The 57671-nt window shown below is 43.3% G+C and carries 46 protein-coding genes (1 of these 46 running past the window's edge); 23 read left to right on the forward strand and 23 right to left on the reverse strand.

The annotated features are described in order from the left end of the window. The first annotated feature begins 204 nt into the window (after positions 1-204). Positions 205-558 carry a hypothetical protein gene (locus NJD71_RS10215; protein ID WP_319051866.1) on the forward strand — a complete coding sequence of 118 codons (354 nt, stop codon included), beginning with the start codon at positions 205-207 and terminating at the stop codon, positions 556-558. Between the two features lie 132 nt (positions 559-690). On the opposite strand, the gene NJD71_RS10220 is transcribed toward NJD71_RS10215, so the two are convergent. Both NJD71_RS10220 and hemH read right to left on the reverse strand, forming a co-directional pair. Beyond that, positions 691-1521 (reverse strand): BPSS1780 family membrane protein, encoded by an 831-nt coding sequence (locus NJD71_RS10220; RefSeq protein ID WP_319051867.1) that lies wholly within the window; start codon positions 1519-1521, stop codon positions 691-693. 192 nt (positions 1522-1713) lie between these two features. Beyond that, positions 1714-2733, reverse strand: coding sequence for a ferrochelatase (gene hemH, locus NJD71_RS10225; protein ID WP_319051868.1), 1020 nt, complete (start codon positions 2731-2733; stop codon positions 1714-1716). Positions 2734-3222: 489 nt separating this feature from the next. Between hemH and metX the strand changes: the two genes are divergently transcribed. The 4 genes from metX to trhO all read left to right on the forward strand — a co-directional run bounded on the left by metX (position 3223) and on the right by trhO (position 7483). Next, the gene (gene metX / locus NJD71_RS10230; RefSeq protein ID WP_442967675.1) at positions 3223-4551 is read left to right on the forward strand and encodes a homoserine O-acetyltransferase MetX; all 1329 of its coding nucleotides are present in this window, start codon (positions 3223-3225) and stop codon (positions 4549-4551) included. After that, positions 4548-5165 carry a methionine biosynthesis protein MetW gene (gene metW, locus NJD71_RS10235; protein WP_319051870.1) on the forward strand — a complete coding sequence of 206 codons (618 nt, stop codon included), beginning with the start codon at positions 4548-4550 and terminating at the stop codon, positions 5163-5165. Before metX ends, metW begins: the two co-directional genes overlap by 4 nt. Positions 5166-5551: 386 nt before the next feature. Next, positions 5552-6133, forward strand: coding sequence for a tetratricopeptide repeat protein (locus tag NJD71_RS10240; protein WP_319051871.1), 582 nt, complete (start codon positions 5552-5554; stop codon positions 6131-6133). A 276-nt stretch (positions 6134-6409) separates the two neighbouring features. Beyond that, positions 6410-7483, forward strand: coding sequence for an oxygen-dependent tRNA uridine(34) hydroxylase TrhO (trhO, locus tag NJD71_RS10245; protein WP_442967673.1), 1074 nt, complete (start codon positions 6410-6412; stop codon positions 7481-7483). Positions 7484-7589: 106 nt separating this feature from the next. Here the strand turns inward: trhO and serA are convergent, their stop codons facing one another. Further along, entirely contained in the window at positions 7590-8816 is a 1227-nt protein-coding gene (gene serA, locus NJD71_RS10250) for a phosphoglycerate dehydrogenase (protein ID WP_319051872.1), read from the reverse strand. A gap of 344 nt (positions 8817-9160) precedes the next feature. On the opposite strand from serA, the gene NJD71_RS10255 reads away from it, so the two are divergent. Further along, positions 9161-10603, forward strand: a complete 1443-nt coding sequence (locus tag NJD71_RS10255; protein WP_319051873.1) for an FAD-binding oxidoreductase — start codon at positions 9161-9163, stop codon at positions 10601-10603. A gap of 94 nt (positions 10604-10697) precedes the next feature. On the opposite strand, the gene NJD71_RS10260 is transcribed toward NJD71_RS10255, so the two are convergent. Next, a complete protein-coding gene (locus NJD71_RS10260) occupies positions 10698-11327 on the reverse strand; it encodes a BLUF domain-containing protein (RefSeq protein WP_319051874.1) in 630 nt (209 codons plus the stop codon). Positions 11328-11881: 554 nt separating this feature from the next. Between NJD71_RS10260 and NJD71_RS10265 the strand changes: the two genes are divergently transcribed. The 4 genes from NJD71_RS10265 to lspA all read left to right on the forward strand — a co-directional run bounded on the left by NJD71_RS10265 (position 11882) and on the right by lspA (position 18199). Beyond that, on the forward strand, positions 11882-13519 hold the full coding sequence (locus tag NJD71_RS10265; protein ID WP_319051875.1) for a carbon-nitrogen hydrolase family protein: 1638 nt from the start codon (positions 11882-11884) through the stop codon (positions 13517-13519). A 127-nt stretch (positions 13520-13646) separates the two neighbouring features. Then, entirely contained in the window at positions 13647-14210 is a 564-nt protein-coding gene (locus NJD71_RS10270; RefSeq protein ID WP_319051876.1) for a protein disulfide oxidoreductase, read from the forward strand. Positions 14211-14670: 460 nt separating this feature from the next. Beyond that, positions 14671-17550 carry an isoleucine--tRNA ligase gene (ileS, locus tag NJD71_RS10275; protein ID WP_319051877.1) on the forward strand — a complete coding sequence of 960 codons (2880 nt, stop codon included), beginning with the start codon at positions 14671-14673 and terminating at the stop codon, positions 17548-17550. Then, positions 17543-18199, forward strand: a complete 657-nt coding sequence (lspA, locus tag NJD71_RS10280; protein ID WP_319051878.1) for a signal peptidase II — start codon at positions 17543-17545, stop codon at positions 18197-18199. The genes ileS and lspA overlap by 8 nt, the downstream gene beginning before the upstream one ends. Positions 18200-18337: 138 nt before the next feature. Here lspA and NJD71_RS10285 read toward each other — a convergent pair whose 3' ends face one another. Then, positions 18338-19006: a DUF1294 domain-containing protein gene (locus NJD71_RS10285; protein ID WP_319051879.1), complete on the reverse strand. Its 669-nt coding sequence runs from the start codon at positions 19004-19006 to the stop codon at positions 18338-18340. A 183-nt stretch (positions 19007-19189) separates the two neighbouring features. On the opposite strand from NJD71_RS10285, the gene NJD71_RS10290 reads away from it, so the two are divergent. Then, positions 19190-19687 carry an FKBP-type peptidyl-prolyl cis-trans isomerase gene (locus NJD71_RS10290; protein WP_319051880.1) on the forward strand — a complete coding sequence of 166 codons (498 nt, stop codon included), beginning with the start codon at positions 19190-19192 and terminating at the stop codon, positions 19685-19687. A 65-nt stretch (positions 19688-19752) separates the two neighbouring features. Beyond that, complete coding sequence (locus tag NJD71_RS10295) at positions 19753-20793, forward strand: aldo/keto reductase (protein ID WP_319051881.1); 1041 nt, start codon at positions 19753-19755, stop codon at positions 20791-20793. A gap of 169 nt (positions 20794-20962) precedes the next feature. Here the strand turns inward: NJD71_RS10295 and NJD71_RS10300 are convergent, their stop codons facing one another. Continuing rightward, positions 20963-21763 carry a lysophospholipid acyltransferase family protein gene (locus tag NJD71_RS10300; protein ID WP_319051882.1) on the reverse strand — a complete coding sequence of 267 codons (801 nt, stop codon included), beginning with the start codon at positions 21761-21763 and terminating at the stop codon, positions 20963-20965. Between the two features lie 306 nt (positions 21764-22069). On the opposite strand from NJD71_RS10300, the gene hflX reads away from it, so the two are divergent. The 4 genes from hflX (at position 22070) to NJD71_RS10320 (ending at position 26362) form a co-directional block, all read left to right on the forward strand. Further along, complete coding sequence (gene hflX / locus NJD71_RS10305) at positions 22070-23497, forward strand: ribosome rescue GTPase HflX (RefSeq protein WP_319051883.1); 1428 nt, start codon at positions 22070-22072, stop codon at positions 23495-23497. Between the two features lie 329 nt (positions 23498-23826). Beyond that, the gene (locus tag NJD71_RS10310; protein ID WP_319051884.1) at positions 23827-24261 is read left to right on the forward strand and encodes a CidA/LrgA family protein; all 435 of its coding nucleotides are present in this window, start codon (positions 23827-23829) and stop codon (positions 24259-24261) included. A 16-nt stretch (positions 24262-24277) separates the two neighbouring features. Continuing rightward, positions 24278-24967, forward strand: a complete 690-nt coding sequence (locus tag NJD71_RS10315; protein WP_319051885.1) for an LrgB family protein — start codon at positions 24278-24280, stop codon at positions 24965-24967. 582 nt (positions 24968-25549) lie between these two features. Further along, positions 25550-26362, forward strand: a complete 813-nt coding sequence (locus NJD71_RS10320) for a lytic transglycosylase domain-containing protein (protein WP_319051886.1) — start codon at positions 25550-25552, stop codon at positions 26360-26362. A 240-nt stretch (positions 26363-26602) separates the two neighbouring features. Here NJD71_RS10320 and tsf read toward each other — a convergent pair whose 3' ends face one another. From tsf to NJD71_RS10370, 10 genes are all read right to left on the reverse strand, one after another. Beyond that, complete coding sequence (tsf, locus tag NJD71_RS10325) at positions 26603-27484, reverse strand: translation elongation factor Ts (protein WP_201607368.1); 882 nt, start codon at positions 27482-27484, stop codon at positions 26603-26605. A gap of 375 nt (positions 27485-27859) precedes the next feature. Then, positions 27860-28648, reverse strand: a complete 789-nt coding sequence (gene rpsB / locus NJD71_RS10330; protein WP_201607367.1) for a 30S ribosomal protein S2 — start codon at positions 28646-28648, stop codon at positions 27860-27862. A 410-nt stretch (positions 28649-29058) separates the two neighbouring features. Continuing rightward, positions 29059-29508 (reverse strand): chemotaxis protein CheX, encoded by a 450-nt coding sequence (locus NJD71_RS10335; protein WP_319051887.1) that lies wholly within the window; start codon positions 29506-29508, stop codon positions 29059-29061. A 41-nt stretch (positions 29509-29549) separates the two neighbouring features. Continuing rightward, positions 29550-29999: a chemotaxis protein CheX gene (locus NJD71_RS10340; RefSeq protein ID WP_319051888.1), complete on the reverse strand. Its 450-nt coding sequence runs from the start codon at positions 29997-29999 to the stop codon at positions 29550-29552. A 30-nt stretch (positions 30000-30029) separates the two neighbouring features. Continuing rightward, positions 30030-30392: a response regulator gene (locus NJD71_RS10345; protein WP_087814005.1), complete on the reverse strand. Its 363-nt coding sequence runs from the start codon at positions 30390-30392 to the stop codon at positions 30030-30032. Positions 30393-30453: 61 nt separating this feature from the next. Continuing rightward, positions 30454-32661 (reverse strand): ATP-binding protein, encoded by a 2208-nt coding sequence (locus NJD71_RS10350; RefSeq protein WP_319051889.1) that lies wholly within the window; start codon positions 32659-32661, stop codon positions 30454-30456. Between the two features lie 12 nt (positions 32662-32673). Continuing rightward, on the reverse strand, positions 32674-33543 hold the full coding sequence (locus NJD71_RS10355) for a substrate-binding periplasmic protein (RefSeq protein WP_319051890.1): 870 nt from the start codon (positions 33541-33543) through the stop codon (positions 32674-32676). Positions 33544-33908: 365 nt separating this feature from the next. Next, a complete protein-coding gene (locus NJD71_RS10360; RefSeq protein WP_442967674.1) occupies positions 33909-35168 on the reverse strand; it encodes a multidrug effflux MFS transporter in 1260 nt (419 codons plus the stop codon). Between the two features lie 370 nt (positions 35169-35538). Beyond that, a complete protein-coding gene (locus NJD71_RS10365; protein ID WP_319051891.1) occupies positions 35539-36351 on the reverse strand; it encodes a crotonase/enoyl-CoA hydratase family protein in 813 nt (270 codons plus the stop codon). Positions 36352-36516: 165 nt separating this feature from the next. Further along, a complete protein-coding gene (locus NJD71_RS10370; protein ID WP_319051892.1) occupies positions 36517-40092 on the reverse strand; it encodes an ATP-binding protein in 3576 nt (1191 codons plus the stop codon). A 446-nt stretch (positions 40093-40538) separates the two neighbouring features. On the opposite strand from NJD71_RS10370, the gene cysM reads away from it, so the two are divergent. The 6 genes from cysM to NJD71_RS10400 all read left to right on the forward strand — a co-directional run bounded on the left by cysM (position 40539) and on the right by NJD71_RS10400 (position 48654). Beyond that, entirely contained in the window at positions 40539-41501 is a 963-nt protein-coding gene (cysM, locus tag NJD71_RS10375; protein WP_319051893.1) for a cysteine synthase CysM, read from the forward strand. A gap of 54 nt (positions 41502-41555) precedes the next feature. Further along, positions 41556-42380 (forward strand): 3'-5' exonuclease, encoded by an 825-nt coding sequence (locus tag NJD71_RS10380; protein WP_319051894.1) that lies wholly within the window; start codon positions 41556-41558, stop codon positions 42378-42380. A 70-nt stretch (positions 42381-42450) separates the two neighbouring features. Continuing rightward, positions 42451-44022, forward strand: a complete 1572-nt coding sequence (rlmD, locus tag NJD71_RS10385; RefSeq protein WP_319051895.1) for a 23S rRNA (uracil(1939)-C(5))-methyltransferase RlmD — start codon at positions 42451-42453, stop codon at positions 44020-44022. Between the two features lie 379 nt (positions 44023-44401). Next, positions 44402-46936 carry a RelA/SpoT family protein gene (locus NJD71_RS10390; RefSeq protein WP_319051896.1) on the forward strand — a complete coding sequence of 845 codons (2535 nt, stop codon included), beginning with the start codon at positions 44402-44404 and terminating at the stop codon, positions 46934-46936. Between the two features lie 56 nt (positions 46937-46992). Next, on the forward strand, positions 46993-47931 hold the full coding sequence (mutM, locus tag NJD71_RS10395; RefSeq protein ID WP_319051897.1) for a bifunctional DNA-formamidopyrimidine glycosylase/DNA-(apurinic or apyrimidinic site) lyase: 939 nt from the start codon (positions 46993-46995) through the stop codon (positions 47929-47931). 282 nt (positions 47932-48213) lie between these two features. Further along, on the forward strand, positions 48214-48654 hold the full coding sequence (locus NJD71_RS10400; RefSeq protein WP_319051899.1) for a hypothetical protein: 441 nt from the start codon (positions 48214-48216) through the stop codon (positions 48652-48654). 150 nt (positions 48655-48804) lie between these two features. Here the strand turns inward: NJD71_RS10400 and typA are convergent, their stop codons facing one another. Next, positions 48805-50655 carry a translational GTPase TypA gene (gene typA / locus NJD71_RS10405; RefSeq protein ID WP_319051900.1) on the reverse strand — a complete coding sequence of 617 codons (1851 nt, stop codon included), beginning with the start codon at positions 50653-50655 and terminating at the stop codon, positions 48805-48807. 343 nt (positions 50656-50998) lie between these two features. Continuing rightward, complete coding sequence (locus tag NJD71_RS10410) at positions 50999-52180, reverse strand: OmpA family protein (RefSeq protein WP_319051901.1); 1182 nt, start codon at positions 52178-52180, stop codon at positions 50999-51001. A gap of 586 nt (positions 52181-52766) precedes the next feature. On the opposite strand from NJD71_RS10410, the gene NJD71_RS10415 reads away from it, so the two are divergent. After that, the gene (locus NJD71_RS10415) at positions 52767-53321 is read left to right on the forward strand and encodes a pilus assembly FimT family protein (RefSeq protein ID WP_319051902.1); all 555 of its coding nucleotides are present in this window, start codon (positions 52767-52769) and stop codon (positions 53319-53321) included. A gap of 46 nt (positions 53322-53367) precedes the next feature. Here the strand turns inward: NJD71_RS10415 and recO are convergent, their stop codons facing one another. The 5 genes from recO to lepB form a co-directional block, all read right to left on the reverse strand. After that, positions 53368-54144, reverse strand: coding sequence for a DNA repair protein RecO (recO, locus tag NJD71_RS10420; RefSeq protein WP_319051903.1), 777 nt, complete (start codon positions 54142-54144; stop codon positions 53368-53370). 60 nt (positions 54145-54204) lie between these two features. Then, positions 54205-55170 (reverse strand): GTPase Era, encoded by a 966-nt coding sequence (gene era / locus NJD71_RS10425; RefSeq protein ID WP_319051925.1) that lies wholly within the window; start codon positions 55168-55170, stop codon positions 54205-54207. Positions 55171-55521: 351 nt separating this feature from the next. Continuing rightward, a complete protein-coding gene (rnc, locus tag NJD71_RS10430; protein ID WP_319051904.1) occupies positions 55522-56319 on the reverse strand; it encodes a ribonuclease III in 798 nt (265 codons plus the stop codon). 103 nt (positions 56320-56422) lie between these two features. Continuing rightward, positions 56423-56815 (reverse strand): DUF4845 domain-containing protein, encoded by a 393-nt coding sequence (locus NJD71_RS10435; RefSeq protein WP_319051905.1) that lies wholly within the window; start codon positions 56813-56815, stop codon positions 56423-56425. Positions 56816-56941: 126 nt separating this feature from the next. Then, positions 56942-57671, reverse strand: the 3' portion of a protein-coding gene (gene lepB, locus NJD71_RS10440) for a signal peptidase I (protein WP_319051906.1). The gene runs 173 nt beyond the window's last position; only the last 730 of its 903 coding nucleotides appear in the window; its start codon lies off the right edge, out of view — the gene reads right to left on this strand; the stop codon is at positions 56942-56944.

The raw sequence follows: 57671 nt of genomic DNA on the forward strand, positions 1-57671 counted from the left end.
TAAATCCCATCGAGAAAAAGTGGGCTCAAGTGAAGTTTTTACGCCAAGGTTGGATGGAAAATGACTTATCTAAATTGTTTTATGATATTCATCCAAAACATAACTCTTTTGTAGTGCAGTGACTATAACACTGTCAAAATAAATAATACTTTTACAAGCACGTACGATAATTTTACTGCCAATAATTACAATAAGGAATGACTTATGGAAAACTCAAAAAACCCACTACCAGAAGAGATGGATCATATCGATGGCAACAGCCGCAATGACGGTATCGTTGGTCAAACCGATGCAGGCAATCAGTTGGTCGATCTAGACAACCCAATGCTGCATACTATCGATAATGACGATGTCATCGATAATAGTGCTGGTTTTGACAACTCAGAAGTTGGTAGCGCAGCTACACAAGGGCTAACGCCTATGCATCGTCAAAACATTGATGAATCACGTGTAGATGAGGTCTTGGTACAGGACAATCTTGATGATAGTGATTATCCAGATGCAATGGATATCGCCGATAGAGATGCTGCAGAGCGTAGCAATGATGATGATTTTTAGAATTTAGTACGACTGCTGGAGTACTTCTTTAAATCAAGAAAGCACGCTTAATAACGTTAAGCGTGCTTTTTTATGCCCAATAACTCTGTTTTCGTTTAAATTTTTGAGCAATACCATTCAAACTATTGATATTTAAACTATTGATAATGGTTGATCAGTCAGAACATCACGGTAGCTAATATAACAATTCATGATTACCCATGGTACGGCTATGATAATTCCTAAACCTAATGTGATTTTTAGAAAAAATAGCAACACAATAATAAGACCCAGCCCATAAGCAATCATTGGTAATATATTAGCTAAGTACCCTTTAAGACTGAGCTTCATTGCGCTTTTTGGATCTAAACCATGCAATACAATCAATGCTGGAGCAAACCACATTGCCATTGATAACATTAAAAATAATACCAATGAGACTAAAATACTAAACACAAAAGGAGTCATTGGGAAGTCACTTATTTTTATCGCTTCAATATCCAATAGGAGTGTTAAAGATATACCGCTAAAGAAAATTAATACAGGTATGAATACAACAGCTAGTCCAACTACAAACAGAATATTCAGAATAATGAGAGATCTTAAGTTTGTTTTGAGCTTAACCCAAAGCTGATGAAGGTCAAGATCTTCATTCTGGAACTGTGCTGAGCAAATAAGTATGATAATAGCCGCTGCTATAATGCTTGTAGCTCCAAAAATATAATCAATTATAGGGACATAAGAACCTATGATTGAAATAGCAAACAATATGACACTGACGGCTAGCCATATTAAAAAGTTACCTTTAAACATTTCAAAAGGCTGAATTATCCACTTTATCCCCCATGATACTTTACAAAATCTTGGCTCATCCAATAACTGCGGTAGAGGATTACTATATTCGTCCATTGGCGGTAGGCTTGAAGGTTGGCCATTAGGTTTCTGTACTGATATATATGATTCCGAACTACTAACGTTAGACATATTGATCCTCAAAAATAAAATCTCACAAATACAAATCAAAACTCATATAAAACGAAATCTGTTTGGACTATTTTACATATCGAATAGTGTAAAACCCAACTTTTATTTACCAGATAATCAAGACAAAAAAATACCGAATGTTATATCCGGTATTTTTTATACTTATTCATAGCAATTATTACATTTGGCTAATCAAACCCAACCATCAAGCGTACCCGCCCACCCTTTTACAAGAGGCAAGCTCAATGCTTCAAGCAACTCAATATGGGTCTCATCAAGGTTAAGTGCAGGAATATAGTGATACTCTTGCCCGCCTGCTTCCAGAAAATTATCACGGTTTTCAATGGCCAGCTCTTCTAGCGTTTCAAGACAATCTGCCGAAAATGCAGGACTAACCACTTGTACTGAGCGTACGCCAGACTTGCCCCAGTCTTCTAATACCACATCAGTATACGGCTTTACCCACTCTTGCTTACCAAAACGTGACTGGAAACTAATAATCCATTCATCCTCTTTTAGACCAAGTGCGTGCGCTACTTGCGCCGCCGTACATTTACAACGCTTAGGATAAGGGTCGCCCTTATCCGCGTAGGGCTGCGGGATACCATGGAAGCTAAACATTAACTTGTCAGGCTTGCCATGCTTCTCTTGGAAGCGGCGAATCGAGTTGGCCAATGCTTGAATGTATAGCGGATGAGCAAAGTAGTCTTTGACAATCGTATAGTTTGGCAGATTACGCTGCTTGAGTGTCCACTTCGTCAGCGCATCGTATACCGCGCCACCAGAAGAGGCCGAGTACTGCGGAAACAATGGCAGAATGACAAAGTGATCCACCCCTTCTTCGCGTAGTGCATCCATGACATCAGGCAGTCCAGGATTGCCATAGCTCATCGCAGGATGCACAGAGACACGAAATGGCGCCACACTGTTTGCCAGACGCGGTTCCAATAGCTCAACTTGGCTATTGAGTATCTTACGAATCGGTGAGTCTCCCTCCCAAATGCTGGCATAAGCTTTTGCCACGCGCTTAGGACGACTGGGCAATACAAACAAATTCAAGATGATTGCCCATAAAAACTTGGGAATCTCAATCACGCGCGGATCTGACAGGAACTGTTTGAGATAGCGACGTACGGCAGGTGCCGTTGGCTCATCTGGTGTACCGAGGTTTACTAACAGGACAGCAATACGTGGAGGCAATTCAGGTTTCATAGCAGCACTATTTATCAGCAGTAAGTTATTGGAGATAATGTCACAACTATCACAATAAGAGAACGCAGGATTGTGTAGACACTATGGAATATAGACATCTTTAGTGTAGCATTTTATCCATGAATAGCGCATGGCAAAAGCACTCTTATACAATTTGATACGCAGTTGTCCTTATTCTTTCTTTATTCATTATATTCGGCACTTATTCATTGTTCGTCTATGACCTATTTGCTACAGGGATGACACTCGAAAGGTTTGTTGAAAGGTTGTACTCCTACGCGCATCGCCATACAATAGGCAAGCCCTGTTTATAAAAATTGGGTAGGCAAAATAGTCTGCCAACCGCTTGCCATTTTGTTTTTATTTTATTGATGATTGTCGTCCTGTGAGGTAGCTTTGAACGCACGCTCTGATAACACTAATGACCAGCAACCCAACTCTCATGCCAAAGCCAGCAGCCCAGCCAATTCTGCTGCTAGATCAGTTGGTATTGTTACGCCACAGAACTACCATTTCGCTGAACCATTGACCTTGGAATGTAACCGTACTCTGCCCTCGTTTGACTTGATGGTAGAGACTTATGGGACACTCAATAGCGACCATTCAAATGCTATTTTAATTTGTCATGCACTATCAGGTAATCACCACGCCGCAGGTTTTCATAGCGTTGATGACAAAAAAGCGGGCTGGTGGGACAATATGATCGGTCCTAATAAGGCTATCGATACCAATCGGTTCTATGTGGTGTGCGTCAATAATATCGGTAGCTGTTTTGGTTCGACAGGTCCTACTACTATCAACCCAGATAGCGGTGGCTCAGATGCTATCAATACAAATAGCAGCGATGAGCCACAAGTTTATGGCCCTGACTTTCCGCTGATCACCATCAAAGACTGGGTGAAAACCCAAGCCATGTTATCAGATCGCCTAGGCATCGACGTTTGGCACGCCATCGTTGGTGGCTCAATGGGCGGTATGCAAGCGTTACAATGGTCTGTTGATTATCCAGAGCGGTTAAAGCGCTGTGTGGTTATCGCCAGTACGCCAAAGCTCTCTGCCCAGAATATCGCCTTCAACGAAGTCGCACGTCAGTCTATATTGTCCGATCCTGACTTTAAAGATGGTCGCTATATACAAGCAGGTACATACCCTCGCCGCGGTCTCATACTGGCACGCATGGTCGGTCATATCACCTATCTGACTGATGACGCGATGAAAGCCAAATTTGGCCGTGATTTGAAATCTGGCAAATTTATGTATGGCTACGATGTCGAGTTTCAGGTTGAAAGCTACCTACGCTATCAGGGCGAACGCTTTAGTGAAAATTTCGATGCCAATACCTATCTGCTCATGACCAAAGCGCTAGACTATTTTGATCCGACACGTGGCTATCCATCAGCCGTAGTGAAAGACAGTACAGAGTCTGCTATACCGCTAGAGGACTCAATCGCAGCGGCTGTTGAGACGGATAAGAAAAATACGCAAAATGAGTTAGAAGGTGCGGTAGCGACGATTGAAGAGATTGGATCTGATCATCAGCAAGAACTTTCTGCGCTCAAAGCTGCTCTCGCTCATACGCAGTGTCAATATCTAGTCGTGTCATTTACCACTGATTGGCGCTTTGCACCCGAGCGCTCGCAAGAGATCGTGGACGCGCTAATGGCAACGGGCAAACCCGTCAGTTATATCAATATTGATGCCCCGCATGGTCATGATTCTTTCTTATTTGATATCCCACGCTACATGGGTGCGGTCGAAGGGTTTTTGACGGCGCCTTTTATTACCCCTAGTCGCCAAGCCACAGGAGAGCGCTCATGAGAATGGATCACCAATTGGCAGAGCGCTGGATTGCGCCGCAAGCACACGTACTTGATCTGGGCTGCGGGAACGGCGAGCTCCTCGCACATTTGCAACACAAGCTGGGCGTAACAGGCTATGGCCTTGAGATTGATGAAGACAAAATCAATGAAGCAATTGGTAATGGCTTATCGATTATTGAGCAAGATCTAAACGATGGATTGGCACGTTTTGCTGATGACAGTTTTGATACCGTCGTCATGGCGCGTGCCCTGCAAGCGGTAAAGTCCCCTGATGTGCTATTGCTGGATATGTTGAGAGTTGCCCGTGAAGCGGTCATTACCTTCCCTAACTTTGCCCATTGGCAAAACCGTATCCATTTGGGGCTTAAAGGCATGATGCCTGTTTCAGAAGCGCTGCCTTATGAGTGGTACAACACCCCAAACATTCATCTGTGTACATTCAAGGACTTTGAGCAGCTATGCGCGCAGCATGATATTCATATCATTAATCGTTTTGCTGTTAGTGATTCTGAGAAAGGACATACGCCATTGATGAAAGCGCTCATACGCCAAGCGCCTAATTTGTTAGCAGATGTTGCCATCTACCGAGTAACGAAGAAAAAACCGAAGTAATGTCAGTTGTTTGATTTATACTGACGCAAATAAAAACGTGCTTATCAGTAGATATTCGCGCCCGTCAAACAGTCAATTGGTTATTGTCTTATAGTAACTCTATGATTTTAATAGGGACAATCAGGTATAGATGGCTATGAAATCTTGTAATTAGTATTTGAGTTTCGTAAGTTTGGGTGTTAAGCTAGCAAAATGTTGTCAGCCACCCTACTATTACGACCGTCTGTCTAATTATTGGGGTTCAAGCGACGATACAAAAATGATAAAACCCATTGCTAATGATTAGGTAAGTTCATATCGCAAGATGTCACCTAGTTGTTATCGCCGTCCAAAACACTTTGGCGGTACAATTCTTTGCTTATTAACTGCCTAATTTTGGAGCTGCTATGAAATTATTAAAAGCTGCGTTGTTTACTGCATTATTCTCTTGTGCTGGTTTAGCCAATGCTGAGTTAATATCAAATGTACCGCTTGATACCTCGCGTTTTGAGCTTATGCCTGTTAGCGAGTTGTCTAGTCGTGCTTCTCAAGGCAACGATCACGCTCAGTTCTATCTAGCCAAGCGTTTGCAAAAAGGTGAAGGTATTGCCCAAAATACCCAACAAGCAATCCAGTGGTACACCAAAGCGGCTCAACAAGGCGTTGCTCCTGCTCAGCTAAACCTTGCTATTATGTACTTACGCGGTGAAGGCGTACAGCCTAACCTGCAACAAGCACGTCTGTGGTTAGAGAAAGCCGCGATGCGCGGTGATAACCGTGCCAGCTATACACTTGCGCTATTAGATGAAAAGCAAAAGAATCTGGTCGATGCTTATAAGTGGTATGATTTGGCTGCCCGTGATGGCATGCTAGATGAAAAAGTCCGTAATAAAGCACGCGGTAAAATCGGTCAGTTGGCATTAAACTTATCAAGTGATGACATTGCCAGCGCACGTACCAAAGCAGACACTTGGTTCCAGAGTAAATAAACGCTAGTTTTGCGTGACGCATTGAATATAAAAAAGCTCAGTATTTTACTGGGCTTTTTTGTTTTTTATCTTATGAAGAAAACGTCAATTAATAGAGAAACTGCCGATCCTTTTTAACGGTTTCGGCTCAAACACGATAAGCTATTCAAAACCTTATTAAAATTTGCTACACTACGCGCGCATTCATCAATCCCACAATTTTGTTAATGCTTTAAACTGAAAAGATACTTTAAACCCAACGCACTAGGTTTGCGACCTAGCCAGCAGGAGAAAGACATGAGCACCACTAAAGATAGTAACATCAAAGAAACTGTGATAACGGATAACCAGTCAGCACCTGTCTACGATAGCATTACCAACAATATCGTTGTCGCCGCACTCTATAAATTCACGCGCTTTGCCGATTTTGAGCACTATCGTGAGCCTATCCTAAATACTATGCTGGGTAACGATGTAAAAGGTACGTTGTTGCTGGCAAGCGAAGGCATCAACGGGACTATCTCTGGTACGCGTCAAGCTATCGATACTGTACTTGACTATCTACGCAGTATCGAGGCGATTGGTACTTTTACTTTTAAAGAGTCTTATACGAACGCGCAGCCGTTCTATCGCACTAAGGTAAAACTAAAAAAAGAAATCGTTACCATGGGCGTAGAAAACATCGACCCCTTGGAGTCTGTTGGTCGCTATGTAAAGCCAAGCGAATGGAATGCACTAATCTCAGATCCTGAGGTCACCTTGATCGACACGCGTAACGATTACGAGGTGCAAATCGGCACTTTCCAAAATGCGGTCAATCCAAATACGGAGACCTTCCGTGAGTTTCCAGAGTACGTCTCAAAAGAGCTGGACCCCACCAAGCACAAAAAAGTCGCCATGTTCTGTACGGGCGGTATTCGCTGTGAGAAATCTACTGCCTATTTGCGCGAGCAAGGGTTTGAAGAGGTCTATCATCTAGAAGGTGGTATCTTAAAATATCTAGAAGAAGTTCCTGCCAGCGACTCTATGTGGCAAGGTGATTGCTTCGTCTTTGACAACCGTGTATCGGTCAATCATAACTTAGAAAAAGGCAGCTACGAGCAGTGTTTTGCTTGCCGTATGCCAATCACTGCCGATGATATACAGAGTCCAGCCTATATCAAAGGTGAGTCATGCCCGCACTGTATCGACAAAGCGACTGATGAGCAAAAAGCCCGCTTCCGTGAGCGTGAGCACCAAATGCAGTTGGCAAAACAACGCGGCGAAGCTCATATCGGTAGCGACGTAATAGACGTCATCGAAAAGCGTAAAGTCGCTAAGACTGAAGCGCGCCTACAAGCAGAAGCTGCCAATAAAGCAAAAGCCAACTAGTTTAGATTTGGCAAAATAAAAAGAGAGGCTCTATTAAATAGAGCCTCTCTTTTTTTAACTTCAAACAAGGTTAATGCTGTAACGCTTGTATAGTGAATTGACTATATTAGAATAAGATACGTACGCGGATAGTCTCTTCCACATCTTTTAACTGATCTAGTGCAGCAGTCGAGTCGTTGTAATCGACATCCATAACTAGATAACCCACATCGCCTTCTGTCATCAGGCTCTGTGCTAGGATGTTAATCCCTGCTTCAGCAAACAGACGGTTAATCTGCGATAGTACACCTGGTACGTTTTTGTGGATATGTAGCAGACGATGCGAGTTTTCTTTGAACGGAATAGATACTTCTGGGAAGTTTACCGCAGTCGCTGTATCACCTTGGTCAGAGTATCTAACGAACTTATCTGCGACTTCAAGGCCGATATTGGCCTGAGCTTCTTGCGTTGACCCACCGATATGCGGCGTCAAAATCACATTATCGAACTTACGTAGTGGTGACTCAAACTCTTCGTCCGCTGATTTTGGCTCTTTTGGGAACACATCGATAGCCGCGCCCAATACTTTACCAGACTCAAGCACAGCCGCTAGATCATCAATCTCGACACAGGTACCACGTGCCGCATTGATAAAGTAACTGCCTTCTTTCATTTGAGCGAACTGCTCCGCTTTCATCATATAGCGAGTGCTTGGCACGTCAGGTACATGCAAGGTCACGATATCAGCCGTTGATAGTAGCTCTTCTAGGCTACCTACTTGTACCGCATTACCTAACGGCAATTTGGTCACGACATCATGATAGATGACTTTCATGCCGAAGCTCTCTGCCAGTACAGACAACTGCGAGCCGATAGAGCCGTAACCGACAATACCGATAGTCTTACCGCGCACTTCGTGTGAGTTGGTCGCAGACTTACCCCAGCCGCCGCGATGTACAGTGGCATTCTTCTCAGGAATACCGCGGTACAGCATGATGGCTTCGGCCAGTACCAGCTCGGCCACCGAACGGGTGTTCGAGAATGGCGCGTTAAAGACAGGAATACCTAAGTCACGAGCTGCCTCTAGGTCTACTTGGTTGGTACCAATACAAAAGCAGCCAATGCCGATAAGCTTGTGCGCATGCTCAAGTACTTCGCGCGTCAGCTGAGTACGCGAACGAATACCGATAAAATGAGCGTCTTTGATTTTCTCGATCAGCTCATCTTTGTCTAGTGCGTGACTGATATTCTCGATGTTGTGATAACCAGCGCCTTCTAGTACTTTTAGGGCATTGTCATGTAGACCTTCAAGCAATAAAAACCGGATTTTGTCTTTTTGTAGTGATAACGCCATATGAGAACTGTCCTATAATTGTTTTATAAGATTATCTGTTGGATAATCTATGATGGATGAAACGAAAACAGTCCCGATATCTTACACAAAATTTGAGGTCGATGTTAGCAGATTAGATGAATTATTGGTTATCAAGCCTGAAAAATTTTTATGCTATAGTGAATCATTCTACTTAAAACCTATCGAACTGCTTTTTTATCATTGATCGCTTCTTATTTGTAAAAACCACCACCCACTTATTGTTATCACGAGCAGACTCATCACTGAATTTATAGTCGTTTCGCTATATAATAAGCAGTACAACATTCCCAGCATCGTGCTTACGCTAATATTGAGAGTTGACCATGACGACCATTACCGATCAGCCCATATCCGATACCAACACCACTGCCGTGCAAACGATCTTAAGCACGCTCATTGACGCTCATCAATTTGATGCGACTCAAATCAAAACCGACGCTGAGAGCCTAGAGCATTGGGGCAAAGACTGGACCAAGCACTTTGCACCCGCTGCTGCCGCCATTGTCTTTCCAAAGAGCACTGAGCAAGTACAAGCCATTGTGCTACTGGCTAATGAGCACAACGTCGTCCTGACACCTAGTGGCGGTCGTACTGGGCTCTCTGCTGGTGCAGTAGCAGCCAATGGTGAGATTGTCGTTAGTATGGATAAAATGAACCAGATTGGACAGTTCTATCCTGCTGATCGTATGGTCGAGATTGAAGCAGGTGTCATCACAGAGCAACTGCAACAGTTCGCTGAATCAAAAGAGTTATATTACCCTGTCGATTTTGCTTCAGCAGGCTCTAGCCAAATGGGCGGTAATATCGGCACCAATGCTGGTGGTATCAAAGTCATTCGCTATGGCATGACTCGTCAATGGATCATGGGTCTGACCGTCGTCACGGGTAAAGGTGATATCTTGCACCTCAATCGCGGTATGGTAAAGAACGCTACTGGCTACGACTTGCGTCAATTGTTCATCGGTAGTGAAGGCACGCTTGGCCTCGTCACCCATGCGCAAATCAAGCTTGAGCGACAGCCACAAGACTTAAACGTTATGGTGCTTGGTATGGACAGCTTTAATGATGTCATGAATGTACTCTCTGCCTTTCAAGCACAGATTGATCTGACTGCGTTTGAGTTCTTTGATGACGTGGCAATTGATAAGCTGATGGCACATGGTCAAGTACAAGAGCCGTTTGAATCACGTACCAAGTTTTATACCCTACTAGAGTTCGAAGCGCCTTATGAGCCTATCATGGATAAGGCCATGGCTATATTTGAGCACTGTATGGAGCAAGGCTGGGTCGTCGATGGTGTGATGAGCCAAAGCTTGGCACAAGCGACTGAGCTGTGGAAACTGCGTGAATACATCTCAGAGACCATCTCAGTGTTTACGCCTTATAAGAATGATGTCTCTGTACTGATTAGTCATGTGCCTCATTTTATCGAAGAGATCGACAGTATTGTGAGCACTAACTATCCAGATTTTGAAGTCTGCTGGTTCGGTCATATCGGCGATGGCAACTTGCACCTTAATATCTTGAAACCTGAGAACATGAGCAAGGATGATTTCTTTGCAGAGTGTCAGGTGGTGAATAAACACGTGTTTGAAACCGTACAAAAATACGGCGGTTCAGTATCTGCTGAGCATGGCGTAGGTATGACAAAAAAGCCTTATCTACAATATAGTCGCAGCGAAACTGAGATCAATTACTTGCGAGACATCAAAAGAGTCTTTGATCCAAATAACATTATGAACCGTGGTAAGATTTTTGATATGTAAGCATTAGAGTTCACAAATATACTCCAATGCTTTGTCACAAAAAAGACGCTAAACCATCAGGCTTAGCGTCTTTTTTGCGGCTAATATCTATCGTTTATAAATATAACAGTATCAGCGCGACGACCAGCAACACACTTAAAAACCCTTGAATGATCAAAAATGCCTGATGCGGTGCTGCAATATGGCGAAACATGTTACCCAATGCATTGTAAGTGATGCCTGCCGCTTTGATATGCGGTGGACTATCAAAGGTTTTGATTGTTTGCAAAAACCGCTCTGTACGATCAGATGACCAACCGTGCGGTGCAAATGGCAAAAACGGCGACAGCTGTGCTGCTTGTTCTTTGGTAGCAGGCGACCATAGCCAGCGCTCCAAAAACAGTAAACGCATACGCCAATCAGTAAAGCTACGATGATTGATCACCTCCAGCAACAATACTTCGATGTTTTTGTGACGACTGTCCGCAAATATACGCTCTTTGAGCGCAAATACGTGTCTTTTCTCACCTTCGATACACTGTAAAAAATGACCATTGCCATAGCATAAAGTACCGGTAATACCGTGCTGCTCGTTGTAATTACGAGCATGTCCTTCTACTTCATCAAAAATAGAAGTATTCAGGCGTGAGCTGATGGTCAATGTACTCACATAAACCAGCTGGACCAGTGCTGATTCTTCTATATCTTCCCATCTCTTGATTCTATTGCTACGATTTGAGGGCATAATAAAACAATCCTAAAAGCCGATAAATTAAATACGGCTGCGATAAATACGGCTAAATGAAACAAGCAAAACGATACTATGCCTGAAGTAAATAAAGGTACTGACTCACACAAACGTAGCAAATAGTTACTACGTAGGACTATTATTACCTCTGCAGCTTGCTATCATAGCAAGCAAAATGAAGGGTACTGATAGATATTACTTAGATTATGTATTTATATAATAAATAGCAAAACAATCACCGTTATGAAAGCATTGTATGATTATGTTTTTTCGCTATTGATAATGCGATAAAGATCACACAGTACAGCATGCAATAGTTACTACCGTTTACTGCTCTATAGTAGCCAAAATAAACCTTAAATATACTGAGCAATACGGCATAAGATGTGGCTATAACCCATTGTAAATACGGCAATAAATCATTGTAACGGCTCTGTCTGGTTATTGACATATTTTTATTGGTTTTTTTATAAAAAATTGACAGAATACAGTTTTTAATACCTTTATCTTAGACGTACTCAAATTTAGTAGAGACTTAATACAGGAATATTATGAGCAAAATTGAAAAGCTAGACGACTTTCATCTTACGATCGCTGAGATTAAGAAAAAAGACTACCCACAACTAAAAGCATTAATGGATCGGGTCTATGTCAACTTAGGCGGTGCATGGTCAAAGACAACCATTCATACTTTGATTGATGCTTTTCCTGAAGGTCAGATTGCCTTGTTTGACCATGACCAATTGATCGGTATCGTGCTCTCGATGCGTGTCGATTATGCAAAGTTCTCTAACCCGCACACCTATGATGATTTGATTGGGCAAAAAGAAATTATCAGAGACAACCCTGAAGGTGACGCAATTTACGGTTTGGACGCGCTGATTGATCCTGATTATCGTGGCTATCGCCTAGGTCGCCGTCTTTATGATGCTCGTAAAGAGCTGTGTCGTCAGTTGAATTTTCGCTCTATCCTTGCCGGTGGCCGTATTCCTAATTACCACAATCATAAAGACCTGACCCCAGGCGAGTACATCGATGCGGTCGAAAGCCGCGAAATTCATGATTCAGCGCTGTCTTTTCAGTTATCAAATGGCTTTATTGTCAAACGTATCTTGACCGCTTATCTACCAGACGATAAGCAATCAAAAGGCTTTGCTACCTTGCTCGAGTGGGCCAACATCTATTATGAGCCTAAAGACTACAAACCCAACACACGCAAATCTGAAGTACGTATTGGCGGTATTCAGTGGCAGATGCGTGAAGTTGAATCTCCTGAAGAGCTCCTACAACAGGTTGAATTCTTTGTCGATATCATGGCTGATTACAACTCAGACTTCGCGTGCTTGCCTGAATTTTTCAATGCACCATTGATGGGGCTATGTGAAGAAACGGATCAGAATATCGCCATTCGCTTTTTGGCGGGTTATACCGAGTGGTTCAAAAATGAGATTTCGCACTTAGCGGTCAGTTATAACGTCAATGTGATTACAGGCTCTATGCCGTACTTGGATGAAGACGATACGCTATACAACGTCAGCTACTTGTGTCGCCGCGATGGTACAGTTGAAGAGCAGCGTAAGATCCACATTACCCCGCATGAGCGTAGCGCTTGGGTCATCGAAGGTGGTGATGAAGTCAAAGTGTTTGACACAGATGCTGGGCGCATCGGTATCTTGGTCTGCTACGACGTTGAGTTCCCTGAACTTGCGCGCCTATTAGCACTTGATGATATGGATATTTTATTCGTACCTTTCTGGACAGACACCAAAAACGGCTATCTGCGTGTACGTCATTGTGCCCAAGCGCGTGCGATCGAGAACGAATGCTATGTCATGATTTGCGGCTCGGTAGGCAACTTGCCACAAGTAGAGAGCTTGGATATTCAGTACGCTCAGTCGTCAATTTTTTCACCGTCAGATTTTGCGTTCCCGCATGATGCGATTATGGCAGAAACCACGGCCAATACGGAGATGGTATTCTTCTCTGATGTAAACTTAGACAAACTTACTCATGTCCGCCATGAAGGTTCAGTACATAACTTGATTGATCGCCGTGATGACTTGTTTAGCTTAAAATGGAAACGTAAATCCAAAGTTCCAGCGAGCAAATTAACTGATGAGCAGCGCCGTGAAAACTCAGGTAGCGTACTCATCGGTGATCCGCTACAAAACCGCGCGCAAAAGCCATAATAGGTTGACGTAGCGCACTTATAGTAGACTTTATAAATAATACGGCTGATTTTCAGCCGTTTATTTTTATCTACTATCTACTCACTCATTTATTAAATAGACTTGTCTAAACCAAAAAGCTGACGTAATGACAATTGATACTATGCATCAAGAAGTTAAGCATCAAGAAGTAAACTCTGCCAAGACAACAAAGCAAAAGATATTATCTATCCTAAAAACGGTCGTGATATATGGCTTGATGTTCGCGGTCATCTATACAGCGGTCAACTGGTGGCGACAACCAGTCATGCCAGCCAGTCCGCAATTGCAACTGACTGATTATCAGGGAGAGACTATTGATCTGGCTGAGTTGAGTTATGAACAGCCGACACTAGTATACTTCTGGGGTACATGGTGTTCAGTCTGTAGTTTTACTTCACCTACCATCAACAAGCTAGCGGCAGATAATTATCCTGTTGTCACTATCGCTGTCCAGTCAGGCTCTGATCTGGACTTACATAGCTACCTTGATGAAAACGATTTTAGTTTTAGGACGATAAATGATCAAGAGGGCGATATCTTTGACGATTGGCAAGGGCAAGTTACCCCATCATATGTGGTGTTAGAAAATGGCAAAATGACGCAAGGACTGACTGGCATACAGCCATTATGGTCGTTGAAGCTACGCTTATGGCTCGCCTCTGTTTTTTAGCGACTGAACCTGACTTTTTTAAAAATCATTTCAAAAAGAGGTCATCGTTATACTCTCATCAACGACATATAACGTAGATAAACGATTGATATTGATCAAAACGAGGATGAAATTGCTCAGCTCTTTTTACCCTACCCTTTTTGTCATATAATAGCTGCCGATCTAAATATTTTTTCCTATTATTTATACAAGCATATTTTATGTTGCAATCGTCTCATTACCATTTATTATTGACATAACTATTTATGGGCTAATGAGCGATAATGGGTATTTACTGATATGACGGTTGATAAACCGACTATCATGAGCAATATACCTACTATTCGTAATTAAGCATTATCAATACCGCGTGACCCTCAGTATTATATTGAACCACACTGAATTGAACCACACTGAAAATCGAGCCTTGTAGCCGGTTTTGAACCGACACACAAACCTACCTTTTAAAAAGATATCTTCTATGACTGATAAAAGCACTGATACCCCAAGCCAAGATTACAAAGATACGCTAAACCTTGCGGACACGCCATTTGCGATGCGTGCGAACCTTGCCAAACGCGAGCCAGATTGGTTGGCTGCTTGGGAAGCAGATGACGTGTACGGTAAAATTCGTCAGGCACGTAAGGGTGCGACCAAGTATATTTTGCACGATGGCCCTCCGTATGCCAACGGTCAGATTCATTTGGGTCATGCAGTTAATAAAGTGTTAAAGGACATTATTGTAAAATCAAAAACGCTATCAGGATTTGATGCGCCTTACGTCCCTGGTTGGGATTGCCATGGTCTGCCGATCGAACAAAAGGTCGAAGCCAAAGTTGGTAAAGTGGGTAAAAAAGTCTCAGCAACTGAGTTTCGCGGTCTATGCCGCGAGTATGCGAGCACGCAGATTGAACTGCAAAAGGTAGACTTTAAGCGTTTAGGGGTATTTGGTGATTGGGACAACCCTTATCTAACCATGAACTTCGCGCAGGAAGCCAATATCGTACGCGCGCTTGCCAAAATCTATGACAATGGTCATGTGACTCGCGGTATGAAGCCAGTCAACTGGTGCTTGGACTGTAGCTCAGCTCTTGCAGAAGCTGAAGTAGAATACCAAGACAAAGTGTCTGACGCGATCTATGTCAGTTTCGATGTACTTGATACGGACAAAGTAGCCGCACTGGCAGATATCGCAGATAACATCGCTGCGGTTATTTGGACGACCACGCCGTGGACACTACCTGCTAACCAAGCAATCTCAGTCCATCCTGAGCATAACTATAGTGTCGTTGCGACTTTAAGGGGCAACTTGCTACTCGCTGCTGATCTGGTTGAAACTGCATTGAGTGAGCTTAAACTAGACAACAACGGTATCTTAGCAACTGTTTCAGGTAGTGAGCTTGAAGGCCTACGTGCTCAGCATCCACTGATTGAAGACCGTCAAGTGCCACTCATCTTGGGCGATCATGTCACTACCGATAGTGGTACTGGTCTGGTACATACCGCACCTGGTCATGGTTTGGACGATTATATCGTGGGTCTAAAATATAACTTACCTGTTGAAAACCCAGTAGGCGGTACGGGCGTTTATTTAGATAGCGCAGCGGTATTTGCAGGTGAGCACATCTATAAAGCCAATCCAAAAATCATCGCTGCTCTACATGACAATGGTCACTTAGTCAGCCATACTAAAATCGAGCACAGCTATCCGCATTGCTGGCGTCATAAGTCGCCAATTATTTTCCGTGCAACCCCGCAGTGGTTTATCAATATGGAAACCCAGGGTCTGCGTGCTCGCGCGCTTGCTGATATCCCGTCAGTGAACTGGACACCAGCATGGGGACAGAACCGCATCGAGGCGATGATGAATGGTCGTCCTGACTGGTGTATCTCACGTCAGCGTACGTGGGGCGTGCCAATTACGTTCTTTACGCACAAAGAAACAGGCGAGCTGCACCCAAACACGCTTGAACTGATGGAAACTGCCGCACAAAAAATCGCTGAGGGCGGTGTTGAGGCTTGGTTTGATGCCAGCTGTGAGGACTTCTTAGGCAATGAAGCGGCTGACTATGACAAAGCAACGGATACGTTGGACGTGTGGTTCGATTCGGGCACGACGCATTTTGCGGTACTTGACCAGCGCGATGAGCTGACCAATCCAGCTGATATGTATCTAGAAGGCTCTGACCAACATCGCGGTTGGTTCCAGACCTCTCTACTGACCTCAGAAGCCATATATGAGCGTCCACCGTTCAAACAAGTATTGACCCATGGTTTTGTGGTTGATGAAAACGGTCGTAAGATGAGTAAGTCATTGGGCAACATCATCACCCCGCAAGAAGAGATCAATAAAACGGGCGCTGACATGCTGCGTCTGTGGATTGCATCGAGTGATTATCGTTATGAGATGAGCGCTGGTAAAGCATCATTTAAAGGGGCAATAGATCAATATCGCCGTATCCGTAATACTCTGCGTTTCTTACTTGCCAATACCGATGACTTCGATCCAGCTACTGACAGCATTGATATCAATGAGTTGGTTAGCCTTGATAAATTCATCATTGAGCGTGCGCAAACTGTACAAGCGCAAATCATTAGCGCTTACGATGCGATGGACTTTCACCAAGTCACGCAGCACGTAACGGCGTTCTGCTCGCAAGACTTGGGTAGTTTCTATCTAGATATCATCAAGGATCGCCAGTACACCACGCAGGCAGATGGTCAGCCTCGTCGCTCTGCGCAGACGGCTATCTACCATATTACTCATGCGCTGATTCGCTGGATTACCCCAATCTTGTCATTCACGGCGCAAGAGGCTTGGGAAGTGCTGAACCAACGTGATGCGGATAAAGGCGGCTATGTATTCACTCAAGAGTGGTATGAGTTCCCAGCGTTTGAGCTAAGTGCTATCAGCAAAGATGACTGGCAGCGCATCATGTTCGCAAAAGACATGGTGAACAAACATATCGAAACTGCACGTGGCGAAAAAATCATCAATGCCAACTTGTCTGCCGACGTGAGTCTATACGCTGACGGTGCAATGTATGAAAGCCTAGCTAAGCTTGATGAAGAGCTTCGTTTTGTACTAATTACTAGTAACGCTGCACTAAAGCCAATGAGCGAAGCACCTGCTGATAGCATCGCACCTGCTGATAGCATCGCACAGACAGCAGAAGCAACCGATACCAATACCGAAGAGGCTGTCGATTTAGTAGTGCAAGTAAGCGCGGCTACTGGTACTAAGTGCGTACGCTGCTGGCACATTCGTGATGACATCGGTACAGATAGCGCACACCCTGAACTATGCGCGCGCTGCGTGACCAACGTCAGTGGTGCTGGCGAGGTACGTCATTATGCCTAACCCAACGGATTCACCTGAAAGCCAGCATGACCAGCAGCCGCAGATTGAGATTGACCATTCGCCTAAGCCTGCTCATGCGACCACAGGTAGCTCGACCACACCTAGAAGTCGCCTGACCAAATCAACAAATAGGACACCAAAGCTGGTGGCCAATGGCAGTCGTGCTCTTGTATGGTATGCGCTGGCGATAGTTATCGTCATTATCGATCAATGGACCAAATGGCTGGCGGAAACCAAACTGACCTTTCACGATCCAGTGCCAGTGATTGAGCCATTTCTCAATTGGACACTCGCTTATAATTACGGTGCGGCATTTAGCTTTTTGGCAGATGCGGGCGGTTGGCAGAAGTGGTTTTTTTCGGGACTGGCATTACTTATGTCACTGGTCTTAATTGTTTATCTGATTAAAGCACCGCGCAAAGCCACTTTGCTATCTGTCGGTCTGGCTTTAGTGTTGGGAGGGGCAATTGGTAACCTCATCGATCGTCTATTACATGGTCATGTGATTGATTTTATCCATGTACATTATGCTGATGTTTGGCATTATCCAATTTTTAATATCGCGGATATTGGTATCTCTATCGGTGTTGTACTGATTATCATTGATATGCTGTTTTTGGAAAAAAAGCGTGAAATGCCACGGTCATAAACGTATGTAGCTAGAGATGTTAATTCGATTTATAAATTAAAAAGGTGGGTTACGCAGTCGTAACCCACCTTTTTTTGTCTATCGTTTTAGTGCTTTCGTCATACACGTAGCAATACTGCTAATCGTGAATGCTATTATTTATAGCAACTTTGATAGTAAATCAGTCAAAGTCTCTAAGCCACCACCTGCTAATAAAAACAATAACCCTGCCATGTTCACAATGACTGTCAAATAATAGGTGACGCGAAACTCAGGCTTTTGTGATTTGTGACGTAGATACGTCTGAGCCAATAGCGCGCCTACCCAACCACCAAGCGCGCTCAGCACGTGCAAGGTTGACTCGGGCGTACGCCAGTCGCCGCTTTGCGCGGCCGCCTTATCTTTGGCATACATGCCATAAGTAATAACCCCTAATGCGACGTACCAGCCGACCACCAGCCAGCTAAGTTTATCTGTCGCTGCTAATAAGGCTAAGACACCATAAAAGGCAATGCCAAGGAACGAGCGTTTCTTCTGTCCTGCTTCAAACTCTGCTTGATGGTTACGCTTCTGATTGCGCTGACGGATCTGCTGGTTCTTTTGCGCCATTTTTTGCTGTACAAATCCAAGCTCCTGTACTTGCTTGGCTTGCCTGCGCCCTTGCTCATCTTGTCCAATACTAAAGACCACTGCCTGGCCAACATCGGGACGGCGCTGCGCTCTAAATTCACTCACATGAAAGAAAACAGACTCACCTGTCTCAGTTTCAATGAAGCCAAAACCTTTATCGTCCTGCCATTTTTTGACAGTGCCTTGTTGTTTATTCACCACCGACACCTCATATCTTTTAGAATTGCCAATTATAGTACACCATATGCGTTACATTATTGACGCTTACATCTGGCCTTAGATGGCTTATTATTTCTTACACTATAATGGTCTAATTAAAAACACTGCAATCAAACGCGTTATTATCTATTCATTTATTCTAGCAACAGATGGCTTTTTATTATGACTCAATCTCAATTTATTAATCCAAACGAAGACACTCGTATCGCTTACGGTAGCCTTGTAAAGCTACACTTCGAAGTGTCATTAGAAAACGGCACCATCATCGACTCGACCTTTAATCGAGATGCGCCTGTGTCATTGACTATCGGTGATGAGAGCTTGTTGCCTGGTTTTGAGCAAGTGCTGATGAACCTACGCGCTGGTGACACTCGTACTGCGCACCTTGAACCAGAGCAAGCGTTTGGCGAATGGAATCCTGAAAACATCCAACACTTTAGCCGTACTCAGTTTGCCCTCGTCGCTGACAATCCAGAGATTGGTATGATGGTTGAGTTCGAAGACAAAGGCAAAAACACCCTACCCGGTACGATCAGCGCTATCGATGAGGACCAAGTCGAAGTAGACTTCAACCATCCACTGGCAGGACAAGATGTTCTGTTTAAAGTAAAAGTCTTTAAGGTCACACCGCCTGGTGTTACTGGTATCCAATTGATGTAAACATCAATAAGTACAACCCTTCTAAAAATAAATATCGATAAAAAACAGTCAAAAAGGAGACTTGCATGCAGTATCAAACATTACCGCAACTCGATGAAAAAGTATCTAAGATCTGTCTAGGTACGATGACTTGGGGTCAGCAAAACAATGAAGCTGAGGCTCATGAGCAAATGGACATGGCACTCTCTGAGGGTGTGAACTTTTGGGATACTGCCGAGATGTATCCGTCACCACCAGACAAAGACAAACAGGGTGATACCGAGCGATTCATGGGTACTTGGTTTGACAAGACCAAACAGCGTGACAAAGTTGTTCTTGCTAGCAAAATATCACCCATGGATTTTTTGCGTGATGGTCAAACGCGCTTTAACGCGCAGCATATCAGTAGCGCTATTGACGGCAACCTTGAGCGCCTACAAACTGATTATATCGATATCTATCAGCTACACTGGCCTGAGCGTAAAACAAATTTTTTTGGTCAGCGCGGCTATACAGAAGACATGGCAGCGCAGTCATTAGATGACTTAACGCCATTTTTAGAGACTATTCAGGCGCTGAATGACGAGATCAAAAAAGGTCGCATTCGTGCTTATGGCTTGTCTAACGATACCGCATGGGGTCTCATGCGCTACTTATGGGAAGCGGATAAAAACGGCTTGATTGCCCCCATTACCGTACAAAACCCATATAGTTTGTTGAACCGGTTGTATGAAGTTAATATGGCTGAGATTGCGCATCGTGAGAATGTTGGTCTACTCGCGTATTCACCGCTTGGTTTTGGTGTGTTGTCTGGTAAATACCTCGATGGCAAACGTCCAGCTGGTGCGCGCCTGACGATGTATGAGCGTTTTGGGCGTTATGTGAATGAGCAGGCCAAATCAGCCACTGAGCAATATGCCAAGATAGCCGCTGAGGCAGGTCTAGATATGGCACAGATGTCATTAGCCTTTGTGAACTCTCGCCACTTTGTCACCAGTAACATCATTGGCGCCACGACGACCGAACAGCTCAAATCAAACATCGATAGTGTCAATGTAGAGCTGACAGTAGATGTGTTAGAGGCTATTGAAGCAGTACATGCGCAGCAGCCTAATCCCTCACCATAGCTCGTTAGAGAACATAAGTGCTGATAGCGTTTACTGCATGATATTGTATTCAGCCTATCAGCACTAACACAAAAAAAGGCGCAAATCGTAGTCATATGGCTCGCGGTTTGCGCCTTTTTATTGGCTAGACTGTGTTATAAGCACTACAAGCGCTCGCTACTACAAACCATCAGTCCTGCACTGGTGTGTTAAGGACTCTTGAATGCAGCTCTGCTAAGCCTTCTTGCATACGTGCCTGCAATACATTGGTCAGCTCACTTTTAGTACAGCCTTTTGGATCGATCGGTGCTAATGGTAAGACATAAGCTGTGACATCTTTGCTATCGAGCACTTTTTTCATGCTCTCTTTCATGGTCAGTTTGCCATAGTATGGTAGTGCGTCACTCAAGGTGCACTCTTTATCAACATAAGCGATGATGATTGGTCTGATAGGCACATCAGCGTCTATGGCTGATTGTAGGAGTGTCCCATGAATGCGCTTGATTTTTTTTCCACTGGTTGTGGTCGCTTCAGGGAAAAACACCACCGAAAAACCTTTGGCTAAGAAATCAGCAATCTGTGATGACACTGAGCCTGCATCACCGGAACCACGCTCAATGAAAAGCGTCCCTGCGGCGTGAGCAAGCTTACCAAATACAGGCCACTCACCAATCTCAGCTTTGGACAAAAAGAATGCTGGACTTACCGTGCCAACAACAGGGATATCCATCCATGAGACATGGTTCGATACCCATAACCCGTGAAGCTGCTCTACAGGCTCAACTTCAACTACTTTTACCCCAAACGAGCCTACCATCTTGCGACAAAACGTCTGAATATAGCGTGGTAGTTTTTCGCGTGGTGGCTGCTTAAATGCACCGATACGCTGTGCCGCACGTAAACCGCCGACCATGGTCGTGGTCATACCAGCGATTTGCTTGCCACGGCCCAACTGTCGTCTGAGTGAAAAGCTTGATTTAGCTTGGCTCATCTGCGCCCTCATGATTAAATAACGGGTGTTTAATAGTCAAAAAACGAGCCCAGTATAGCAAAGTTCGCACGCTCAGTGATAGCTTGTTCACTCAGTGAGTGTTTACTTTTATAAAAATGGGCAATAAAGCCGCGTTATAAACATTTATCCACAGCAAACGCTGTAACATAAAACTATCGCTAATTATGCTAATGCCCTTTAATATCAAGTGATTCGACCACATATAGAAAACCATATAAACGCTACGATAAGGCTTACTAAGCTGATGATAGCGAGACATTTACTTTATTAAATAGGTGATACTCTTTGGATTATTTTGAAAGACATGAAGGTGGCGAGCGCGCCATTTTAGTACATTTAGACATTCGCCAAATTCAAGATCCTGACGATCTGGGTGAATTTGAGCTATTGGCTGATTCGGCAGGTGCCGATCGTTTGGCACTGGTTACGGGCTCACGCTCACGTCCTGATGCCAAGTACTTCGTCGGTAGCGGCAAAGCAGAAGAAATCGCGGAAATGGTACGCGAGCACGATGCCGATATCGTACTGTTTAACCACAGCTTGTCTCCTTCACAGGAGCGTAATATCGAAGCGCTAGTGAAGTGTCGCGTGTTGGATCGTACGGGTTTGATTTTGGATATTTTTGCACAGCGTGCCCGTACCTACGAAGGTAAGCTGCAAGTAGAGTTGGCGCAGCTCAACCACCTATCAACCCGTCTGGTACGTGGTTGGACGCATTTGGAGCGTCAAAAAGGTGGTATTGGTCTGCGTGGACCTGGTGAGACCCAGCTTGAGACCGATCGCCGTCTACTACAGACTCGTGTCAATCAGCTCAAAAGCAAACTAGAAAAAGTTCGTCAAACCCGCGCACAGGGCCGTGCGCGTCGACAAAAATCTGATGTGCCGACTATCTCACTGGTCGGCTATACCAATGCGGGTAAATCGACGTTGTTCAACCGCCTGGTCGATGAAAATATCTACGCTGCTGATAAGCTATTTGCCACACTAGATCCGACGCTACGCCGTTTAGACTGGCAAGGTGTTGGTCGCGTGGTACTGGTCGATACTGTTGGTTTCGTCCGTCATCTACCACATGAGCTGGTTGAGTCTTTCCATGCAACATTAGAGGAGACGCTAGAGGCGGACTTATTGTTGCATGTTATCGACTCCTCAAGTGAAGACATGCATGAGCAAATTCAGGCAGTCAAAGAAGTATTGGCAGAGATCGACAACGATGTGCCTGTGCTCAATGTCTATAACAAGATCGACCTGACTGATGAGCCTGCCCATATCGGCTATGCGAGTGAAGGACAGCCAAACCGCGTCTATGTCTCTTCTAGAGAGAACCTCGGTATGGAAGGGCTGACACTTGCGGTACAGCAATTGCTTACTGGTAAGCTGACTACGTTTGATTTGACCTTGCCGTATGATGCTGGACAGTTCAAAAACACTTTGTATGAGCTGGGCGTTATCTTAGAAGAAAGCTATGACGATACTGGGCGTGAGTGTCTTACTATTCGCCTGCCAAGTGATCGTTTGCAACAGCTACTCGGTCAAGCCAACCTAAAACCAATAGATGTGTTACCACTTGCCCAAGCCACACTATTGATGCCGGTACTCGAGGAATTCGAGAAGGTAGACGATATTGAAGAGCCGACGATGACAGAAGCCGAAGAAAAGGCGTTTGACGAGTTTGATGCGCTGAGCTCTGAAGCGATAGATTCAGAAAAATAACCCATTATCCTGATAAGGCTACTGATTATTGGGTGATACCAGATAGTACTTAGTATATAGTTCAATCATAAATGGACGGTATCAATCGATATCGTCCATTTTTTTGGATATACATTGCTATTGCTTGTACGCTTTATTAGTTGGCTCACTCTCTATATAATCGCCTGTTATACATTCAACAAATATTGATAGATAGCATCAGCTAGCCAAAAGCCAGAATCTCAAAATTATCGGTGTTCACAACACCACTCTCTCTATAGTATTCTTGATGCTATTACTTACTCGCTTTTGCATATAGTCTATCTATATCTGACTTGGCCACACTACTTATGAAGCCTACTCAATCCTTACATATACCGCTGTGGCTTGCGTTAATTCTAACGCTAACCATTGTTATCACTGTTCGTGAAACTGCTGTCATTCTCTGTCAAATGGCTGGCATCGAAAAAGCCGCCAACATCGTGGGATTGGTCGCAATGTTTGTGATCTTGATGGTATGGCGCCTGAGCAAGGGGTTACCCAACTGGATGACTAGAGCAAGTAACACCTTGCTAGTCGATAGTGGCTTCGCTTTTTTGCCCGTTTCTGCGGGTGCAGGCTTGTTGTTATTTGCGTTAGGAGATGAGCTATGGGGTGTGATGATAACGATGCTGATCAGTACACTCATACCACTGTGGGGACTTGCGATACTAGCCAACCGTTGGTTAAATCAAGATGCCAATACTGATAGTGTGACCACTAATGAGCAAAAGGGACAGCAGTGAGCTGCGGAGAGATATTATGACTTTTGACAGCGTATTGATGGCGACCCTAGCGGCTGTACTCCTAACTTTAATAGCACACGTGACTGCTCGTGTCTTGGCGCGTAAATTGACTTGGTTACCGATGGTCATTACCGCACTCGTTCTCGTACTGGTCTTCTTGTTTGTATTGCAATGGGACTACAATAGTTACTATAGCGCAGCCAAGCCCGTATTCGATCATCTCTTGGGATATGTCACTGTATTATTGGCCGTGCCGCTAGCAGCGATGAATTTTAAGGGACTGCCAATTAAAAAACTGTCTATAATCGTTACGATTGCTAGCGTCGTTGGTGCGCTACTGCCCATGTCGTTGGCTTATCTGTTTTCACTCAGCCATGACACCATACTTGCATTCGCTACCCGCTCTGTGACCACACCTATTGGACTCAGTGTCGCAGATTTAATCAAAGCACCACTGGCAATGGCTAACCTAATTATCATCGTCTCAGGTCTGATAGGTGGTACGGTCGCGCGCTTTTTGTTCCGCGGTATCAATGACGACCGTGCTAAAGGTCTAGCACTGGGGTTAGCGGCTCACGCGTTTGGTACAGTAGAAGCTTGGCAAATCAGTCATACAGCAGGACGTTATGCTGCCTTTGGACTGGCTGTTAATGGTCTGGTTACTGCTGTCTGGGTACCTGTATTCATCAGTGCACTCAGTGTTTAGAGCTTTTTGGCTACTGGCTACTCGTTCTAATAACTGACTCTAACAACTGGTCGACAGCTTTGTCGTTATTTTTCACCGTTGCTGAACACGATTTTGATCTTTGTATTTGTGGCAACCTCTGTTCTAAGCACTGTTTTTAATTTTTGACACTACCTGACCTAAATACTATTTCTGAGCATTATTTTTAAACATTGTCATCATGATTAAACTTTAGAGCGTTAAGATGCTGCATTCACTTCGAAATAGACTGTAAGCGATTAGAAATCGCATGATATGAGGGTTTCGCTGGGAAGTCTCTAAACTTATAGCGTGGTACGCACCTTACATTACACGATGGTAAAAACTTGATTTTACAACTTATTTTTCCAATCTGATACGGCAAAAAGTTATTATATGTTATAGTAAGCAACTATTATTTTTTGTATCTATTGCAAGTGGTTCTTATTAGACGTGGTATCCGCTGAGTAGCTATGTTCATGATGAGCTACAAAATCCGGCATTACTGATAACCGCTTAAACGCATAAAACAACGCGTCTATAGTCAAAACAATTTGCCATTATTCGATGAAAAGTGATAACACTATGATAAATACTGCTACTTTGATTACTCGCTGTTTGTCTCCTATTTTATTAAGTGCACTTGCTCTGTCTAGTTTTTCTGTTGCTGCCAATGCTGGCAATATGTATATCTACAAAGACAAGGGTGGGCAAGTATTACTGACCAACGTAAACCCTAGTGGAAATTTTGATAAATTTACGAAAAAAGTAAAAGTCACTTATTATAAAGACTCTAAAACGTATGATAGTAGCAGTAGCAGCAATAGTTATGGCAGCAGCGCTGCTAGCAATAGCGGCAGTCGCAATGCTTATGACAGCTACATTCGCGCCTCTGCTGAACGTCATGGCGTAGATCCAGGCTTGATGAAAGCAATGATGCATACCGAATCTGCTTTTAATCCTAATGCCCGCTCGCCAGTAGGTGCTCAAGGCCTCATGCAGTTGATGCCTGCCACAGCCCGCCGGTTCAAAGTAAGTAACCCTTGGAACCCTGCTGATAATATCGAAGGCTCTGCCAAATATATCGCTTGGCTCATGCGCCGCTTCAACAACAACGTTGAGTATGCCATAGCAGGCTACAACGCTGGCGAAGGCAATGTTGATAAATACGGCGGTATTCCTCCATTTAAAGAAACTCGTAACTATGTTCAAAAGGTTATGAGCCGCTATCATAGCCTGTATAAAAATGATGCAGGTCTATCTGGTGCAAGCATCAATGCTAGTAATCAGACAGGCAGCACCATTACAGGTAACGGTCTACAAAACGTCAGTTACGGTACCAGTAGTAATGTGAATAGTGCCAGCTACGCCAACTCAGCTTATGATGCTTTGCGCTAAAACAAGTTTACATGCTATTAGGCCTAGGCATTATTAGCTCTAAAGACTTTTTAAATAAACATTCTCTAACTAAGAACTCACTAACTAGACACCCACTAAATATTAAGACACAAAAAAGCCCGTTAAAAGACTAACGGGCTTTTTTGTGCTTGGATGCTCTACTCTAGATTAAAGCAAAAAGTAGAGCCAAGCTGCGGGTGCTCATTGAGCACCCGCAGCCTTGTCCAATATACGTCGTGCTTACTTGTTAGCAGCCTGAGTTGCAGCAACTTCAGCAGCGAAGTCTTCTTGCTTCTTCTCGATGCCTTCGCCAACTTCTAGACGTTTGAAACCAAGTACTTTTACGCCTTCAGCTTTTAGTACGTCACCAACTTTTTTCTCATTGTCCATAACGTATGGCTGACGCAGTAAAGTAACTTCGTCTAGGTACTTACGTAGGCCACCTTCGATCATTTTTTCAATGATGTTGTCAGGCTTGCCAGATTCTTTTGCTTTTGCTTCGATGATGTCTTTTTCGCGTGCTAGTACGTCGGCCGCAACATCTTCGTCATCTACAGCAACAGGGTTGAACGCTGCAATGTGCATTGCCAAGTTCTTACCAGTATCAGCATCACCGCCTTCATAAGACACAACAACACCGATACGTAGACCATGACGGTACGATGCAATGTTTGCGCCTTCAAGCGTTTCAACGCGGCGAATCTGGATGTTTTCACCAATTTTTTGTACTAGTGATACACGTGCTTCTTCTACAGTTTGGCCATCGCCATAAGGCAATGCAGAGATAGCAGCAACGTCAGTGACGTTGTTCTCTAGTGCAAGGTTAGCTACTTTTTCTGCAAATGCAGTGAAGCTATCATCTTTTGCAACGAAGTCAGTTTGGCAGTTAACTTCTAACAAGAATGCTTTACCTTCGCCTTGAGCGATGATGATAGCGCCGTCAGCTGCGATGTTGCCCGCTTTTTTAGCTGCTTTTGCTTGACCAGATTTACGTAGGTTATCAATGGCAACTTCAACATCACCGTTTGATTCTTCTAACGCTTTTTTACATTCCATCATGCCAAGACCAGTACGGTCACGCAATTCTTTTACCATTTTGGCAGATACTTTTACTTCTGTCATAAGAGTCACCTTAGTATAGTTATTTATAGGAGCACTGTACTTCTAAGTGCTGTATTTCTATTCGATATCTTGGTATTACTTAAAATCTAGCAGACAGCTCGTTTTGAACGATTACTAATATAGCCGTAGTTGATGTCAAAAAAATAACATCTCTACAGTACAGCGATATAGCCAGTAGGAACGATAATACTCGCCCGATAGCGACTCGCTGATACACATGGTGTTATTAATAAGGCTTTATTCAATAACAAGGCATGACGAGTAAAACTACATCATGCCTATTATGAGCTTATACGCTGTTCAACGTATTATATGAATACTGATAAACGTGTTATCAAGGTATCCTTACAACGTTGAAATTTTTGATTCTATTACTTACTCTGCTGGAGTAGCAGCTTCTTCTGCAGCTGGTGCTTCTTCAGTAGCAGCAGGTGCTTGTTCAGCTTTACCGCCAGCTTGAGTTTGTGCGTATTCTTTACCAGCGATGATAGCATCAGCCATAGAAGTTACGTACAAAGTCACAGCACGGATAGCATCATCGTTAGCTGGGATGATGTAATCAACGTTGTCTGGGCTAGAGTTAGTATCAACGATACCGATAACTGGGATACCCAAGTTCTTGGCTTCTTTGATAGCGATCGCTTCATGATCTACGTCTACTACAAAGATAGCGTCAGGTAGGCCGCCCATGTCTTTGATACCGCCTAGTGAACGCTCAAGTTTTTCCATATCGCGAGTACGCTCTAGCGCTTCACGCTTAGTTAGCTTAGCGAAAGTACCGTCTTCTGCTTGCTTTTCTAGCTCTTTTAGACGGTTGATTGACTGGCGTAGAGTTTTCCAGTTAGTCAACATACCACCTAACCAGCGATGGTCAACGTATGGCATGCCAGCGCGAGCAGCTTGCTCACGTACGATACCACTTGCAGCGCGCTTAGTACCAACAAACAATACTTTGTTTTTCTTAGCAGCTAGGCCGTTTACGTAAGTCAACGCTTCGTTGAATGCTTTTACGGTGTGCTCTAAGTTGATGATATGGATCTTGTTACGTGCGCCAAAGATGTATGGACCCATTTTTGGGTTCCAAAAACGTGTTTGGTGACCAAAGTGAGCGCCGGCTTGTAGTAAGTCGCGCATTTCGATTTTGGTTGGGTTCTTTGTAGCCATGAGAATATATCCTATTGGTTGGGTTATGCCTCCACATCACAAAAACAGCCTATTTAGCGACACGCATCTGCTACCGGTTAGTTTTCATTAGTAAAGCACTAACGGTTCACAAATTAATCAAGTCGCCAAACACCCAGCAATTTTTTGCCATGATGTGTGTGTCATTGGTTGGTTTAAAAAAGAAGCTATCATTAGATTCAAGAAACACTCAAATCCAAACTATAAAGCGAATTATAAAAATAGCTGCGCTGTATTTTATCACATAACGCCTTTGAATCTCCAGCTGTTTATTAGTAGCATATCAATAAGATAAAAACAAAATAGAGCGCTAACAAAATAAAAAAAAGCGACACATTGGTATCGCTTTTTTATTATTCATTCAACTGTATAGACGCTACTTTATGCATATATTACGCAATACAGATCCCAATCACTGCTTTATGACCACGCCAAGTGAATGGGGTGATATAGCTTTGGCGGTCTTTTGGCAAGTAAGAGACGCTAGGCGCACTCTCAACGATATGCGGCGGAGAGATAATAAACTCTGAGCCAAACTCTGTACGCGCGTTGCCAGAGATAGTATTGGCCATTTCGCCCAATAAATCTTTCATCATCGTGATTGACGAGTCAGGCTCACCCATCACTCTAATGACTTCGCGCAGCATCACACTTGGCGCACTGACATAGACGCAGCCTTCTAAAGGACCTGATATCTTGATGACGCCGCTATAGTCAAAACCAATCGCGGTCTTGTTACTATTCAAATAAGGGGTATCAATAGCCACTTCTGAGCCATCGATCTGCGAAAAAAACGCATTGATCGAGCTTAGAAACACACCCAGTTTTTCTACTTTAAACATAATATATTAATATCCATCTGTATTACGTGGCAGCAGTACCATTAATCCTGCAGACAAACCACAATCTCGCCAACTTGCGAGTGCCAAGTGATGGGAATGATAAAAGAACGCTCATCGTTCGGCAACACAATACTTTGGGGCGCACCCTTAAATACAAATGGCACAGAGATATGAAACTCTGAACCAAACTCTTTACGTGCATTCCCCGCGATCGTATTGGCAACTTCACCCGCCAAATCAATGTAGTTCTCATCACTCTTATCGGTTTCACCCATGCTATCTAAAATCGAAGACAGTAATTGATGAGTTGCCGAAAAGTACACCACGCCTTTTTGTCCACCTGAAATACCGATAACACCCGTATAATCATGAACTTTTGGCTGTTTGTTTTCTAACAAATAAGGCGTATCAGCAACGAGCTCTTCTCCGCCAAACTGATCAAAGTAATTACTAATAATGCTTAAAAAAATCTGTAACTTTTGTTCTTTCATAATGATCTCTGCTGTAGTCGATGAATGGTGTTAGTCTTGCATCAGCTCATACAAAGACTCGACAAGCTCCTCTTCTGAGAAGGGCTTGCACAAAAAGCCGCTGGCACCCAATGATAGCGCCTCAATACCAGTGGCTTTATCAGACAATGCTGACACCACTAAAATACGTACTTCAGGATCAATCGCAATGATTTTTTCGATACATTCTAGTCCATCCATTTGTGGCATGGTCAGATCCATCGTAATAACATCAGGACGATGGATATTGAATTTTTCGATAGCCTGAACCCCGCTGGTTGCTGTCGCAACTAGCATGAACTGACCTGAATCATACGCGCGTTGAATGCGGTTTCTAATAATATTTGAATCATCAACAATCATTAATTTATGCATAACTTATCTATTACCTTTAATGAAGTGCTTGTCGTCCCTGACAATATCTTTACTGTTGTAGTTAAGCTTTAGGTAATGTAATGACAAACCGTGTCATCTGACCCAGTTCACTGTTTACATTAAGCTTGCCATCATACTCTTTGACTTGCGCTTTGATAATATCAAGTCCAACGCCGCGACCACCATCTTCATCTGCATGCTCTTTGGTTGAGAACCCAGAAGAAAATAACTGCTTGAGCAAATCGCCTTGACTGAGCTGGCTCGCTTCTTCCGCACTAAAACGACCTTCTGCACTCAGCTTATTTCGGATGCTGTCATAGTCGATACCTTGACCATCATCTTGTACAATCAGCACAAAGTCTGAACCGTTATCTTGTACTTCTAAATCAATCGTACCAACGTCAGTCTTGCCCGCTGCTTGGCGAGTGCTTGGTGTTTCGATACCGTGCACGACTGCGTTACGTAGCAATTGAATACTGATTTCTTTGACTGGTTTTGCAAGATGTGCTGGGATGTCAGTTTGCGCCAGTGTATTGCTCTTTAACTGTACTTGCTTACCTTGTCTTGCAGCGATCTCTTTTGCAAACTCACTATAAAAAGACAAACGATCTTCTTCTGTATTACTGTCCAGATCGATGTCTAGACCGCCACCAGTGCTGATATTACCGATTGACTGACTCACTGGCTGACGGGTTGCAGCAACTGGTACGCTATTTGTTGCCACAGCATCATCTGATGTCAACGGCGTGGTGGCTGCTTTTGGCGGTGCTGAACGATTGATACGCTCGCCTAATGTCGCGATAGTGTTTGATAAGCTAAGCAGATCATCTAAATGTACCGCTAGTGGCAAGAAGTCGTTACCAGACAACTGGCTTTGGTTCTGCAGCGCATGTAACTTATCTTCAGCATCCGAGGCAATTTTGGTAAAGCTGTGCAGCTTCAGTGCCGAGGCTTCACCTTTTAAGCTGTGCATCTCGCGATAAATCGCTTTTAGCTTGTTCTCAAGTTCATACTGCGAGCTGCCTGGATTTTTTAAGATGTTGTTCATCTTCTCAATATGCGCTTGGGTATTGCCAATGAATTCGTTGATGATCTTTGGATTTACATTCAAGATAGTCGTCAACATCTCAATCTGCATATCGTTTTGTGAACGCTCTTTTTCTAGACGCTGTTCTAGATAGACGGCATCTGATACATCATTTACGTTGACCAAGATACGCGCGATATCTTTATTATCATATACACGTGAGAATTTAAAATCTAAGAAGCGGTTATCAAGATTTTTATTATCCGACACGTTGTGTAGCATGACTTTATGTAGCGGATTGAGTGAATCAACCAGTTTTTCTTTAACTCGAGGGTTGTATAGCTGTTCAATAAATTGCTGTGTGGTATTTAGGTCTTTATCAGAAATACGACCACGCAATACATTGGTAAAGTTCTCTCCAGCCAATCTATCAGAACCGATAATATTGTTAAGCGCGCGCGAATGCTGCTGTCCAATATTTAGGTCTTTATCAAGCAAGAATAGACCTGTATTTACCGTTTCCATGATCTCTTGCGTCTCGCGACGAGCAGCAAAGGCTTCAGCATCTGTCTCACGCAAGCGGCGTACAAAGAAGAATACGAAGATTAGGAAGTAGGTAAAGATCGCGGCAACACCCAGTATCTGGATAAGACGAATGGTCGTCGCTTGACGCTCTGCGCTATCAAATACGTCTCTTGTCAAACTGTCTAAAGATTCGTTAATGAACAAACTTGATGTTTTTGCCTGTTCAACTGCCTGAGTCAATTCGTCAGCAGAAGGCACCATCACATTATCAGCATCTTTTAGATAGGCTTGAATCTTAGGCTCTAGTGTTGTCCATTGCTCATTGGCAGCAGCAATGTTTGCTTGTGCATTGCTATCAATGTTTGGCAGATCATAACTATTGCCTTGCGTATCTGTGATTGTACCGCCCTGCTGGATTGCAGCAATAGAGCTGGTAATCAGTGCCGTGTTTTCTTCTAGACGACTCAATACTCGTTGTATGTGTGGGGACTTAGTATCCTCACCATAACTACTGTCTAAGTCAAAAAGATCTTTAATTACGGCCTGTGCACTATTGGCAACTTGGTTGGTTTGGTCAATTAAAGCCGTGTTTCTTTCTAGTAGACTCGAGGTATAAAACGTAAACGCTAGCAAAGCACCAATCAAAGATAAGAATAGTGCAATTGAAATGATTAGACCTTGATAGCGCTTGTTGTCAACATTTGGTGTGGTTGCCATCTGCAGAATTCCTTAGTTCAATTGCGTGGTAGTAGTGTCAGAAGCGCTATTATCTGCAGGTTCAGTACCACCCAACCAGCGCGTCTCAATCTCTTTAAACGTCCCTTTTTGCTTGAGCTTAGCAATACCTTCGTTTACATTATTGATCAGCTCATTGTTGCCTTTGGCCATCAAAATAACCTGCTGTGCTGAAGGGTTGTCTTGCCCTTCATAAGGAACGATAGTCACATCGTACTCAGGATGGTTTTTTGCAGTGAACTGTAGAATTGGCAAGTCATGCAAGATGACATCTACTTTGCCTTGCATCAAATCTTCATACAATAAATAAGCGGTACTTCGCGTGGTCATATCGCTATATTTGCCCATAGCATTCAGCTGATCTTCTTGCTTTGAGCCTTCCATAGCAGCGACGTGCATACCCTGCAAGTCCTGTATGTCATTGATGGTGACATTGCTTTTGGCATACATGATAGAGGATGGGTTAAAGAAGTAAGGGGTAGATAAACCGTACTTTACCGCACGATCGTCTTTATACGAGATACCTGATATCGCGATATCACGGCCACCTGAGGCCACACTGTCAAACATGTTTTGCCAAGTTTCTTTGTAAAACTCGACCTTAAAGCCCTGCTCTTCTCCAATAGCACGGATTGAATCGATATCAATGCCCTGCATATTGCCGTAATCATCCTGGAACGAAAATGGAGGCATCGTTCCGGTTGTAGCCACTTTCAAAGTTGGTGCGGTATCAGGCAGTTCACTCACGAAACTGTCCTTGTTCTCTGTTACTGGTGTACTGGTGTTTTCTTGTGTGGAAGACTCACCACAGCCAAATAGGCCAACACTCAGTATCACTGGTAACACTCGGTATAACTGCATCATAATCTACCCTTAGAGCTTAGCGTTGTTGTACATTTTATTGAATGACAATTCAGAAAGGTTAGGCAATATCCCTATAATACTTACTTACAGAAAGTTACGTTCAGATAATACTTACCTAAAATTACAATTGCAATAATAATGTTTGGTTATTACGTATAATTAGTTATAGGTTACTGATATATTTGATTTTTTAAAGGTAGGCGTTTTCGAAAATTGTCTATATGAATTGTAAGATGACACTTGTGACAATAGATTCTCATAGTGAGGCTGTGCATATACAAAACACGAAGCATAAAAGAGCCCTTATACGCTTAACGTATAAGGGCTCTTTTAAAATATAGCTGACTTATTTTATCGGTTTTTATCTATTCTGCATCGTCAAGGTTGAGATTACGGTCTATTTGCCAAATCAAGAACGAGCCAATACTCATAAGAGAAAACATCGCAATACCGATCTTGAGTACAGGATTGACGGGAAATAGATTGAGTAATAGCCCACCAAAAATACCTACTGAAAACATAAGCGAGCCTTGTAACGCACTTGCCATACCAGCACGGCGCTTTTGAAATGCCAATGCAATTGCTGAGGCGTTAGGCTGGGTCAAACCCAAACCTGCAATACAAAAGAAAATACATGCCAGCACTAAGGGTAGCCAAGCATCTGTCCCCAAAAACAGACCTATCACAAACAACACGCCTGCAGAGATAACCTGCATCATCGCGCCAAACCGCAAGATACTTAAGATGCGAAATCGATTAGTGAGCCATTGGTTTAGCTGAGTTAATCCCACAAAACCTGCTGCATTCATCCCAAACAACCAGCCAAAATGCGTCGCTGATACGCCATACGTATCCATGATCAACTCAGACGCTGAGCTGATATAAACAAACATCGCACCCATTAATAACCCACCGCCAATGGCTGGATAGTTAAAGGTTGGGTCTTTTAGTAGATCCCAATACTGACTGAGTACTTCTTTTGCAGGGCGTACATTACGGTTTTCTTCGGTCAAGGTTTCAAAGAAGAAAAACTTGGTCAATAGTAAGTTTAGCGCACCAAAAGCAGCTAAGAACCAAAATATAGAATGCCAATCAAAGAACTGTAGGAATAATGCTCCTAGCGATGGCGCCAATATAGGTGCTAAGCCCATGACCAATATCATGATTGAAAAGGCTTTTGCAGTCTGTTTGGCTGTGAGACGATCACGAATAGCAGCACGCGTCACCACTGCCCCTACGCAAGCTCCTAAAGCTTGTAAGGTACGACCTGCAAACAGTACGTATTCGTTGTTGGTGGTTGCACACAAGACAGACGCAATCACGTATAGCGTCATACCTATATATAACGGTTTGACGCGACCAACACGATCGCTAAAGGGTCCGTAGAATAGCTGACCAAAGACCAGACCTAAAAAATAAGCTGGCACAGAGTTGGCCATAAACGCCGTAGATACACCAAAATCATTTGCCATCGAGGGCAATGCAGGTAGGTACATGTCTATAGACAAGGGCCCTACCGCAACCATCAACCCAAGCATCATAATCCAGGCGACAGGCAGATCAGCAGAGCGTACGCGTTCAGAGGCGATAGGCTTATTGGGGAGGGAGGGTTTTGAGACAGACATATTTGGACCGTTTTATATAGTGATGATTGCTTCGTTATTTAGGTGCTTATTATAGGCGCAGAGTAGAGAGACACTTTTAACAACAATAGTGCATCTTTACCTGCATCTGTGCAAGCGGACAGTGTTATATCGTGCTATCTGCCTGTATTTCAATAGCTGTGAACTGCTAGTGAAACATGCCTTAACAACTCAAAAACAATCAAAGTTTTTTGTCAAAATATGTCTGGTGTGCCTTTTACCTAGATAGATCTAAAAATACTGATTAAAAAGTACGGGTATAAAAATATTGAGATTAGAAATATTTAGGTTAGATAGCTTGGAAGAAACTATTTAACCTATCTCATTTATCTCTCGTTAAAGTAAAAGCATATTAGCGGAACTGGCGTTTACTAAATACGGTACTGGCTTGCTTTGCTTTTCTAAGTGCAAGCTTACGGTTACGTCCGATCATCATTTTGAACTGCCACACTTTTTCTTTGTATAAAGTTGCCGTAGGTTGCTCGTACATCGCATTGATGACTCGCTTGCTCGCTAACACCGCATCAGGAGAGCGTTCAGCAAACTCAGCCGCTAGCTCTTGTGCTTGCTCCAGCGGAGTATCGCTACAATGGCTAATGAGCCCCAAATCTTTGCCTTCGTTGGCATTAACGATGCGCGCACTCATAGCCAGCTCTTTTAACACGTCTTCTCGCACAACACCAAACGCCGATTGTGTCAGACCCATATCCGGTACCAAGCCCCATTTGGCTTCCATGATAGATAACTGACAATCAGGATCGCTGATGCGTACATCACAAGCCAGTGCCAACTGTAGCCCAGCACCAATACAGTAGCCTTCTAATACCGCGATGACAGGTACTGGCAAATCCCGCCATACCAGACAAACTCGTTGGAACGAGCTTTGCCAAGGCTTGATCAACTCCCAAATAGCAAAGGCTTTATTTTTTGGATGATTTAGATCACCCAAATCAATACCTGCACAGAATGTACCTTCTGCACCTTTCAAAATAACGGCGCGTATTGTTTTGTCTTTGCTGATGCGATCTGCCAAAGTAATCAACTCATCAATCACTTGAAAGCTCATGGCATTTTTTTTGTGTGGACGATTCAAGGTGACCGTTAGTATATTGTCTACAATACTCACCTGTAACGTCTCGTATTGGTAACTTGCAATCGCGTTCATAACAGTCCTTATCAATGAAATAATATAAATATAGTAGTGGTTATAATATTAGCAGGCTTACCCCTACTCTACCGTAGCAATAACTGACTGCCACGGTACGATATGAAAAACCAGCGACTTTATATTCAAGCAATAAATAATCAAATAACGGGATGATGGATCGCTTTATATCATTTTCCATGTCATATCGTTTTCGCTCAAACGATGATAATTGAGCTGCGGATAAGCAGACAAATCAACACTCTGTAAATTATTCAGCGCCGTAAGTAGTGCCTCGTAATACGGCTCAATCATCGCAAACTGTACTGGTGTCGTATGCTGCACATTTAATAAGCACTTGTCCTCCAAGTCCTGACTAGCCTGACGCAACTGCGGTACCCCTGTGTAACGACTACCACCCAGTATACGGTGCGCGATTTGTGCCAGTAGGCTACGGTCACGTGCTTCCCATGCTTGAGTCAATGCTTGCTTTTCCTCATTGATCGTATCAATCATCATGATGATAAGCTTGGCTGCTAGATCAGGTTTATTTGCTGATCGAGTCAGTGCATCTTGCCAGTCTAAAATCTCAGACGTATCTTCGGTCGTACTTACGTTGTGTTGATTTAAGTCTTGATTTAGGGTCTGGTGTAAGTTTTGATGCAGATTATGATCTGCTTGCTCATAAACTCTCTCATCTATACTCGCACTCATATCTTCAGAAGCATACGCTACAGGTGCCGCTTGTGAGTCTAATAACGGCGCGCGTCCTTGACTATGCAGGCGTACCCCTGCGTAGCGTGGCTGGTTCTCAGGCGTCGTTTCTCGTCTATAATCCTCTCGAGGCTGGCTGTCACGTAAGTAATCATCCCGAATTTTTTTCAATGATAAAGGCCGAGTAACTTTTACCTGATCTTTTGCCTGATTTATCGTATCAAGCGTACCTCTAACCCTGTCATTGTCTTTGGCTATAGGATAAGGCGCTGTCTTTGAACCTGAAAACTGCGTTGCGTGTTCTTTAAGATCTATATGCGTCAGGTCGGCACTTTGTGGGTCAAAGCTTTGTAGATCGTTATTGTGTGGATCAAAACTTTGTAGATCAGAGCTTGGTAGGTCAGTGAGTGGTAAACCAGATGCTTGTAAGTCTGTATGAGACAATGCGGTGAGTTGTGGCGAATTGCTTGTACGTCCCAGCCATTTTTGTAGCACTTGTAGCAACTGCGGTTGGCTAATGGGCTTACCAACGTAGTCGTTGATACCACTGGCAATCAACTTGTCACGCTCATCAGCTAAGCCGTGCGCTGTTAGCGCGATAATAGGAATACGGCTATCAGCAGTTTCAATATTACGAATTTGCTTGGCCGCTTCGTGACCTGACATACGCGGCATTTGAATATCCATAAATATCAAGTCGATATGACTTTTGTCTTGGGCAGCGGCTTTATCTTCAACTCCTGCATCTTCAGTATAAAGCGCAGTGCTTGATTTCTTATTTACTTCATCACGCGCTTCTGCTTTAGAGAGCTGCGTCTTATTTGATAGACTCTGCTTATCATTTTTGGCAGTTTTGACATTTTTGGTTTGTTGCTTACTGATAATCTCTATAGCATCAAACCCACTACTCGCTGTGATGACTTGAATACCAAGCTCACTCAATAGTGCATCTAACACCAATAAGTTTGGCAAATGATCATCAACTGCTAGCACCGTAACCCCTTTCCAGCGCGGCGCTTGCAAGCTACTTGGTACGCTGCGGTTTTGCGTATCAAGCATCGCATAGAGCTGTCTTTTGTCTAACGGCTCATACAAGATATTAGCGTGATAACGGTTCAGCAGCGCTTGGTCAGCAGCGACTTGGTAGCCAAACACAGCCAGCTTACCTTGATAGTGCAGACGTATTTGCTTGAGCAGGGCCATCATGTCGTCTTGCGTATCATCATCAACAATGACCCAATCCCAAAAATTCCCATACTCTTTTAGCGACTCAAGTACCCCTGGTAGTGAGTTGGCTTGGGTTAGCTTAATCGGTAAGTATTGCAAGCTTGCTTTGAGCACTTGTATTGAGGCGGTATGATTGATCCAGACCAACACATTAAACTCATCGGTCTCGCTCGCAAGCGGCGCCAAAACTGGTAGCTCAATGGTCTGACCAGTTGCTGCTTCTAGCACATCGACATGAGCTGGCATACGGAACCAGAACGTCGCGCCTTGATTGGCAATATTTTCTTGAGCATTGTCATGAAACCCAATGTCACCGCCCATCAGACGCGTCAGCTGTTTGGAGATGACCAGTCCCAATCCTGTACCGCCATATTGACGCGTGATGGATGGATCGCCTTGGCTGAAGCTTTGAAACAGCATTTTTTGATCAGCAAGGGATATGCCTTTACCACTGTCCTGCACACTAATCATCAGATAATTATCACGATGATCATCCAAGCTCACTCGCACCACCACATCGCCACTATCCGTGAACTTAATGGCATTACCGACGATATTGGTCAGTACTTGCTTAAGGCGTAGCGCATCGCCATTGATACGCATCGGCACATCATTGTAGAACAGTACTGCCATACGCAAACCCTTCTCCGCAGAGACAGGAGAGAGCATATCGACCACATCGTATATCGTGTCATAAAGATCAAACTCATGACGATCAAGCACTAACTTGCCAGCCTCAATTTTAGAAAAATCTAAAACGTCATTTACTAGAGCGAGCAGGTGCGCCGAAGACTTACGAATGGTCTGTACGTACAAGTCCTGCTCAGGGTTTAGCTCACCGTGGCGCGCCAGCAAGTTGATAAAACCATCAATACTGTTTAGCGGGGTACGCAGTTCATGACTGATATTAGCTAGAAATGCAGACTTGGCTTGGCTGGTTGAGATTGCTGCATCACGTGCGTTTCGGATAGAGATGTTTTGCATCTCCATCTCATCAAAAGCCAAACGTAGGTCATCTTCGGTCTGCTCGGCGTGGTCTTTTAGTTCTTGGAAACTCCTATGCAGTCGGCGCAACGTCCTAACTAGATCTTGCTGTAATAAATTGAGCTCACCATCTGACTCGACTGGCACAGGCTGGTATAGATTGTCGACATGGGTACGTTGTAACTGCAAACGCAGCTCATAGATTGGCGCAATCCAACGTTTTGAGTAGATATTTAAGCTGAGCAATAGAATTAAGATAGTGAATAGACCTGTGATCACCAGGGCCATCGCAATACGATAACGGGCAATATAAAGAGGCTCATTATCCATATCGACCAGTAGCCACAAGGTCTGCCCTTCAAACTCACCCAAAACACTGCCATATGCTGTTCCTACCGGCGTTGGTTTTTGTGACAAGAAACTTGCCGAATCAGTGATTAGAGGCCATTCTTCATTCAGACCATAGCCAACGGTTGCCAAGACCTGATTGCCTTCATTGATGATAGCGATACGCTGTACATGCTGCTCAGACTGCATGCGCCCAAGCTTATCTTGTATGCTTTCAAGCGTGATTGCAGTTTGCGATGCACCGTTTGTGCTGCTTCCTATTTGCTGACGCTCTTGCGCTAATAGATCAGGGATCAGCTCTGCAATAACTGGTGTATAACGAATAAGTACCGCTTCGGCCAGCACTTCTTGCTCTGAGTCACTAGCACGCATGGTTTCGTGAAACACCAAAATACCACCCACTGCTGCCAACACGCAGATGGGTAGAAACACCAGTATGACCAACTGACCATAAGCACTACTGGTATCGAAACGTTTTCTATATGCCATGCTCGCCCTACTCTATACCAAATTTTGCAGTGAATTTTGATGCTACTTCTAACATGCGCGGCCCAAGCGATTAACGATGCCAGCCTGTTTTTTCACACAATAGGTTGTATCACGCCTGAGATTATCTTAACAGGATTCTATAAATGACGGTTAATCATCAACACCCATTCAACTAACAAGCTAGCTCAGTCACTATTATTCCATCATGCGATAAGCGCAGCTGAAAACAAAATGATATAATGACGCAACTTTTTATTTGCCACAATAGATCGCTCATAGTCAACACGTATGGGAGCGTATTCTACTGCCTTCACGTTTTGGTTTGCTTCTCACCATAAACCAATATACAAAGCAGCTGTCTCAAATTATTATCAAACAATAAAAACAGTAACCCTATCCAAAACGGTTACCCAAAAAATATTCTAAAAAATAAATAAGGATCCCTTATGTCCGCTACGGCCATATCAAACGCCAACTTTATCACTCAAGTGACCACGCTTGCTGATTGTGTCGGTCAAACGCCACTGGTTAAATTACAGCGTCTGCCTGAGCAAGAGCACATCGACAATGGTGCCACGCTATTGGCTAAACTAGAAGGCAACAACCCTGCTGGTTCTGTAAAGGATCGCCCTGCCTTTAATATGATCTATCAAGCAGAACAGCGCGGCGATATCAAGCCTGGTGACATGTTGATCGAAGCCACTAGTGGCAATACTGGTATTGCGCTAGCCATGGTCGCGGCAATGCGCGGTTATCCAATCACCTTGCTAATGCCAACCAACTCAACGCAAGAACGCAAAGACGCTATGATTGCTTATGGCGCGACGTTGATTGAGGTAGATGAAGGTATGGAAGCGGCGCGTGACTTGGCATTACAGATGCAAACCGATGGCAAAGGCATCGTGTTGGATCAGTTTAACAATCCTGATAATAGCCAAGCACATTACCTAACCACAGGGCCCGAACTATGGGCACAAACCGACGGTAAAATCACTCATTTTATTAGTTCAATGGGTACTACAGGTACCATCACAGGTGTATCACGGTATCTAAAAGAACAAAATCCAGATGTTCAAATCATTGGCTTGCAACCCGATGAAGAAGCCTCTATTGCGGGCATCCGCCGTTGGCCTGCTGCATATATGCCAGGTATCTTTGACGCAGACTTGGTAGATGACATCATGGATGTCGACCAGAACATTGCTGAGATTTACATGCGCAAATTGGCGAAGAACGAAGGGATTTTTGCTGGTGTATCCTCAGGCGCCGCTACCTGGGCAGCAACGCAAGTAGCCAAAAACAATCCTGATGCGGTCATTGCCTTTATCGTCTGCGATCGTGGGGATCGTTATTTATCAACCGGTCTATACAGCGTCGATGATAGCGCTACAGATGACGCCGCCAATTAAGCTTATAACCAGCTAGCTGACAAATAGTAAGCTGATAAATAGTTAGGATTATTCATGTCACAATCGCTACCATCTGACCCCATACTTGTCTTTGATATCGAGACGGTTGCCGATATTGATGCCGCGCGTCGTATCTATCCGCAGCTGGCGCAGCTCAACAATGCAGATACGTTGAGCGCACTGACGGCAATCCGGACGCAAGAGGCAGGGCATGACTTTATGCGCTTGCCACTACAGCGCATTGTCTGTATCTCAGCGTTATATATCAAAGACGGCAAGTTATCGTTATTTTCTTTAACTGCAGATAAGTTTAGCGAAAAAGACATACTTGCTAAGTTTTTTCGAGCGTTTAGCGATGTTGAGACATTGCCACAGCTCATCAGCTGGAATGGCTCGGGCTTTGACATCCCTGTACTGATATATCGTGCGATGCAGTACGATTTATCGGCGCCATGGCTGTTTGAAGAAGGCGAACGCATCAAAAACATGCGTTTTGATAACTATGTCAATCGCTTCCACACGCGTCACCTTGATTTGATGGACAGATTTAGTCAATACGGTGCCAGCCGCCGCGAAGCTATGGATATCGTCGCCAGTTTATATGGCTTACCAGGCAAGACTGACGTTAATGGTAGCATGGTCGGTGATCTAGTCGAGAGTGGAGACTGGCAGACCTTATCTATCTATTGTGAGTCTGATGTGATGAACACGTGGCTTATCTATCTACGCTGGTTACGTCTTACAGGGCAGTTATCCTCACCAGGCTTCGATGCTTGGCAACAGCAGAGCTACGACTATCTGGCACAGTATACCCAAGCAGACGGTAGTCCGCGGCACCAAGAATTTATTGCTGACTGGTCATCGGCACCCACATTATAGCCATAATACGATCAGCAGCTCTCACTCCCCTTTTCTAGTTATTTATTTTATTTATTATTAAGGCAGGTTTATGCAACCCACCGATTCAAAAACGCCTATAGCATCTGATGCGACATCACAAAACAGTGGTATTCAAACGAATGAAGCTCAAACGAACGATACTCAGAAGATTGCTATTCCGCCTAGTAAGAAAAAATCTAAACCATCATCAAAAACGCGTCGTCGTTTAAAGGATGCAGAACCGATTCCATTTAACATTGATGGCTTATCACATGATGGTCGCGGCGTTGCTGTCTATGGTAATGGCTTTGGTATTGATGATGGTCACGCTGAAGACAAACACGGCAAAAAGATATTTGTCAGCTTTGCCCTACCGGGTGAAAGCGCCTTGGTCAAAATAACCAATAGCCGTGCCAGTTTTGAAGAAGGGGATGCAATTAGTATTACTGCCAATCCAAATCCTGAACGTGCGGTACCGCCTTGCCCGCATTTTGGGGTTTGCGGCGGTTGTAACTTACAGCACTGGCAGCCAGATGGTCAGATAAATTTTAAGCAAACTGTACTTGCTGAGATGCTGGTACATCAAGCCAATGCAGTTCCTGACAACTGGCTACCTCCTGTCGTTGGCGACCGACTTGGCTACCGTACCAAAGCACGTCTAGGCGTACGTTACGTGGTCAAAAAAGAAACGGCGCTGGTCGGCTTCCGTGAGCGCTCAAGCAACTTTTTGGCAGAGTTAAATGAATGTCATATCTTAGACCCACGTATAGGCTTTGAGATCGAAAACCTAAAGACTCTAATTAGCACATTGGACAGTCGCGACAAGATTGCTCAGCTTGAACTTGCGATGGGTGAGCATTTGCCTGAGCTGCCCGATGGTAATCAGCCAGTTGCCCTTATCGTACGTAACTTAGAACCATTGTCAGATGCGGATATAGATAAACTAAAAGTATTCTTTGCAGCGCGTAACTGGCAGCTATATCTGCAGTCGAAAGGTGCTGATAGCATTCAACGCATCGCTTTAACCGATGCTGACGACTTAAGCGAGCAGTTTGGTCGCTTGTATTATCAACTGCCAGAATATGACTTAACTTTTGAGTTTATCCCTACTGACTTTACTCAAGTTAACCTATCTGTAAACCGTCAAATGACAAAGCTGGCTTGCGACTTGTTGGACCTAAAAACAGGCGAGCGAGTGCTGGATCTCTTCAGCGGTTTGGGCAACTTTAGTCTACCCCTAGCGCGTCTGGTTGGGGAGACAGGTTCAGTGGTTGGGGTCGAAGGTAGCGAAGCCATGACCGAACGTGCGGCTGACAACGCACGCCGCAATGGTATCAATAATACTGAATTTTATAGTCAAGATTTGACGCAAGACTGCACTGACAAGCCTTGGGCCAATCAAGGTTTTGATGCACTATTGATCGATCCACCACGCTCTGGTGCGTGGGAGATTATGCAGTATTTGCCAAAGTTCAATGCGGAGCGTATCGTCTATGTCTCTTGTAACCCAGCAACGCTTGCTCGTGATACAAAGGCCTTGCTAGAGCAAGGCTATCGTCTAACACACGCGGGTGTAATGGACATGTTCTGCCATACAGGTCATGTTGAATCTATTGCTCGCTTTGAAAAAGTAGCCGTTTAATTTAAGCCTTATCACATGACAAATAAGCCATATTAAGTAGACGTTTGATGATGACATAATCTGATACAAAATTTGGATCAGTTCTTATCAAGAAATAGCGGTTACTTCATACAATTAGCCACAGTCATTACAGACGCTCGCTTGATTTGTCATTTCAAAGTGAGATAATAGTAAACAATCTTCTTATATTTTAGATGAAAGTATGAGAAGTACCTACGCTCATAGCTTTATATATTTTACGCGCATTTTATAGCTGCTAAAAATAACATTTTTAGCAGTTGTATTGGTTTATAGCTGGCACTTTATGAATCGTCAATTCAGAGTGTGTGCATAGTAGATGAGGTTATAATCAATTCAAAATAGCTAAGAGGAGTCGGCTATGGTAAAGATTCGTGAAGGATTACCACTGGTGGATGGACAGACCACACAGGCCGATAGTGCAACACTAGCGGCGCAACTGGTGGCGAGTCAACGCTCTCATCAGTCGGCCAATAGCTATGCCCAAATTCCCCTCGATATCAAATACCAGCTGGCAACTCATAAACTACATACGACTTTTGATCGCTCCGCTGCACATACTTATGATGGCCGCGATCCCAAGCTTGATAATGAGCAATTGGACAATACCTACGCGCAGTCAAATGAAGAGCTCGACCCTGTTGATATAGACCAAGCCAATATCGACGTCCCAACATGGCTAGATAATGTTGCCAAACGCATTGGACAAGAGTCAGTGCCTCATCTTAGTGCTGCCTGTGAGTTTATCCGCAATCATATGAACACCAGCCAATCTGAGCGTTCAGGGGCTTATGTAACTGGCATCGGCATGACTGACATATTGACCTATCTCTATCAGGATGAAGATGCGCTCGTTGCAGCTATGCTATACCGTAGTGCTCGTAAGTCGATCATTAGTCTTGCTGAAGTAGAGAAAAACTTCGGCTCAGATGTCCATACCCTTGTCAAAGACACTTTGGCCATGGGTAAGCTCTCAGAAATTATTGAAAGCAACAAGCGCTTAGAAGACCACTTCGTAAACAACCAACGTGATCAGCTGTCAAACATCTACAGTATGCTTATCTCTGTCACCAATGACGTGCGCGTGGTTCTTATTAAGCTGGCAGAACGTACCTTTGCCATGCGTGAGCTGACCTTTTCTAATGAAGAGCGTCAGAGCCGGGTTGCACGCGAAGTCATGACTATCTATGCACCACTCGCGCATCGCTTGGGTATTGCACAGCTAAAATGGGAGCTTGAAGACTTGGCTTTTCGTTATCTTGCGCCTGACAGATATAAAGAAATTGCCAAATTACTGTCAGAAAAACGCAGCGAACGCGAATCCTACATCCAGCGTGTGCAAGACAAGCTCAATGATTCACTAGCACAGGCAAATATTGAAGGTGAGGTATCTGGACGTGTCAAACACATCTATTCCATTTATCGCAAAATGAAACTTAAGGGTTTGTCGTTCGATCAGCTTTATGATATTCGCGCACTACGTGTATTGGTAACCAATCCCTCTGACTGCTATCATGTTTTGGGTCTGGTACATGGCTTGTGGCGTTATATTCCTGAGCAGTTTGATGACTATATTACCAATCCAAAGTCAAATGGCTATCGCTCTCTACATACTGCAGTCATTGCTGAGAACAAATCACTAGAAGTGCAGATTCGTACGCACGAAATGCATTTTGAGGCTGAGCTTGGCATGTGTGCGCATGTCAACTATAAAGAAGGTCTGAAGAACAAAAAGGACAATTACTTAAACCAAAGAATCAGCTCACTGCGTCAGTTATTGTCTATTAATAATGAAACGCGTAGTCAAACGCGCTCATCCGCACTGACAAGCGAAGACGATGACACAGAGTTCGATGAAGAAGAACAACTCGTTGATTTCGACGAGCTCGAACGTATTTATATCTTTAGCCGTGATGGAGACATTACCGAGCTGCCCAAAGGTGCAACTGTTCTTGATTTTGCCTACTACGTGCATACTCAAGTAGGCAACAGTGCCCAAGCCGCTCGAGTCAATCAGCGCTATGTACCACTGACCTATCAACTCAAAACAGGTGAGCAGGTTGAGATTATCACCAAGTCTTCACGTGAGCCAAACCGCGACTGGTTAGTGGCCTCACTAGGTTATATTCATACCAACCGCGCGCGCTCAAAACTGCGCCAGTGGTTCAACAAGCAAGACCGTGATAAAAATATAGAGATAGGTCGTCAGATGCTCAGCAAAGAGCTTGAGCGTCTGTCTGTACATCCTAACAGTATTGATTTAAATGACTATATTCAGCATTTTCACGTTAATACGACCGATGATATTATTGTGGGTCTTGTTACAGGTGATATTGGACTTAATCAGCTTACCAGTCATATATCGCGTCAGCTGCATCTAGAGCCTGAAATACCGTCAGAGAATTTTACCTCTCATGTAGACAATAGAGACTCAGGTAAGATTGATGCTTACAAAATCCATATCGATGGTCTAGATAATATTGAAGTCAACTTAGCAGGCTGCTGTCATCCTGTTCATGGCGAACCAATCGCTGGATATATTACGTTATCACGAGGCGTGAGTGTTCATAACCGCGGTTGCCCTGAATATACACGTCTGGTTGAGCGTGACCCCGAACGCAAAATCGAGGCAGCTTGGGAGGTGCAATCAGGTCGCTATCAACCAGTTGATATTCATGTAGAAGCGTACGACAGGCGTGGTTTATTACGTGATCTGACGCAAATTATTGACAAAGAAAATGTCAATATTCGCCAAGTTCAAACCCTTAGTAATGATGACAATATTGCCTTTCTAAAGTTTCATATCGAGGTTTCAGGGTTGGCACATTTGTCTAAGCTACTAGCAAAGCTAGAGCAGCAACATGGTATTTTGCATGCTCGCCGTGCTGTCGCCTAAGTCATACCGTTATCTATATATCGATTATTTAACAATAGAGTTGTCATAAGAATACTATGCCTGAATTGCCAGAAGTAGAAACGACCAAAACCAGCCTTGCACCGCTACTGGGACAACAGGTAGCTGATATAAAAGTGTTCCAACCCAAATTACGCTGGGCAATGCCAGATGACCTAGATAGTGTAGTGAATCACACGTTAGATAGCGTGGAGCGTCGAGCAAAATATCTCGTTCTCAATTTTTTACCTGTCATAGTTGATGATAAATCTGCCTTCATCAAAACAGCATCACCACTTCAGTTGCTCGTTCATTTAGGAATGTCAGGTAGTTTGCAGCAGCATCCCTATGGTACTGATAAACGCAAACATGATCACCTGATCATCACTTTTAACAATGCTGACAATACAAAGTCTCAACTACACTACTATGACCCTAGACGTTTTGGCTCAGTACTATGGTACAAAGATTACGGTGCTAAATTATTAGATCACTTAGGTCCTGAACCACTCTCAAAAGCGTTCACTGCAGATTATTTGTACGCGTTGATTCAACGTACTGACTCTGGTCGTCAAGATAACCTCAGTACAAAACCGGACAGATCCTTATCGACCAAGCAGCAAAAATCTATCACTCGAGCCATTAAATCAGTGATCATGGAACAAAAAGTTGTGGTAGGTGTTGGTAATATTTATGCGACCGAAAGCCTTTATCTATCAGGTATTCATCCCGCTACCCCTGCTCACCAAATCTCATACCAACAGCTTAATATTTTGGTTGATCATATTAAAGATATCTTAAAAAAGGCTATTAAGCTTGGGGGCTCGACGCTACGCGATTTTACAGTAGCAAGTGGTCAGACTGGTTACTTTCAGCAAACTTTGAATGTTTATGGTCGCCAAGGAGAGCACTGTCTACATTGCGATACTATATTGGAGAATATAAAACTCAATGGTAGAGCCAGTGTTTACTGTCCAGAGTGTCAACCGCTAGCGTAACCGTTTGCTATACATGGCGCTTTATTTTATCTTAATCTCAAGCGAGCACTCTTACCAAGTCGCTCTAACTGAGCAAAATATGTTTTATTGCAGTAAGAATATCCTGCGCATTCTTGTTGCTTATTGACGTGCATCTTGCTTTAATAGAAGGAGCTCTTACATAAACAGTGCAAGCTATTTATTTTTCTGTAATACTATACCCGTATATCGTTGCCGCATTATTCTCGTGTGAAGACAGCAGCAGCCATTAATCATACTAATTATGAATCTTAGGATATCGTCATGACTGTTAAAGCTAAAACCCAACGCACAGTTAAGCAAAATCTTTTTACTGTTGTTGCTACCTTAGGGTTAATGGTTGCTAGTATGCAGCCTACTTTTGCAGCCATAGAAATAGACGAGACTGACTTTGGTCCTTCATACGAAACAATGGTGGTTGATACAGTCGTTGGCAAGCCATTACAGCTCGTTAATGCTGTCGCTGGTACCGCAGTGTATCTCGTTAGTCTCCCCTTCTCACTTATTGGGGGTAATGCAGACCAAGCGCAGCAAAAATTGTTTGTTGAGCCTTGGGATGCCATGGGAAGATGTTTAGGCTGTACCGTTGCCGAAGACAACTACTATAAATCGCAGGTTGTTGATAATAATATTGTACGTATCGTCGTTGATCAACCATCAGAGATTTTGATTAATACCAACGATTACGTGGTTGTCACGCCATAGAACTGTCATTCCATAGATTACTACTGTTAACGGTTTTTTGGGTAGTTTAAGAACTGTCAGCTTGTGAACAAACGATTTATGAACAGACACAAAAAAAGGCTAACGTTACGTTAGCCTTTTTTGTTGCTTTATTTTAGAGATACTAAAATATTAAGCACCTTTCTTGCTACGACCGTGACGCTTACGCTCACTTTCGGTCAAGTAACGCTTACGGATACGTACCGCTTTTGGCGTTACTTCAACCAATTCGTCGTCTTGAATAAACTCAAGCGCTTGCTCAAGAGTAAATTTGACGGCTGGCGTCAACGTCAATGCTTCATCGGTACCACTTGCACGTACGTTGGTAAGCTGTTTAGCAGTCGTTGGGTTAACTGTCATATCATCGTTACGAGAGTTAAGACCAACAATCATACCTTCGTAAACTTCAAGCTGTGGCTCAGCAAATAACTTACCACGTTTCTGTAGGTTGAATAGTGCAAAACCTAAGCAAGTACCGTTTGCCATAGAAACCAATACGCCATTAGAGCGACCACCAACATCACCGATCTTTTGTGGACCGTAATGTGAGAAGCTTGACGTCATGATACCGCTACCTGAAGTCAATGTTAAAAACTCAGAGCGGAAACCAATCAAACCGCGAGCTGGGATCGTGGCTTCAATGCGCATACGGCCTTTACCATCAAGCTCCATATTGGTCATCTCGCCTTTACGTAGACCGACCTGCTCCATGATAGAACCTTGATGCTCTTCTTCAATATCGAAAACAACGTTTTCGTACGGCTCTTGTAGCTTACCATCAACTTCTTTTACGATAACTTCTGGACCTGATACGCCCATCTCGAAACCTTCACGGCGCATGTTTTCGATAAGTACAGATAGATGAAGCTCACCGCGACCTGATACTTTAAATTTATCAGGAGACTCAGTATCTTCTACACGCAATGCCACGTTATGAATCAACTCACGCTCAAGACGCTCACGAATATTGCGTGACGTCACAAACTTACCATCACGACCAGCAAACGGTGAGTTGTTTACTTGGAAGTTCATCGATACTGTAGGCTGATCAACCGTTAGTGGTGGCAGTGCTTCAACATTATTAGGATCACAGATGGTGTCAGAAATATTTAGTGCATCGATACCAGTAATACAAACGATGTCACCCGCCTGTGCATCTTCGACATCGATACGATCAAGACCATGATAGCCCATTATTTTTAAAATACGACCATTACGTGTCTTACCATGTTTATCGATAATGGTCACTGGCGTGTTGAGTTTAACTTTACCACGCTGGATACGACCAATACCAATCACACCAACAAAGCTGTTGTAATCAAGGCTTGAGATTTGCATACGGAAAGGAGCATCAGCATCAACTTGTGGAGGCTGTACAACATCGACGATAGTTTTGAACAGTGGGGTCATGTCATCAGCCAGATCGTCTGCTTCTAGACCTGCAATACCATTCAATGCCGACGCATAAACAACTGGGAAATCAAGCTGTTCGTCATTAGCACCTAAGTTATCAAACAAATCAAAGATTTGATCCATTACCCAGTCAGGGCGTGAGCCAGGACGGTCAATTTTATTGATGACAACAATTGGTTTTAGACCTTGCTCAAATGCTTTTTGCGTTACAAAACGAGTCTGAGGCATTGGACCATCAACAGCATCAACAACTAGCAATACGCAGTCAACCATTGACATTACACGCTCAACTTCACCACCAAAATCGGCGTGACCTGGGGTATCAACAATGTTAATACGGTATTCAGTTTCTGAAGTCTGATCTGTCCAACGGATAGCTGTGTTTTTAGCCAAAATAGTAATACCACGTTCTTGCTCAATATCACCTGAATCCATTGCACGTTCAGCGATGTTTGCACGATCACCAAAAGTACCAGATTGATGTAATAATTTATCAACCAAAGTTGTCTTACCGTGGTCAACGTGGGCAATAATTGCAATGTTACGCAGGTGTTTGATATCGTTCGCCATATAAAATGCTCGTGTCGTCTTAAAAAAATGCAGTAGCAATAAGCGCCGCTGGATAAACTCTTATCATCAATCAGATAGATATTAAAATCTAGATAACACAATATAAGTACTATCAAGAAATTCAATATAATCAAATATCTATGCCGATAAATTCATCGTACAGATAGCTATGCTAATGTACATTCTGTCAATTTACAGAATGTTTGGGTGGCTAGTATAACATTATTGATTCATAAATTTATGAAATAACTTACTTTTCTCAATTCACAAATAAAAAAAAGCCACCCATTAGGTGACTTTTTTTGTAACCGTATATTTAACTATACAGCTGATTAGCTAATACTTATTGAACAACCATATCTTTAGTTTGCTCAACAGTCATCGTTTTGTCACCAGTGATGATGGCATAAACACGACGGTTCATAGCACGACCTTCTTCAGTGTCGTTTGATGCGATTGGGTTGTCATAACCGTAGCCAACAGTTGATAGACGGTTTGGAGCAATACCGAATTCGTTGGTTAGCATAGATTTAACAGCAACGGCACGAGCTTCAGATAGACGTTGGTTGTAACGTGCTGAAGGACCAGTCTTAGAAGCATGACCTTCTACACGAGCTGTAGAGTTAGGATACTCACGCATCTTCTCTGCTACTTTAGCGATTTCTGGCTGGTATTGAGCTTTGATAGCTGATTTGTCGTTGTCAAAGAATACACGTAGTTCCATTTTCAGCTCGTCAGTAATATCTACTGGTACTGGGCAACCGCGTTCATCAACTACTACATTCATTGGAGTGCCTGGGCATGCATCCATGCTATCAGGTACGCCATCACCGTCAGAATCAAGGTCAGCTTCAACAACAACTACTGGAGTAGTATCAACCATTGGCTCTTGCATTGGTGGTACTGCTACTGTAGGTGCTAAATGACCACCAAGTACAACTTCTAGACCGGCCAAGGCCATGCCTTCCCACCAGTTGTTATCAAAGTTGTGGATTGCACGAGCTTCACCACGTAGGCTTAGTGCATCGTTGATACGATACATAGCACCTAGACCTAGGTTACCGATAGTGTCTGTAGTATTTGCGACTTTGTCACCAGCACTGTTTTCAATGTCAAGTTTAGACTGACCAGCACCAACTAAAACATATGGCTTTAATGCACTATCAGTATAACCAGTAAACTCTTCAGTACCGATCAAGAAGTTACCAGAAATCATTTCTTGTTCTGCATCAAAGTTATCAGAACCATTTTGACCAATAGCATCAGTATCTGATACACCATACTCTACTTGGAACTGAGTAGAAGGAGTCAATTCGATACCCAATGCCGCACCAGTATATAAGCCGTCTTCTTTGTAAAAACTATTACTATCTTGGTTGCTTTGCAACAGTTCAGCTTGATCATCATCAGCGCCTTCGCTGTAATGATAACCTAGTAATAGTGGGCTGATAGTTACACCAGCATTAGCTGCTAAAGGTGCCGCTGTTACAGCGAACAGTGCTAGAGCGATTTTATTCAGTTTCATGGACTTCCTCCAAAGGATAATTTTAGTAATGCATTAAGCAAAACCGATTCTCAAGACGTTTTCTTTAAAGTAGACATCTTTTACACATTTAAGTTACAGAGCAAAACTAATTAAGAAGCAGCTTAGCGATTATCGATTCAGTTTACAACGTTTTTCGTTAACGAGCTACACATTATTACACGATGATGTTGCAACTAAAACACAATCCATTGCCTAAGTTACTCAGAACTAACACACCTTACGAATTTTATCTATTGCATGTGAGTTCACGATAGGTATCGATAAGATCATAACTATCGTTTGAACATATTTTATTACAATTTATAATTTTTCTCTATGTTTAATATGGACAATTCACTAATTGAAACATTTTTTGACAGTAGGTATATATTCTGTTTATATTAAGACAGTCAACATTGTTCTAGGCATAAAGCAAATTTGCCAACGCACCAGTTTTGTATACTAACTTTAGCTGCAGCATTTAGCTACATTAATCGAAAACCTCTAAGCATCGCGTTCGGTAGAAGCTATAGGACAGGCTAGATCATTTGTTAAAATAACTGAATACTATAGGACATAGCAGGTTATGAAATGGCGGCATAAGATATCATCAGGCAGTAGTCGAGGCTTCACTCTAATTGAATTGATGGTGACTATTTCAGTGCTGGCTATTGTCACTGCTATAGCGACGCCAAGTATTTTGACACAATTAACACGCATGGAAGCAAACCGTGTTAAAAGCCAGCTGGAAAACACACTATCTCTGGCTAAAGCTGAAAGTTATATCAGTAGACAAGATATAATAGTTTGTTTGTCTAAAAACGAAAAACGATGTCATAAAAATGGTGATAAAACGCTTCTGGCGTTTGTAGATAAGAACGACAACCAACGTTTTAATCCTAACGTAGACACTTTAATAACTAAACAGACCCTGAACCTGAAATACAGCACGGTAAAATTAAGAGCAAGCAACCGTCACTACACTAAGTTTTGGGGAGATAGCGGCAAACCTCGAGGACACTTCGGACATATCAAGTACTGTCCCACCTCTTCTTACAACCAGACAATGTACCAGATATCATTCAACCAAGCAGGTATTGTCAGATACAAACCTAACGCAGACCATCCTACTGGTTGCTAGCATGACGAAAGAGCTCATGCTGACTATATGACTTGAAAGAATAAATTCACTGATAACGCTGCTGCTGTTGCCATAGTAGCCGACTTTGTAATGGTTGATAGTCAAGTAAATGATCTATCAGATGCCGATGCAGCTTTGACCAATTGTTTAGTGTCGTCTCAACAATACCAAGATGTGCCATTTCAATAATATCCACACCTTTGAGAACCGTTTGGCTAGTACTACTTTCCAAATGCTCAGATTCAGTATCGTTTTGTGCAATAGGCAGTAGACCTACATCAGGTAAAAACCGATAAACACCATCAGGCTCAATATTATCTTCGACATTGTCATGTGTTAGCGTTAACGTAAAACCAAGCTCATTAAACAGATGTTTTTCAAATTGGCGCAAACATAGGCGTAGCTCATTAGCACTCAAGGACTGCTTGAGGCGCTCTAAACTGGTTTGATAATGTTGCCACAAAATAGGCATTGGATCTTCGGTAGGTAACAGCCGCCACAGTATCTCATTAAGATATAACGCTGCATATTGGTGTTGACCATTGATATTGGCGTAAGGTACTGCTTGTGAAGTCTTGGCAAAACTACCTTCTAATGCACTATCTGTTTGAGTGACCGTTTGCGAGGTGATATGAATTTGACTGAATGTCTTTAAATCACGTTTACCCGTCGCAAAAAGTTGCAAAGGCATAAATAGCGGTGCGCCTTTTTTCCCAATACCATGAATCACACCATGCTGCTGAGAAAAAAGATAATACAACGCACGCTTTTCTTGGTAAGGTCGCTGATGTAATAAATAGCCAATTAACGCTTCGTTACGCATCGTTTATTACCTCAGCATTTAATATATGGGTAACACTACCGCACTACCCTTTGATCGCTATCAATAGCCCAAGCTGGTCAATGCACGTTCGTCATCAGACCAACCGCGTTTTACTTTGACCCATAATGTCAGCATAATCTTCTTATCGAACAGCTGCTCCATATCTTTACGCGCATCCATACCGACTTGCTTGATGCGTTGACCTTTATCACCAATGACGATAGCTTTTTGACCACCGCGCTCAACAAATATAGTCGCATCAATAAAAGTGCATGCTTTACGTGGACGCCCTGTTTTTGGATCAGTATGCGCAGGTTCATCTTTAAAAGCGTCAATCTGTACGGTCAAGTCATAGGGTACTTCATCACCTGCACTACGCATGATTTTTTCGCGGATGATTTCACTAGCCAAGAAGCGCTCTGAGCGATCAGTGATTTGCTCTGTATCATAGATAGGTGCGGCAATTGGTAGATGTGAGGCAATGACTTCTTGTAGACGATCTAAATTTTGGTTTTTGAGCGCAGATACTGGAACAATATCAGCAAAATCGAAACTTTCATTGAAGGTTTCAATAAGCGGTAACACACTGCCTTTGTCTTTTAGCGTATCCGATTTATTAATCACTAGTACGACTGTCAAATTGGTTTCACCAAGTTTTTGCAACGTCAGCAAATCATCATCACGCCATTGATCTGAGTCAACGACAAATAATACGAGATCAACATCCACCAAAGCAGACACTGCTGCTTTATTCATGCGCTCGTTAATCGCACGCACCTCATTACGATGAATACCTGGCGTATCAACAAACACAGCTTGCATTTCATGGTTCGATAAAATGCCATGAATACGGTGGCGAGTCGTTTGTGGCTTACGTGAGGTAATAGATAACTTTTGACCAAGCAGATGGTTCATCAACGTTGATTTACCTACGTTTGGACGTCCAACGATCGCAACATAACCTGATCTGAAGTCATCAGCCATGCGAGCATTATTACTTGGTGAAAAAAACTCTTCGATCGCCATATCATTGTCTACTGTGACATCTTCTACGTTATCACTATCGCCATCAGTAATTTCGATATTGTCTCGGTCTAAACCAGTATCAGCATGTTCGATCATGTCTTTAGTGTTGTTTTCTTCATTTGATGGCAAATCAGTACGATTGCTCATAAGGTATTCCTATAGGGGTTGTATCTGGCCAGATATCGCTTAATAGCTTGCTTATATCGTTGCTATTGGCTATCGGCCAGTAATATTTAAAGTTTTAAGACGATTGATAGGTAAGGTGGCGTTAAACAGTGCATTTCAAGGTATCCTCGCTTGAAAGTGACACTCTACAGTTAAAATATTTTTGCGGATATCGATAGCCATTCACTAAGGACGCTTTTTGGCTGATCCTGGAAGTTTATGTAGCTGATTGATCATAAGCTCTGCTGCTTTTTGCTCAGCAATACGGCGACTCTCACCAGATTCAGTAATATCAGGACAGTTATTGATATTGACGTGACAGCGTACTACAAAGATTTGATGGGGAGCATTACCGCGCGTTTCCATTAGCTCATAGTTTGGCAAATCAAACTGCTTCGACTGTAGCCACTCTTGCAAACGGCTTTTGGCGTCTTTTAGTGCTTTTTGGTCGTTGACGTTATCGATCAAATCTCCATACCATGACAGCACGCAGTTTCTAGTAATATCCATATCATGACTGTCTAAGTAGATAGCACCAATCAATGACTCTACTGCGTCAGCCAGAATAGAGGCGCGATTGCGACCACCACCTTTACGCTCACCTACTCCTAATATTAGATGGTTAGACAACTCCAAGTTTTGTGCAATGATAACCAGTGACTCTTGGCGTACAAGCGTGGCACGCATACGAGTGAGACGTCCTTCATTCTGATTAGGATAACGATGGTATAGCGCTTCGCCCACAATCATACCCAACAGCGCGTCGCCTAAAAACTCTAAACGCTCGTAGTTTTTTTTGCTGTCAAATGAGCGATGTGTCAATGCAAGCTTTGGGAGGCTCAAGTCATTAAAAACATAGCCTAACTTACGCGTCAATACCGCTAACCGCTGAATAAATTCTGAGCTAACAACAAGCGTGTCGACAGACGTGCTATTTTTTTTGGGAGTAGGAACCGCTTGGGAATGTTGCGAAGTTGGTTTCATGCGTGGCTTGTGGTTATCCCTTCTGTTTTACAGATTTAGTTTAATAAAAGTATACGTTGGGCAATATCAAGAGTATAAAAGTACTGTGCTGGATTGCTGCCGCTTACTTTGCTTCAGCCATATCAACATTGCCTTCGAAACGATTGACAATATCAACATTGCTAAAAAAATTATTGGTTACTTCGTATTTTTTATGAATAGCCAATTGGCCTGTTTTTTTGTCGGTAAAAGTAAATACTTCTTCTGCCTTGGTATCATAATCAGCATTGATAGACAGCTGTTTATTCACACGCTCAACGAACTGCTTGGCTGTTTCATTATTATTGTTGGCTACTTTTAGCTCTGCGCTCAAAAGCTTTGTTAACTGATAGTCACCAATTTGAGCAGGTAGGATAGCTACCATAAGCTTCAGAGAAATACCTAGCACCATAATAATGAGAACGATATTGGTTACACTAGCACCGCGCTGCGTGGTCAAACCAGATAACTGCTGCATTATGATATTCCTCTATGGGTAAATAACTGTTTTTGATGGCTACTTATCAGACAGCCATCAATTGGATAGCAATGATATTAGCATAAAACTATTATCTATAAATCAACCAATAGAGCACTCACAATGCTAATCAATAGTACCATTACGCTCAAAGGTCGGTAAATTTAGTCCAGGTGGTTTATGCATCCATATGTAGACGGCTTTACCTGCTAGGTTTTCATCAGGAACAAATCCCCAAAATCGACCATCTGCACTACGATCGCGGTTATCACCCATCACAAAATACTGACCTTCTGGTACTTCGATACGCCACTCTGTGCCTTCTGAATCAACCACTTCTGGCGATTGTTGTTGTAAAAAAGGCGCGTACTGTGCGCTGTTCATACCATCTAAATAGCGAACTAAGTGCTGGTTGTCACCTTGGGTTTCCTGAAAATACTTGGCTGCATCTTCTTCTTGCTGACCCATTGCAGCCGCACTCTCTTCAGTGAGCACTTGACCTGGACCCATCTGTCCTGGCAAATAGAGCTGTGACGTCAATTCAGCATTTGCATCAAAATCGATAGGTAGCGTATCTACAGGAACATCATTGATAGAAATCGTACCCTGACTGTAGCTGACCGTATCACCAGGCAAACCAATCAAGCGTTTAATATAGTAGATGCTTGGGTTTTCAGGATAGCGAAATACCACCACGTCACCATGCTCAGGCTCACCTATATCCACAACTTTATTATAAGTCAGTGGTAAACGGACGCCATAAGCATACTTGTTGACTGCAATGAAGTCACCCGTATACAACGTTGGTACCATAGAGGATGATGGAATATTAAAAGGCTCAACCAAAAACGAGCGT

This window comes from Psychrobacter sp. PP-21 (genome assembly GCF_033790785.1).
Taxonomy (GTDB): Bacteria; Pseudomonadota; Gammaproteobacteria; order Pseudomonadales; family Moraxellaceae; genus Psychrobacter.

What these genes read in the sequence shown, in the direction of transcription:
- NJD71_RS10215 (WP_319051866.1), top strand. Translation starts at nt 205, where the DNA reads ATGGAAAACTCAAAAAACCCACTACCAGAAGAGATGGATCATATCGAT.
- NJD71_RS10220 (WP_319051867.1), bottom strand. Translation starts at nt 1,521, where the DNA reads ATGTCTAACGTTAGTAGTTCGGAATCATATATATCAGTACAGAAACCT.
- hemH (WP_319051868.1), bottom strand. Translation starts at nt 2,733, where the DNA reads ATGAAACCTGAATTGCCTCCACGTATTGCTGTCCTGTTAGTAAACCTC.
- metW (WP_319051870.1), top strand. Translation starts at nt 4,548, where the DNA reads ATGAGAATGGATCACCAATTGGCAGAGCGCTGGATTGCGCCGCAAGCA.
- NJD71_RS10240 (WP_319051871.1), top strand. Translation starts at nt 5,552, where the DNA reads ATGAAATTATTAAAAGCTGCGTTGTTTACTGCATTATTCTCTTGTGCT.
- trhO (WP_442967673.1), top strand. Translation starts at nt 6,410, where the DNA reads ATGAGCACCACTAAAGATAGTAACATCAAAGAAACTGTGATAACGGAT.
- serA (WP_319051872.1), bottom strand. Translation starts at nt 8,816, where the DNA reads ATGGCGTTATCACTACAAAAAGACAAAATCCGGTTTTTATTGCTTGAA.
- NJD71_RS10255 (WP_319051873.1), top strand. Translation starts at nt 9,161, where the DNA reads ATGACGACCATTACCGATCAGCCCATATCCGATACCAACACCACTGCC.
- NJD71_RS10260 (WP_319051874.1), bottom strand. Translation starts at nt 11,327, where the DNA reads ATGCCCTCAAATCGTAGCAATAGAATCAAGAGATGGGAAGATATAGAA.
- NJD71_RS10265 (WP_319051875.1), top strand. Translation starts at nt 11,882, where the DNA reads ATGAGCAAAATTGAAAAGCTAGACGACTTTCATCTTACGATCGCTGAG.
- NJD71_RS10270 (WP_319051876.1), top strand. Translation starts at nt 13,647, where the DNA reads ATGACAATTGATACTATGCATCAAGAAGTTAAGCATCAAGAAGTAAAC.
- ileS (WP_319051877.1), top strand. Translation starts at nt 14,671, where the DNA reads ATGACTGATAAAAGCACTGATACCCCAAGCCAAGATTACAAAGATACG.
- lspA (WP_319051878.1), top strand. Translation starts at nt 17,543, where the DNA reads ATGCCTAACCCAACGGATTCACCTGAAAGCCAGCATGACCAGCAGCCG.
- NJD71_RS10290 (WP_319051880.1), top strand. Translation starts at nt 19,190, where the DNA reads ATGACTCAATCTCAATTTATTAATCCAAACGAAGACACTCGTATCGCT.
- NJD71_RS10295 (WP_319051881.1), top strand. Translation starts at nt 19,753, where the DNA reads ATGCAGTATCAAACATTACCGCAACTCGATGAAAAAGTATCTAAGATC.
- NJD71_RS10300 (WP_319051882.1), bottom strand. Translation starts at nt 21,763, where the DNA reads ATGAGCCAAGCTAAATCAAGCTTTTCACTCAGACGACAGTTGGGCCGT.
- NJD71_RS10310 (WP_319051884.1), top strand. Translation starts at nt 23,827, where the DNA reads ATGAAGCCTACTCAATCCTTACATATACCGCTGTGGCTTGCGTTAATT.
- NJD71_RS10315 (WP_319051885.1), top strand. Translation starts at nt 24,278, where the DNA reads ATGACTTTTGACAGCGTATTGATGGCGACCCTAGCGGCTGTACTCCTA.
- NJD71_RS10320 (WP_319051886.1), top strand. Translation starts at nt 25,550, where the DNA reads ATGATAAATACTGCTACTTTGATTACTCGCTGTTTGTCTCCTATTTTA.
- tsf (WP_201607368.1), bottom strand. Translation starts at nt 27,484, where the DNA reads ATGACAGAAGTAAAAGTATCTGCCAAAATGGTAAAAGAATTGCGTGAC.
- rpsB (WP_201607367.1), bottom strand. Translation starts at nt 28,648, where the DNA reads ATGGCTACAAAGAACCCAACCAAAATCGAAATGCGCGACTTACTACAA.
- NJD71_RS10335 (WP_319051887.1), bottom strand. Translation starts at nt 29,508, where the DNA reads ATGTTTAAAGTAGAAAAACTGGGTGTGTTTCTAAGCTCGATCAATGCG.
- NJD71_RS10340 (WP_319051888.1), bottom strand. Translation starts at nt 29,999, where the DNA reads ATGAAAGAACAAAAGTTACAGATTTTTTTAAGCATTATTAGTAATTAC.
- NJD71_RS10345 (WP_087814005.1), bottom strand. Translation starts at nt 30,392, where the DNA reads ATGCATAAATTAATGATTGTTGATGATTCAAATATTATTAGAAACCGC.
- NJD71_RS10350 (WP_319051889.1), bottom strand. Translation starts at nt 32,661, where the DNA reads ATGGCAACCACACCAAATGTTGACAACAAGCGCTATCAAGGTCTAATC.
- NJD71_RS10355 (WP_319051890.1), bottom strand. Translation starts at nt 33,543, where the DNA reads ATGATGCAGTTATACCGAGTGTTACCAGTGATACTGAGTGTTGGCCTA.
- NJD71_RS10360 (WP_442967674.1), bottom strand. Translation starts at nt 35,168, where the DNA reads ATGTCTGTCTCAAAACCCTCCCTCCCCAATAAGCCTATCGCCTCTGAA.
- NJD71_RS10365 (WP_319051891.1), bottom strand. Translation starts at nt 36,351, where the DNA reads ATGAACGCGATTGCAAGTTACCAATACGAGACGTTACAGGTGAGTATT.
- NJD71_RS10370 (WP_319051892.1), bottom strand. Translation starts at nt 40,092, where the DNA reads ATGGCATATAGAAAACGTTTCGATACCAGTAGTGCTTATGGTCAGTTG.
- cysM (WP_319051893.1), top strand. Translation starts at nt 40,539, where the DNA reads ATGTCCGCTACGGCCATATCAAACGCCAACTTTATCACTCAAGTGACC.
- NJD71_RS10380 (WP_319051894.1), top strand. Translation starts at nt 41,556, where the DNA reads ATGTCACAATCGCTACCATCTGACCCCATACTTGTCTTTGATATCGAG.
- rlmD (WP_319051895.1), top strand. Translation starts at nt 42,451, where the DNA reads ATGCAACCCACCGATTCAAAAACGCCTATAGCATCTGATGCGACATCA.
- NJD71_RS10390 (WP_319051896.1), top strand. Translation starts at nt 44,402, where the DNA reads ATGGTAAAGATTCGTGAAGGATTACCACTGGTGGATGGACAGACCACA.
- mutM (WP_319051897.1), top strand. Translation starts at nt 46,993, where the DNA reads ATGCCTGAATTGCCAGAAGTAGAAACGACCAAAACCAGCCTTGCACCG.
- NJD71_RS10400 (WP_319051899.1), top strand. Translation starts at nt 48,214, where the DNA reads ATGACTGTTAAAGCTAAAACCCAACGCACAGTTAAGCAAAATCTTTTT.
- typA (WP_319051900.1), bottom strand. Translation starts at nt 50,655, where the DNA reads ATGGCGAACGATATCAAACACCTGCGTAACATTGCAATTATTGCCCAC.
- NJD71_RS10410 (WP_319051901.1), bottom strand. Translation starts at nt 52,180, where the DNA reads ATGAAACTGAATAAAATCGCTCTAGCACTGTTCGCTGTAACAGCGGCA.
- NJD71_RS10415 (WP_319051902.1), top strand. Translation starts at nt 52,767, where the DNA reads ATGAAATGGCGGCATAAGATATCATCAGGCAGTAGTCGAGGCTTCACT.
- recO (WP_319051903.1), bottom strand. Translation starts at nt 54,144, where the DNA reads ATGCGTAACGAAGCGTTAATTGGCTATTTATTACATCAGCGACCTTAC.
- era (WP_319051925.1), bottom strand. Translation starts at nt 55,170, where the DNA reads ATGGCGATCGAAGAGTTTTTTTCACCAAGTAATAATGCTCGCATGGCT.
- rnc (WP_319051904.1), bottom strand. Translation starts at nt 56,319, where the DNA reads ATGAAACCAACTTCGCAACATTCCCAAGCGGTTCCTACTCCCAAAAAA.
- NJD71_RS10435 (WP_319051905.1), bottom strand. Translation starts at nt 56,815, where the DNA reads ATGCAGCAGTTATCTGGTTTGACCACGCAGCGCGGTGCTAGTGTAACC.